Here is a 45,350-nt window from a genome sequence, read left to right on the forward strand (position 1 = left end):
ACCCTACGCCGCATCGCTCAAGGCTGGCCGGCCGCCGACATCGAAGCCCTGATGCCATGGAACTTCAAGCCCGACGCCATCGGCTGACCGCTTACTGCTCAATGTATGGACCGGCCGCGTTTCGCAAGTGAGTTTCGCATGAACGTCGGAAGTCGCTGATATGTATCCGGCCTGTTTGATCGGCTTTTGAGCCGTGGCCATTTTGGAAGTACGCACGCGCTTTTGGTCGCATTAGCGGACAGATTGACGAGCAACCATTTGGGCCATCTGACTCAGGGCGCGTTTATTGATCCGTTCCATGTCGTGTCTCATTCGCGAACTGTGGATTTCCTCTATATTTTCATGGTCACATGGCAGTCGAACGGCGTCTCGTTGCGCAACACGCTCCAGGCAATGCGTGCCAATTTGTTGGCGAGCGCAACGGCGAGCTTGTTGGCATGCATTCTTGGTGCAGCATTCCGTAACCAAGGCCCGAAGCTGAACCGTTCCCAATTGTGCGGTCGCATCAGGATGACCTTGGCCGCCTGGATGAACAGCGTTCGGAGGTATTTGCTTCCCCGCTTGGAAATCCCACCCAGGATGGAACGGCCGCCGGTGCTGTATTGTCGAGGCACCAAGCCCAACCATGCACCGAAGTCACGTCCCCGCTCGAAAGCCTCGCCGCTGCCGACCGCGGCGACGACAGCAGTGGAAATCAGTGGTCCAACACCGGGTATGCTCATCAGGCGCTGGCTGTTTGCCTCATTCTGACTGATCGTCTCGATCTCGAGCGTGACCGCCTCAATGCGCTCGTCGAGCCGGAGCCAATCTTCATGCAGGCCCATGATCAGGTCGTGCATCCTCTGGGAAATCTCGTCCTTTCGACTTCTCAAAATCTCCAACAGCGAATTGCGCAGGGATCGGGACCCCGCCCTGACGGCAATGCCTTGTTCGATGAGAAAGGCGCGAATTTGGTTGATCGTCGCCGTGCGGCGAGAGATCAGGCGCGAACGAACTCTGTGGCAGGCTTGCAGATCGAGCTGGTCTTGCGTCTTCTCCCGCACGGTTCGCAGGTTGGGCCGCAGGGCAGCTTCCGCGATGGCTTCCGCATCATTGTAGTCGTTCTTCTGCCCCTTCAGGAAGGGCTTCACATAGATCGCCGGAATGATGCGAGGAGTATGACCCAATTGCCGCAGCGCCCGGCTGACAAAATGGGCGCTGAGGCAAGCCTCCATACCCACGATGCAAGGCGGCAGCTTCCTGAATGTCTCGACAAGCGCCAGGCGCTTGATCTTCCGCCGGAAGGCAATCCGTCCATCCGTGCCGAAGCCGACAATGTGAAAGACCTCCTTGCCAATGTCGATGCCGATCGAAGCAAGAGAGGTGTGTGAGGAAGTCGTCTCCATGGCTGCTTCTCCGAGTTGGTGATGGTGGCCCGTGCAGACTACCATCTCAGGGGGAGCAGCCGGTCCATTCCATTAGCGGGAGAGCCTCGTATGTTCCGGTAAAGGAGACTAGAGCAAAATTCGCAATCATGTTCTCGAGAAGCTTGTACAGGTCTTTCGTGCTCTTGCTGACCGGTTTGAACATGGCGTCGATTAGGCCGTCTGCGGGGCTGCCGTTCTCATAAAAGGCTTCCATCGGGTCGTTCATTGCGTGAAACGGCGGCGCATAAAGATAGCTGTTATGAAGGGAATCCATCTCACGGGTGAAGGTGTTCGCATCCAGCCAACGAAACCGGTAGAGCGTTTGTGGCGTCTTGGTATTCATTGAAGGTGAGCTCAACTCTGCTTAAGCGACATGACTAGCGTCATGGGTTGTTTGGGCGACGCGGTGAAACCATATTGTTCATAGAAGGCTTTTGCTTCGTCCGAAATCGCGTGGACAAGGATGCCGCGAATGCCCATGATGTGCGCGGCCTGTCCGGCGCGTAAGACAGCGTCCTGCAGCAGCCCAGCGCCAAGTCCTCTTCCTTGCCAGGCGCGATCGATGGCGAGACGGCCAAGGATGGCCATGGGGATTGGGTCCGGCATGTTGCGGCGGAGCGAACCCGGCGCATCGCTGGCGGCCATGCCACCGGACGAGAGGCAATAATAGCCGACAACACGCGCTGCCTCACAAACGACATAGGTTCGGGACGCACCGCTGATTTGATTGGCGCGAGCACGGCGGCGCAGCCATTCATCAAGGGTGTCGTGTCCGCTGTCGAAGCGTTCGAGATCGTGCGCTTCGGTCAGAAGCGTGGGCGCAGACAGCATTACGACTGCCAGGGCTTCGGTGCATTCATCAGGCGGGTGAAGCCTGCACCGCTTGGCGGTCGGTCGAGCACGTCGAGATAATGCTGAAAACTCTCGGGATCGACGCGGACTAGCGTCTGGTCAAGAAGCGCATCCTCGGCAGCACGGCGCGCCGCATCAATCATGAAATCTGAACGCGTTTTTCCATGCGCGCCAGCTGCCCGATCGATCAGGTCGGAGATGTCCTTGCGAATACGCAGTTGGACGGGCTTGGTACGAGATTCTACTTCTGTCTTTATGGTCATGGCTTTTACCTCTCAAATCAGTATAGCCGATTTAGATATACATTGTATATCTAAATTATTGGCCTGCCCCTCGCAGGGCTGTGTCGAGCTTTAGATACCTTGGATCAGCCATCAAAGACGGCTTGGCAGCCGTGATCTGGTTTAGGCAGGCGCGCGTAGCCAGGCTTTCGTCGCCTTTCCTGTTCCCGGTGCAAGGGTGGGCAAGGTCGTCTCGTCGGCAAAGACCCGTTCGCCCGCCTTGACGCGCTCGAGGATGTAATCGGCGCATATCTGAAGTTCGAAGCCAAGATACCCCATCCACTGGGCCATCAGCGATCGGCTGATCTCGACGCCGTCGCGCAGGTAAATCGCCTCCTGCCGATACGGCGGCAGACCGTCGGCGTATTTGGAGACAGCGATATAGGCGAGCAGCCGCTCTGACGGCAAACCGCTCTCGATGATGTGTGCCGGTGCCGCTGCCTGGATCACACCATCGCGGCCTCGGAATGCATATTTGGGACGGCGCGTCACGATGACCCGGAACTTCGGCGGCACGACATCCAGTCGCTCGGAGCGGTCTTCGCCGATCAGGACCTTTTCCAGACCAACACAATCGTCGGGAATATCCGGCTCGATGACTTCTTCGATGCGTTCGAGATGGGCGGCAAACCCCTTTCGTGGCCGGGGTGCTCGTTTCAGCTTGTCGCCGGCGGCACGATCAAGCTCGCTCTGGATCGCGGAGAGGCCTGTCTCCACCTCCTCGAAAGCAAAGGACACCTGCTCATCGTTGACGCCAAGCCGCAGCCGCTCGGAACGGGTGCCATGTTGGGTGCGCTGCAGAACCTTCAGGATCGATGTGAGATTGGTGATCCGCTCGTTGGCGCTCTTCTCGACAGCCTCCAGGCGGGCAATCTCGGCCGTCGCGGTGGCAAGTCGGGCCTCGTTTGCAGCCTGCTCCCGCGCCATCGCAAGGATCATGGCCTTGAGCGCATCGACGTCGTCGGGCAGGTCGGAAACGGGCAATACCATGGGGATGATTAGAGCATAAAAATAGCCGTTTTCCCAACGGTTACAGCGGCATGATTCATCTTGCCGCAGGCGCTCTCAGCCCGTCAGCAACGGCCGTCGCACTTTGGCTGGGCGGATTTTGCGCCAGTCCATTCCAGCCAGAAGCGCCATGAGCTGCGAGTGATCCAGACGCACCCGAGCCGCCGATATGCCCGGCCAGTAGAAGGTCTGCTCTTCGAGCCTTTTCGAATAGAGGCAGACCCCTGAGCCATCCCACCAGACGATGCGAACTCGATCCGCCCGTTTCGATCGGAAGACGTAAAGAGCGCCGTTGAACGGGTCGAGGCCGCCATCTCGCACGAGCGCCATCAAGGAGGCGGCTCCCTTGCGGAAGTCGACGGGTTGGCAGGACACGTAGACCACAACACCCGAGCCGATCATGCCAGGCGAACCGCCTGCAGAACCTTCGCCAGGTGTTCGGGGGCAACATCGCTGGCCGCACGAACCAGGATATCGCCGATGACGATCTCCACCACGGGACTCGCCACCGGTTCAACACGCGCGAACCTGACCTCGCTGCCCGTCGCTCCCGGCAGGGGCGTGACCGCGCCCGAGGAAAGCGCCTTGCGACGCCAGCCGTAGAGTTGCGACGGGTCAACCCCGGCCGAACGCGCGATCCCAGACACATTGGCACCAGGCAGGAGCGTCTCGGCTACAAGCCGGGCCTTCTCATCATCTGACCAATCGCGTGGCTTGCGTCGCTTCTTGACCGGTTCGGCAGTCAAAATCTCAAACGCCCGAGGCTGATTCACCGTGTCGCTCATAGGATTCCCCACATGATTCATGCAGAAAATGCCCTCTCGGCACGCTCACCCGCCGCCATCGCATTGGGAAGATGAAGTTCAAGGTGACGAACTGGCCGGAGTATGAGGCCGGTCTTCGCCAGCGGGGCAGCCTGACGCTGTAGGTGTCGGCAGAAGCGCTGTCATCCTGGGAGGCACCGAAGCGGAGAACACGCGGCGGCCAGCCGCGCTATTCCGATCTGGCAATCGAGACCACCCTGACGTTGGGAGCAGTGTTCGGCCTGCGACTGCGCCAAATAGAGGGCTTGCTAGCATCGGTTCTGAAACTGATGGGGTCGGCACAGCGCCGATGCTGCCGTCGTCATTCCACCTCGGTCCAACGCGATCGGCTGCTCGGATACAGAGATTGCCAGTCAGCGGAATTGTCATATCGCGGCGATCAAGGCGCATGGCCGAATGAATTGGCAAGCTGCGACTGGCTATGGCGAGTGTTCGCTGGTCGAGACCGCCATCGGTCGCTACAAATCGATCATAGGACACCGCCTGCGCGCTCGATCTTTCGGCGCACAGCAGACGGAAGTTGCCATCGGCTGAGCCGTTCTCAATCGCATGCTCGCTTGTGCACGCCCTAAATCCGTCCGCGGCCAAACCGCTAACGCATAGCGGCTGCGTCAAAGACCGAACAGTCGTTCGTCCCGCGACCCATGCGCGAACGCTAATACATGGCGAACATGCTGATCCCTTGCGGTGACAACTGCCTTTCCCTCCCCGGCAGAAACGACAACAGCACGCGCTGCGGGGGCGCCATCCAGACATGACGATGCCTGTGTGTCGTCATCGCCGTCTCGCTTATGGACCGGTGGAGGGGCTGCTGTTCGACAGGATACGGTCGCGTACTTCGGACACCGAATTCGCATGCGCCGCAAAACCCTCGTAGCCAGCGAAGATGCGAGCGGCAGGAGCTAGGCGGTGATAGGCCGCTTGTGAGAGATAGGCTATCGAAGAGCGTTTCATGAAATCAAACACCGACAGCGGCGATGCAGTGTTGGCCCGGCCACCAGTCGGTAAGACATGGCTAGGCCCAAGCACAAAGTTTGCGATCGATATCGCCGAATGCGGCCCTATCAGAATTTCGCCTGCATTTCTGATCCGGGGCAGCAATTCGAAGGCGGAGGTCGACAGGACCGCCAGGTGTTCGGCAGCATAGTCGTTGATGAAATCGAACGCGGCCTCGATCGAAGGCGCCAGCACGATCCCGCCATTTTGACCGCCCAACACCGTGCGGGAGAAATCCGCGCGGTAGGCACCCATCGTCGACCAAAGCTCGGGCACGGCGGCCGCGATAGCTTCTGCCAGTGCGCGGTCGGCTGTTACGACGAAGGCCGATGAGTCAGGGCCGTGTTCAGATTCAACAGTGAGTTCAAGCGCTGCAAGAGCAGCCGGAACCGAATTGTCCGCATAGACAAGCAATTCGCTCGGACCAGCCGGGCTACCTGGATCGATCCGGTTCGAAAGAAGCTGGCGAGCCGCACTGACCCATGGGCTGCCTGGACCAACCATCTTCGCGCATTTTGGCACTGTCTCAGTGCCAAAAGCCACCGCGGCCACTGCTTGGGCCCCGCCGCATAGATAGATTTCATCTACACCTATCAGGGAAGCTATGAAGCGTGTGGCGGCGTCAGCCGATCCGTCCGGTCCAGGCGGAGTAACAATAACCACCCTCCCCACCCCGGCGACCTTCGCCGGCACTGCCGTCATGATTGCACTCGATGGGAAAAAACCTTTGCCGCGTGGCACGTAACAGGCCACTGAATCGATGGATGTCCATCGGTCGCCGATCAGTGCGCCTTCGGTTTGCTCGCTTAGCCACAACATCTCGGGCATTTGGGCCAAATGGAAACGTGTGACCTGCTGCACCGAAAGCCTGATCGCATTGACGATCTCGGGATCAAGTTCCTTTTCGGCGTTCGCGATTTGATCGGATGAAATCCTTAACGACTCGCGGTCGAGCACCACGCCGTCAAAACGCGCGGCAAGGTCGATGAGAGCGATGTCACCCCTTTCCCGAACCGCAGCGATGATCGGCTCGACCTTCTTGATGGTGTCGGCCAAATCGGCTTCCGTCCGCTCCAGGAGCTCCGTGCGTGCCGAAGCAGACATTTTGGCTAGGTCATGAATCGCAACAGGTGACATTCTATTTCCTTCGTATTAATTTCTCGGTCGCCGCCCATATGGGGAAACGCGTGCGGCAAGCCAGCCGCCGCCGATGTTGAGAATGTGCCCGGTGATGAATTGGGCGTCGTCGCCGCACAGAAACCGAATGCCGCCGGCGACATCCTCTGCCGTGCCAGCACGCCGCATCGGCGTGGGTTCGGTCATGCGCGCCGTACCAACGGCGTGAGGTTACGCAGAACGCCGGCTGGTTGATCGATACCAGAACTCCTTTCGAGGCGAGCGGACCGCACGGCAATAGAGTGGGGAACGTCACAGTGCGCTGCGACATTGCCGGTCGGCTCTGTTGTCCTCCCCTCCGTCCAGCCCGAGATGATGAGTTCGGCGAGTTCGCCGATATGGTCGTAGTGATGGTGGGTGATGAAGACTCTGTCGATCGCGGTGATCGGGATGTTCATCCTGGCAAGACTGGAAAGCGTCCCGCGCCCGACATCGAAAAGCAGCCGGCGCCCGTTCACCTCCGCCATCGTGCAAGCGCAACTCCTATGGGAGTCGGGAAGGGGCGTTCCTGTTCCAACTGTTGTCACCTTCATGTTTTCTCCCGAGCTTGCGGATGCTGGTAGCTCCTTATCCCGGCAAGGAGAAAGTGCACCATGAGCCTCAGGCTAGACGTAAGGTCTCAAATGGCGATTCACCCCTACGGGTGATCGACGCTCTTTTGGCGCGGAGCAAAGCGTTGGTGCACGGATCATTCATCAGCGGTGACGTAGTCGGCTCGGGTGGAAACAACCCAGCTGACGGATTATGCCTTTCAAACACAACGCCTGCCGTCGTCATCATATCGACAAGGATGAAGTTCAAGGTCACGAACTGGTCTCAATACGAGGCTGGTCTTCGTCAGCGTGGTAGACTGACCCTGTGGATGACGCCAGAGGCCTGTCGTCCTGGCCGGCGCCAAAGCGCACGACACGCGGTGGCCAGCCGCGTTATTCCGATCTGGCGATCGAGAGCGCTCTGACGCTGGAACTTATGTTCGGCCTGAGGCTGCGCCAGACGGAAGACTTTCTGGCTTCGGTGCTGCAGCTGATGGGCTTGGGTCTAGCGGCTCCCGATCACTCGACGCTGAGCCGTCGGGGACGGCAAGCGGCGATCGCCGGACAGGCGGCAAGATGATCGTGGTTGTGTGCCGGCAAAAGGGCCCATCCATGTCCTCATCGACAGCACAGGGTTGCAAGTTTACGGCGCTGGCCAATGGCTGGAGGAAAAGCATGGTCTCAAATCTCGTCGGGGCTGGCGCAAGCTGCACCTGGCGCTGGATGCCGACAGCGGCGACATCGTCGCACATGTCATGACCGATCAGGATGCCGGCGACGCCTCACAGGTGGAGCCGCTACTCGACCAGATTGAGATGCCGATCGACCAGTTCACGGCCGATGGAGCCTATGACGGCAACCCTACCTATGAGGTCGTCGCCAGGCATAGCGCCAGCGCCGCGGGCCTGCTCGTCGCGCTCATCACGTCCGGTCATCCGTCAACCGTTAAGCCACGGACAACGTGACAGCTCCGCTGAGCAGCATGGGATGAACGGCCTCAGTCGGAAATGCGAGCCGTCGTTAAGCCAGAACGTGCCTTGCTCCGCGGCAAAGGAGCGTCGATCACCCGTAGGGGTGAATCGCCATTTTGAGACCTTACGTCTAGCCTGAGGCTCATGGTGCACTTTCTCCTTGCCGGGAAAGGAGCTACCAGCATCCGCAAGCTCGGGAGAAAACATGAAGGTGACAACAGTTGGAACAGGAACGCCGCTTCCCGACTCCCATAGGAGTTGCGCTTGCACGATGGTGGAGGTGAACGGGCGCCGGCTGCTTTTCGATGTCGGGCGCGGGACGCTTTCCAGTCTTGCCAGGATGGATATCCCGATCACCGCGATCGACAGAGTCTTCATCACCCACCATCACTACGACCATATCGGCGAACTCGCCGAACTCATCATCTCGAGCTGGATGGAGGGGAGGACAACACCCGTTTCCGTTTTCGGGCCTCCCGAGACCGGCGCGATCGTCGAGACCATCCTCGGCAAAGTCTATGACAAGGACATCGAGTTCCGGGTGGCCGAGGGCGGCTGCGGCGACTTCATCACTCCCGAAGTGACCGATGTCAGTGCCGGGAAGGTCTACGACGATGGCGAGATACGGGTCTATGCAGAACAGGTTCGCCACGGTGACGACCTTCCATTCTTGGACGCATTCCGACAACGCTGGACTTGCCTCGGCTACCGGGTAGAAGCTGAGGGCAAGGTCGTTTCCATCAGCGGGGATACGATCGAGTGCCCCGGCGTGCTTCGCCTTGCCGCTGGCTCAGACCTTCACGTCCAATGCTGCTGGATGCCTACCTCACGGGCTCTCGACGCCTTTTCGAAACACGTGATCAGGAATGCGCTCGCGTCTTCGGACACAGTGGGGAAGATCGCCACCCAGGCCGGGGTGAAACGCCTCATATTGACCCATTTCCGAAGGATGGACCCGGGATTCCTGCCGATCATCGAAACTGAGGTCAGGGCCGATTTTTCCGGCGAACTGCACCTAGCGCAAGACCTAGAGGAATTTTGGGTTTGACCGGCTCCCGAGGGCTGGATCGCCGTCAGAATTCTTCAAGCGAAGATGAACGGGTATCGGAAACGGGTCAGTTTAACCGCCGCCCTGCCGAACTTCGAATTGCGAGGAAACACCATGACGACCATTCCGGATGCGGGGCGAGTAGCCAGCTACATCTTCAATGAGAATGGCCGAAAACCCTCGAAAATCCCAGCGGGGTTCGGAAGGCAAGGCTGTGCAATAGCCAGTGTAGCGAAACTGAATGAGTTAGGCCAATATGAAAAGAAGGGGATCACTATGAATCTTGTGAAAATACTCGTTGCTGTGGGACTGTCGTCATTAGCCTCGAATGCCATCGCTGCTGACGCTGAGGTGACTGTTGGCTGGGTGCCAATCGTCGCGCCCTATATCACCGGTATCTGCGACGGTTCGTTCGAGAAAGCGACTGGGGTCAAGGTCAATTTCCAGAAGTTCGATTCGGGCGCGGCTATCCTGAGCGCGCTCGCATCCGGAGCAGTCGACTTTTCCTCGCTCGGCTCGCCGCCTGCGGCTTCGGCCATCAGCAAGGGCCTCGACGTCGAAGTGATTTGGATGGCCGAATACACGGTTGCCGGCGAAGCGCTGGTGGGCCGCTCCGACCGTGGAATCGTCGGTCCCCAGGATCTCAAGGGCAAGAAAATCGCCACTCCCTTCGGCTCGACCAGCCATTATCATCTGCTTGTGGCGCTGAAGAATTTCGGGATCAGCCCGTCGGATGTCGAAATCCTCAACATGACACCGCCCCAGATCGTTGCTGCCTGGAAACGTGGGTATATCGACGCGAGCTATGTTTGGGATCCGATCCTGACCAACATAATCCGGGATAACGGCCATCAACTCGTCGATTCAGGCCAGCTTGCCGGATGGGGTGAGGCGATCTTTGACGTGCTGATCGCCAACAAGGTGTTCGCGAGCGAGAACGGCGATTTCCTCACCAAGTACCTGAAGGAAATGAGCCGCATCAACGGCGAATACAGGCAGGATCCCGAGAAATGGGCCAGTGACAAGGCCCATTCCGACTGCCTGTCTAACCTGGTCGGCGTCAATCCGGCCGATATCCCCGCGCAGTTGAAGAATTATACATTCCTGACGGCAAAGGAAGAAATCTCTTCCGACTGGCTGGGCGGCGGCGAGGGGGGGCGGGTGGCCTCCTGGCTCGGCCTGACCGCGAAGTTCCTCAAGGATCAGGGGATCGTTTCGGCCGCCGACGTGGATTTCAAGAAGGCCGTGAACGATACCTATGCGCGGGCCGCAGCCGGCGAATAATACGGAGAGTGGATAGCGGCCATGATCGATGTTGGGATGACCGGATTGTCGGTCAGACATATGAGTCTCGAATACCGGGTGGCCGGAAGGCCACCCATCATCGCCCTCCGAGATGTGTCACTGGAAGCCGAGGCGCAGGAATTCATCGTGGTCCTCGGAGCGTCGGGCTGCGGTAAGACCTCACTCCTCAATCTGATCGCGGGCTTTCTCCATCCGACAAGCGGCGAAATCCGTGTTGGCGGAAAGCCCGTAACCAGTCCGGGGGCCGATCGCGGCGTCGTTTTCCAGCGAAATGCGCTCATGCCCTGGCTCAATGTGCTCCACAATGTGGAACTCGGCCTGAAGCTCACGGGCGTACCGCGCGATGCCAGGCGGGAAATCGCCCGGCGCAATCTCGCCCTCGTCGGTCTTGCCGATTTTGCCTGCTCGCCGATCTACGAGCTGTCCGGCGGGATGCAGCAACGTGTCGGGCTCGCCCGCGCACTGACATGCGATCCCGTCATGATGCTGATGGACGAACCGCTCGGCGCGCTTGATGAGTTCACGCGCGAAGAGATGCAGGTGCTGATTCTCGATTTGTGGGCGCGCTCGCACAAGCTCATCTTCATGATTACCCACAGTGTGGAGGAGGCTGTCTTCATGGCCACACAGCTCATCGTCATGTCGCCAAGGCCAGGCCGGATCGTTCAGCAATTCAGGCTCGATTTCGGCCGTACCTATCTCGAGACGCGGGATGCGCGGGCGGTAAAATCGAGCACCGAGTTCATCGAAATGCGCGAAAACGTACTCGACATCGTCAGGGCGACGACGCGATGACGTACTGTCGCCCGGGAATCGACGGCGCAAGCAGAATTCGGAGAAGGCGGAAGGCACCTTGATGATGATGAAGAAGACTAATCCGTTCGCCATCTATACAACCCTGTTCCTGCTCGCAGTCTGGTACCTGACGACCAGGCTGGGACTGATCAATCCCGTTTTGCTACCCCCACCCGGAGCAGTGTTCAGGCGATTTCTCACTATGCTTCATTCTGAATATGCGGGAAGCACGCTGTTCGGGCATATCGTGTCGAGCGTCAGGCTTGTGACGATCTCCTTCCTGGGCGCGGCAGCGATCGGAGTTCCGCTGGGTGTCGCGATGGAGCATAGTCGGATCGTACGCGGGATGGCCGACCCGGTCGTCGAGTTCTACCGGCCACTGCCGCCACTTGCCTACTTACCGCTAATTATCGTCTGGTTCGGTATCGGCTTTCTGGCAAAGTCGGTTCTGATTGGCGTGGCTGCGCTGGCACCCATCATCATTAGTACGCGGGCGGGCGTCGCCTCTGTCCCCAACGAGATGAAACACGCGGCACTTTCGATGGGCGCGCGAAAGGTACAGGTGCTTTTGCACGTGGTCTTGCCGGCCGCATTGCCGGAAATCATATCGGGCCTGCGCATCGGTCTCGGCGTCGCCTGGTCGACGCTGGTGGCGGGCGAAATGGTAGCCGCCACATCCGGTCTCGGTCATATGGTGTTGACGGCCTCCAACTATCTGGAGACAGATGCCGTTGTGCTCGGTATCATCATCATCGGTATCATCGCGGTGGCCTTCGAACTGGCAATCCGTGCGGCGCAGCGCAAATTCGTTCCCTGGAAAGGAAAAGCTTGAGCCGAGATGTAGTTCCTCGGCGGAACGTGAAGCCCTGCCCGGATCGGGCTCTCGCTCAGGTATGAGCGGAATTCGTTCTCCGCCTCCCAAAGGCGGAAAGGTAGCGGAAGACATAGGCCAGCAGTTCCCGCTCCGAGGTGATGTCCAGCTTCCGGTAGATGTTTTTCTTGTGCGTCTTGATCGTATTGTTGGACAGGCTGAGCTTCTGGGCGATCTGCTCGTTGCCGTCCCCCAAAAGCAGCAGTTCGATAATCCGGCATTCCTTGAGGGTAAGGCCGTGCACCCGGACCAAGCAAGCGATGACCTCCTCTAAAGGGTTGGCGGACCCCGCCGACCAATTGTCGATCCGCCGGCAGATATAACCGCCGGGCGCAACGGAGAAGGTTTCTGGAAGCTGAGTAACCTCACAGTATCCCGCATCGCCGATCTCACCCGACCAGGGTGAGGCGCTCATGGTGTTGCGCAGAAGGTCCATTCCCATAAAGGTGGAAAGCTTTGTCGGGAACAGGCCGTCGCTCCATACAACCGGCTCACCCATCCTGTCGAAGATGACGTAGTCGTTACTCCGGGTTCCGGGATCCACATTATCCACTGCCTCGGTGAGGTGGTCGATTTCACGCTGATGCATTTCGAAGACGAATGGTGAAACGGTCTTGAAATTATCGAACTTGCTATGGCTATAGAGTTCAGGACTTTCAAGAAAAATACCAATGAAGCTCGTCTGCCCGACCGGCAAAAAAAAGGCGATCTCGTCCTTATGCCCACTCTTCCTATAGAATTCGACAAAATATCTTCTGTCGTATTTAATGTTGCACTTAACGTGATTCAAATCGACAATGTTTCTCTCTCGGCAAGCGCTCCAGTATTCGCGCATTGGGCAGATCTTATAATAGTGGCTCTTGTAGAGTGAACGCACTTCCTTTGGTGTGCGGAAGAAGCTGAGGTAATGAGGTCGGCTCGCTGAATCGAAATAGATTGCCTGCCCGGAACGAGCGTTAAGAAGCTGGCCGAGTTGGCGAAGAAGAAAATGGTAAAGGCCCTTATCCGCCCTAAGCGGAACCGTGCCAAATACTTCGTCACCTGCGGGTTGCATGAAAAGCCTTACTCCATCGCCTTGACGACAGCCGGACCAGCGTCGATACGATGGCAGTCACGTGGCTTGTCAAAAGTCGTCTAACTATAGTCGAATTGCCTGCGCGAGGCCAGCCCGCATCAAAGAGGCTGTGGATTTTGCCGGTGATCTGGCGACCACAGAAGGAATGTTGGGGCACCTTGGGCATTTCTGCAATAATACCCGCTAAGGGAAAGCGAAGTTGTTTGGATTGAGACGGTTAGCGCGGATCGTCCTGAAGCGTTCGAGGGGTCGGTCAATTTCGTTCCAGAGATAGTCGCCGGTGAGTGCGATATGAGCCCAGGGAAGCGGCGCGACCTGGGAGAGCAGCTCGGCGGGAATATCGATGCCCTGGGTGCGGACATAATCGACAGCGCGGCTGAGATAGACGGTGTTCCACAGGATAATGGCGTTGACAACGAGGTTGAGACCTGACGCCCGATAGGCCATGGTTTCCGCCACGCGGTTGCGCAGCTCGCCAAGCTGGTGAAGGAAGACCGCCCGGGCAAGGGCGTGACGGCCTTCACCCTTGTTGAGGATGGCTCGCCATTCGGCAAAGCTGTCAGGGATGGCAAGCCCGAGCCGCCCTTCGGCGCGCATCAGGGCGAGGATCGGTCGAGGCAAAAGATAATCCTCGAAACTGCGCTGCCATGCCCGACTGCCATCAACCCATATGTCGCCGGCCCGCAGGCGCTCCCGCAGGTGAATGAGCACCGCCACTTCCCAGGCCCGTAGGTCGATGGTGACGCCGTCCGAGCGCACACGTCGCCGCCACTTGCGGGTCATGAACGCGAACGGCGCCTGCGCGGGTAGTTTCCTGCCGCCGTAGAGCGCACGCAGATGATCCACTGCCCTCAAAACCGGATCATCGGGACGAAACGACCGGAAAGAGAACGCGCCGAACATGAGCCTGCCCAGCTTTCGCAGCGATTTGTGCCGCTCTATGAGCTCATCGAATTCGTCTCTGCGATCGGGGCGCACGACGGACCTGGCTGCCGCCATGCTGGCGGTCAATCCGTCCTAGCCGAGTGAGGCTGCAATTGCCGATGCGAGATCGGTGTTGCTCTCACGCGCGGCCAGAAGCGCCTCGCCGAGCTTGAGATGATCAAGCGCCACCCCATCAAGAACCTCGGCTTCTTTCAGCCGACGTTCCGTGCGGCTCAGTTCAGCCTTGCGACGGGTGCTACCGATCAGTTTGCAGAACATGTCGATCGCAAGGTCGGTGATTGCCGCCTGCCTCTCGATGACGAACGCCGTGAGCGTGGCGTAGCGGCGCTCGACAGTCAGGCGTCGTATCTCACGGGCATGCAGAATGCGGGCGTCCCGGGCGATGATGCCATACCGGTTGGCGTGGATCGTTTTACGCCGCTCATCGGAAATCGCCGGCGAACACAGAACCTCAAGACGGGCGATCAGGCCCTTGGCTCTTCAGTTTAGCCCCTTCCGGCGCTTCCGCTATCCAGCCGAGATGGCTCCGATCGCCGGACCGATCGATGAGAAGCTGATCAAGCGCCTCGATATACGGTTGCTCCAGGCCCCGGATCAAGCCGCGATAGGCCTGTCGTCACGCCGCCGCCCGGCCCGCCATTGCCAGACGTATCAGCAGTTCCGGCACGGGAACGAGCAGCTTCCTGTCCTTCAGGGCTTCGATCACGGCCTTGGTGATCGGCTCGCCTTGTTCGGTCGCGGCTGCCTCGCGTGCCGCCGCGGTGATCAGGGAGCGATAGTCGCTCGCCCGGAGGGGCTGGAGATCCAGTGCGACGACAATTTCCCGCGTATGTTCTCGACGGGTTTCCTCCCGCTGGGCATAGAGCGCGAACACCGCAGGATCGATGCCCAGCTGATCGGCGACAACGGAGACGACCGCCTGAGACGGAACTTCGGCCCTGTCGCAAATTTTCTTGGTTAACCGCGTTTTGACGATCACCGGAGAAATTTCCGCTCCCAAGTCGTGGAGCATAAAAATGATTCTGAATGCCATTGCCGAGAAGCTGAAGCGCCAGTCGCAGGGTGATTTCAAAGGGCGGCATTTCGAGGCATGGCTGATCGTGCAGGCAGTCACGTGGTATCTGCGCTACCCGCTCAGCTACCGAGACCTTGAGGAGATGTTCCAAGAGCGCGGCTTCGAAGTAGACCACAGCACGATCAACCGCTGGGTCCTTGCCTATGCACCACTCATCGAGAAGCGGCTGCGCCAGTTTCGGCGCCCGCACAGTGGCTCGATCCGCATTGACGAAACCTACGTCAAGATCCGCGGCAAGTGGCGCTATCTATACCGCGCCATCGACAAGCACGGAAGCCCGATCGACTTCCTGCTCACCGCAAAACGCGACCTCGACGCGGCCAAGCGCTTCTTCCGCAAAATGCTCAGGGACGAGCCACTCCTCTCACCGGCAAAGATCGGCACTGATGGTGCCAATACCTTCCCCTCGACGATCAAGACGGCCATCGACGATGGTCTGTTGCATCCAAATCCGGTCCACTATGTTACCAAGCACCTCCAGCAAGGCATTGAGAGCGACCACTTCCGAGTGAAAAAGAACATGCCCAAGATCGGCGGTTTCCAATCCTTCAAAACGGCACGGCGAACAATCGCGGGTTTCGAAGCGATGCTCTGGCTGAGGAAAGGTTTCGGTTTCACCGGCGATTGGACTGTCAACGATCAGAACGATCTGCTCGCGCGCCTCTTCGGACTTCAAAAGGTTAACAAAGCTTGAAGGCAGGCCCCGCTTTGGGGTCATGGTGACATCACTGAAAATTTGCAACAGGCCCGTTTATCGTGATCGAAACCGTACGCGAGAAATTTAGCTGCCGGGACTGCGAGAAGATCAGCCAAGCGCCGGCACCCTTCCATGCCACGCCGCGCGGCTTCATCGGTCCTCATCTGCTGGCGACGATCCTCTTTGACAAGTTCGGCATGCATAGCCCGCTCAACCGCCAGAGCACCCGGTTCAAATGCGAGGGCATCGAGCTTTCGACCTCGACGTTGGCCGACCAGGTCGGGTATGGAACGGCCGCGCTCCTGCCGATCTTTGATCTGATCGAAACGCATGTCTTCGCGGCCGAGCGGCTTTTTGGCGACGACACCACCATTCCCATCCAGGCCAAAGACAAATGCACGACCGGGCGAATATGGACCTACGTGCGCGATGACCGGTCCTACGGCGGAGGGGCGGCGCCGGCGGCGATCTACTATGCGTCGAGCGACCGCCGCGGCGAGCATCCGCAGAAGCACCTTGCCGGGTATGGCGGCATTCTGCAGAGTGATTGCTACAATGGCTTCGAGCCGCTCAGTGTCGCCGAAAAGAAAGCGGTACCGATCACCTTCGCCTTTTGCCATGCGCATGCGCGGCGCAAATTCTTTGAACTGGCCGATATCCAGAAAAATGCCCGCGACCGCAAACGCAAGGGCAAGCCAATCTCGCCGATCGCCCTGGAGGCCGTCCAACGGTACGACGCGCTGTTTGAGATCGAGCGCGAGATCAATGGATTGAGCGCCAAAGAACGACTGGCCGCGCGGCAGGAAAAGAGCAAGCCGCTGTTCGACGACATGCACGCGTGGCTGAAACGGGAGCGCGCCACGCTCAGCAAATCGTCCGAGGTGATCGAGCCGATCGATTACATGCTGAAGCGATGGGATGGTTTTGCCCGCTTCCTCGAAGATGGCCGGATTTGTCTCACGAACAATGCGGCCGAACGCGCTCTGAGAGGAATTGCCCTCGGGCGTCGAAACTGGACCTTCGCCGGCTCCCAGCGTGGGGCCGATCGTGCCGCCATCATGCTCTCCGTCATCACGACTTGCCGTCTCAACGACGTCGACCCAAAGGCGTGGCTCGCCGATGTGTTCGCCCGCATCGCCGATCTTCCCGTCTCCCGCCTGCACGAGCTACTGCCTTGGCAATGGAAGGCCCACAAAGGGACCGCTATTGCGGCGGCCGCGTAAACAGCTCCTGGAACAACGCTTCCGAACGCGCCAAGCCTTCATCGGTCAGGATCAATGACTTTGACTTGTTGACTGGATCGCCGATCAAGCCCTTCTTGTGAAGCCGATCCGTCGTTGCCCAGTCGAAACCCTTCCAGGCCCAACGCTCGTTATGCAGCGTCAGCCATAGCAACGCCAAAACGGCATCGTCGATCTTGTCCTCATCGATCTCCATGAACCGACGTTATCACGCGCGGCACCCAAAATCCTGCGGCCCTGCTCGGATGGATACGTCGGATCGTTTGCCGGTGGCGTTGCGAAAGATCTCGACGCCGTGCGAAACGCAATTCTCTCACCTTGGTCGAACGGACAGACGGAAGGTCAGGTCACACGATTGAAGCTTATCAAACGCCAAATGTATGGGCGAGCCAAACTTGATCTGCTGCAGGCCCGATTGATCGGTGCAGCGTAAGCTCCGACGCCAGCAAAAGTGCGTCAGAGCCAGATCTCAGTGCAAATCAACACCTGGTCAGAAGACCGAGCGGAATGCGCGCTTCAAACATAGCCCTGTGCGGCAATGTTTTCGGTGATCTCTTTGACCTCCCGGCGCAGGTGATCGAGTAGGACCAAAGCTCGCTCTTCGGGAATGCGATTGGCAATTGCCGTGATGCTGAGGCCCGCAAATGGGTGCGACGTGTGTCCCGAGATCGCAACAGCGACTGTCTTGATCTCCGGTGTATTCAGGACGTCCTGGTAGACGAAGCCTTGCTCTCGGATCTTCTGCACGGCGGCCTGCACCGCTTCGGCGGATGTATTGAACTGCGTGTAGCGATCGCGATTGTGCTCTATGATGAGCTCGGCTTCACTGGCACTGTGAGCGGCGAGCAGCACCAGGCTGCCAGCGCCAATACCAAGCGGCCGTTTGCGCCCGACATCGACTGTGCAGGTACGGATAGGGTAGCTGCCTTCCTGTCGCTCGATGCAGATTCCATCAAACCCGCTGCGCACCGTGAGATAGATGGTGTCGCCGAGTTCTTCGGCCAGCCGCTTCATGGGCGCCAAGCATATCTCCCGAATGTTGAAATGCGGGAACGCCGTCGTGAAGAGTTCGAACAAAAGGGGTCCGAGATGATAACGCCGGGTTTCGGGATTTCTCGACAAAAAACCCACACTGTGTAGGGCGGTGACGATGCGGTGTGCGGTTGGCTGCTCGAGTTTGGCCAGATCGGCAATCTCACTGATTTTCATTCCGCTCGCATTGTGAGCCGCGACGATCCGCAGAAGCGCAGCAATTCTGACCGTGCCCTGCGCGCCCTGCGGTGCAGCTACGTCAAGGTATTTTTCCCAACCTTTGCTCGATGACAAAGAGGAATTTGCGTCAACTTTTGGCAACATATGGGTTGAAAATCCCGCTAGAGCTATGTTAGGTGGTCAAGAAATTCACATAGTGGATATTTATGATAAGGGAGGAAAATGGTCAAGGACCGGTATCCAATCATGTCTCTTTCTGCTGCGGCCAGTGCCGGCTTCGTTGCAGGCCACTTTCCGGTTTCACCGTGCGACGTTGGCGGCGAGGAAACCGGCACCTACCAAACACCCCCATCTTTCATCCACTATGTGGGCACGCCTGACTGGGAAAATCAAGCCTCTGGTTGTGTTCTTCTGCATGGTGGAAGTGGTGACTGGCGGCATTTTTGCATTAATTTGAAGCCTTTGTCCGCGCATATTCCAATAGTAGCACCTGATCTGCCCGGCTTTGGTCTGTCGGGAGCGGCCAGTGGCGAGGATCTTGCGGCCATCGTCGATCCGCTCGCTGCATTTTTGAGGTCAGTACCCTGGCGTGACATAACTCTTGTCGGTTTTTCCTTCGGCGCGCTCGCCGCCGCCGCTGCTGCCGTTAAGCGTCCACCCTCCCGGCTGCTGCTAATAAGTCCTGCCGGGTTCGGCGCGCATACAGCGGAAATGGCATCTGCGCGCGAAGCTGCGGCTCAAGCCGCAAAACTCGAAGGTACGCGCGCGGGACTGGCAGTCAACTTGAAGCGGACAATGCTCCGCCGCGACTATTCCTTGGGAAGCGAACACTTGCTGGACACGATGGAAGAGATGCTGCGCTCGACGCGAGCGAAGGTCCGCCGGTTCTCGCGCAGTGAACTAATCCTCGATCGCCTGCGGATGCTCGATTGTCCAGTGCGGGTGCTCTTCGGTGAGGCCGACCCTTATCACGCCTCCGCTCTTGACCATCGATATGCCGGGATCGCCGCCGCCTGTTCTGGCGCCGAGATTACGACTGTCGCGGATGCGGCGCATTGGCTGATGTTCGATCGCCCGGACGCTTTTGAAGAAACCTTGCTGGAATTCGCTCGAAGGGATGTGTAACGGCGATGATCGACTACGATCGACTTAAATCGCGGGTCTTTGCACCTGTGGTGCAGGAATACTCGCGACGGGATTCTATGATGTACGGACTCGGCCTCAACCTCGGAGCCGATCCGCTTGATGCGTATTCACTGCAGTATGTGGCAGCCGATCCGCCTCAAGCCGAGCCAATGATGGCGATGACGTTGGCGCGGCTGGGACCATGGATGCGTGAGCCGGATGTCGGTATCGATTACCGGCGCATCGTTGTGGGGGAACTTGCTCTGCGGTTGCACGCGCCACTGCCATGTGAAGGTCGGGTCAGGGGTGATCACCGTGTTATCCGCATCACCGACAAGGGCGAGGGCCGCGGCGCTCTCGTCACTGTGCTGCGCGAGCTGCGCAATGACGAAACTGGACAGTTGCTGGCAGAATTCGAGCAGGTCACCTTTTGTCGCGGCGATGGTGGCTTCGCGAAGGATGGCAGACACGATCCTTCCGCCGCGCCGGCCGGTGGCTTTGCCTGGGAGGCGGGGATGCCCGCTGATTTTGTTTTAGACCTGCCGACCTCGCCTCAGCAGGCGCTGATCTACCGCCTGTCCGGCGACATGAACCCCCTGCATTCTGACCCGCAAGTTGCGCGGCGAGCCGGGTTCGATAGGCCGATTCTCCACGGACTTGCGACGATGGGAATGGCGGGCCACGCAATCGCACGAGTGCTCGGCAAACCCCTCACGGCAATCCGTGGCCGCTTGTCCGCACCTGTTTACCCGGGGGAGCATCTTCGGATCGAAGGATCGGAATCGAGGGGCGAAGGGGGATTCCGCATAGTGGGCAGCGGAGGCCGCGAAATTCTTTCCAACGGCGGATTTAAATCCACATAATGGATTGACAGGCGCCTTATTGGCCCATATTACTGCTGACGAAAGCCACATAGTGGAGATTGTGACTAGATGAATTTCTCTTTTACGGACGAGCAGAACCTTTTCGCGGAATCGGTCCGCAACTTCGCGCTCAGGAACCTCAAGGACGGCGCGCTTGAGCGAGCCCATCTCGAAGAGTTTCCGCGCGAAATGGCGCGAATGTTCTACGAGCAGGGCCTGATGGGCATTACGATGCTTGAGGCTGATGGCGGCCAGGGCGGCACGCTGATGGATGCGGTCATCGCGATCGAGCAGATTGCGCTGGTCTGCCCGCGTAGTGCCGACATCATTCAGGAAGGCAATTTCGGTGCGGTTCGTACCCTGGCGCAATATGCCACTCCGGATCAGAAGGAACGGTTCTTGAAGCCGGTGTTGGAAGGCCGCGAGATCATTGCGGTCGGCATGACGGAACCTGACGCCGGCTCGGCGACTACCGATCTGAAGACGACCGCGACGCCGGATGGCGAGGGTTTTCGCATCAAGGGATCAAAGGTGTTCCCCAATCCTCATGCGGACTTCTATCTTGTCTATGTACGTTTCGGACCTGGCGTCGGCGGCATTGGATCCGTGATGATCCGCCGTGACGCCCCCGGCTTTTCAATGGGCAAGACGTCGCAGTTCATGTCCGGTGCCGCTTGGGCTCCATTGTTCTTCGACAATGTCTACGTCGCGCCGGAAGACGTGCTGCTTCCTGCCGGTGGGTTTAAAAAGCAGATTTCCGGCTTCAACGCCGAGCGTATCGGCAACGCGGCTCGCTCTCTTGCTTACGGGCGCTATTGCTTCAACGAGGCGCGGCGCTACGCGACGGAACGCAGCCAGTTCGGTCGTGCCCTCTGCGAGTTCCAGGGGCTGCAATGGAAGTTCGCCGACATGAAGGTGGCGATCGAGGCGGCTCAGTTGTTGCTCTACCGTGCTGCAAGCAATGCCGATGATGGTCTGCCTTCTTCGGATGAAACGACCATGGCCAAGCTGATGTGCAATCAGGTGGGCTTTAATGCAGCGCATGAGGCGATCCAGATCATGGGTGGTCTCGGTTATTCCCGAGAGGCTCTGATCGAATACTGCTTCCGCCGCTCGCGCGGATGGATGATTGCCGGTGGTTCGCTTGAGATGCTGCGCAACCGTATGGCGGAATCCATTTTCGAGCGCCGCTTCCCGCAGCGCCCGCCTCGGACAGAACCCAAGACGGAGGCGGCGCAGTGAACGTGGTGGCCCCTTCTTCGGTCGAGGTGCTGCTGTCATCCAAGGGTGATGGTATTGTCGAAGTGCGCCTCAACCGTCCCGACAAGCTCAATGCGCTCACCGATGACATGTACGCTGTCCTGACTGATCTGTTTGGTCGCCTCCATGAAGATGCGAGCGTGCGGGCGGTTATCCTGACCGGTGAGGGGAGGGGTTTCTGTTCCGGTTCGGATATCGGCGGGATGCTGAAGACAAGCGGTCCCGCCTCGCGGTTCCGACTGCAGCGCCGTCACGCCGCCATCCGCGCAATTTACGGCTGCGAGAAGCCCGTGATCGCGGCCGTGCGCGGTCCAGTCGCCGGGATCGGGTTTTCTGTGGCTATGGCGTGCGATTTTATCGTGGCGTCCAATACGGCCTATTTCCAGCAGGCATTCCGCAATATCGCTCTTATCCCCGATGGCGGTTCAATCTTCTTCCTTGGCCAACGGCTCGGGATAGGTCGGGCAAAGGATCTGGTGATGTCCGCCCGCAAGCTCACCGCCGCGGAGGCTAATGACTGGGGACTGGTTTCGCGCCTTGTCGCCGATAGCGATCTTGAGAGGACCTCGCTCGAACTCGCGGAAGATCTCGCGCGGGCGCCCACCTACATGCTTGGGCTTTCGAAAAAGATGTTCGCCGCGGCCTGCGCCCCATCCTTGGAGACCGTCCTGGAGATCGAGAGCTATGCAGCAAGCGTCGCGCGTTCGTCCGCCGATCACAAGGAGGGGGTGACGGCGTTCCGCGAGAAGAGAAAGCCGAATTTTACTGGGGAATAGGAAGCGTCAGGGAGGAGTCGTGACATGGCATTTCTGGGCAAATTGGGTGGTGCGGCCTGCCTTTCAGTGTTCATTTTTACAGGTGGTGCTTCCGCGCAGGATACTGCAGTGTGGCCGGAACGTGAGATCGTATTCATCGTTCCCTACGCTGCGGGCGGCCCGACCGATATCCTTGCACGCCTTGTTGGACAGAAACTGCAGGAGCAGTTCGGCAAGAGCGTCATCATAGAAAACAAGCCGGGTGGCAATGGTTCCATCGGTGCGGTTGCAGCCGCTCGTGCCGATGCTGACGGCTACACCATATATCTCGGTGGCATATCTACAATGTCTGTAGCCCCGGCGTTGAGTGCCGATCTACCCTACGATCCAAATAGCGATTTTACGCCAGTATCACTGCTCTCGCGGCAGTCCATTTTGCTGATGGCGCCGCCGGATTTTCCGGTGAAAACGCTCGCGGAGTATATCGCCGCTGCCAAGGCGGATCCGGGCGGTGTCAGTTATGCGACATCCGGCAATGGCACGTCGGGCCATATGGCCGCGGAACTGTTCCAGCTCGCGGCCGGTGTCAAGTTGAATCACATTCCGTACAAGGGCTCGTCGCCTGCACTGAATGATCTAATTGGCGGCCAGGTCAACTCGATGTTCGGCACGATGCTTGCAGCGGTGCCCAACGTTCGTTCCGGTGCGATCAAAGGTATCGCTGTCAGCGGCGAAACCCGCTCTGCGGCACTGCCGGACGTACCGACATTCGCTGAACAGGGATTGAGCGACTACGAGCCGGGATCCTGGAATGGCATCTATGTGCCGGACGGAACGCCGCCGGAAGTGGTCGACAAGCTGAATGCCGCGATCGCTGTAGCCCTCAAGTCCACGGATTTGGCCGAAAAACTGGCGGCCGATGGCTCGGTGCCGGCCCATTCCACGCCGGCGGAACTGGGAGAACTTATGCGTGCCGAACAGGCCAAATGGAAAGAAGTGGTCGAAAAGGCCGGGGTAACAATACAATGAATATGATGAGTGCAACGGGGCGTCCGTCCCTGGACGACTGCATGTTTCGCCCGCGCGCGGTGGCTTTGATCGGCGCGTCCGCCGATCCGGCCAAGAACAATGCGCGGCCGCAACGATACCTGACTGAAGCCGGCTTCACGGGGAAGATTGTCCCCATTAATCCGACGCGCAATGAGATCATGGGACTGCCATGCTATCCGGATCTCGCGTCGGTGCCGTTCGATATTGACCATGCTTTCATCATGGTGCCGGCCGCAGCAATCGAGGATGTGATCGACCAATGCGGCCGCAAGGGCGTGCCGGTCGTCACAATCTTTACCGCCGGCTTCGCAGAGTTGGGTGAGAAGGGACTCGCCCTGCAACAGCGCATCGTTGAACGCGCTCGTGCAGCCAATGTCCGCATTCTCGGACCGAACTGCATTGGTCTCATCAATGTGCAAGGTAACCTCCCGCTGACGGCAAATGCTGCCGTGCAGGAGGAAAAACTGCGACCTGGTCCGGTTTCGGTCGTGTCACAGAGCGGTAGCATGCTCGGCAGCATGCTGACCCGGGCGGCGGCACGCGGTATCGGCTTTTCCAAGATGATTTCCATCGGCAATGAGGCTGATCTTTCGGTTGGCGAGGTGGTCTCGCTTCTGGCTCGGGATGACGACACCAAGGTCATTCTGCTGTTTCTGGAAACCATCCGCGACGGTGAGGCCTTGGCCAAAGCCGCGCGCGAGGCCTTCTCCGCAGGCAAGGCCGTCATTGCCTACAAGCTCGGCCGCTCCGCGCTGGGCCGGCGCGTCGCGGCTTCCCATACCGGAGCCATGGTCGGGGCGGACGAACTGGCGCAAGCCTTTTTCCGCGCCAACGGCATTCTTCGCGTCGAGACGCTCGAGGCATTGATCGAACTGCCTCGCCTTATCGAAGGGCACCATCCCCCCAAGGGCCGGCGCGTCGGTATGATGACCGCCACTGGCGGTGCTGCGGCGATGATCGTGGACCGACTGGGTGTTTACGGCGACACCGTTCCCGAGCCCCCGGAGGACTTCCGCAACCGGCTCGCGAGCGAGGGGATCGAGATCTCGGACTCTCCGCTGATTGATCTGCCGATGGGATCGAGCGGCGGTGGACGCTATACGCGCATTCTTTCCGAACTCATGGCATCGGAACACTGCGACGCGGTTGTGTCGGTGATGGGGTCGTCGGCGCGGTCGAACCCGAAGATGGTGTGTGAACGCGTACTTGGCGCCCGCCTCGGCGCCAAACCGCTTGCCGTGTTCCTGGCGCCCCAAGCTGATGAAGGATTGAGCATTCTGCACGAGGCCGGCATCGCCGGTTTCCGGACGCCGGAAAGCTGCGCCGATGCGATCCATGCTTATTTGAACTGGCACGAGCCTTCGATCCGGGTTGCAGTGGATGACGAGGAGCTTGTCGAGGCTCGCCGCGTTGCTGCGGAGACAATTGATTGGGACGAACGCAAGGCCACTGCGTTGTTCGCGCTGCTTGGCGTACCTGTTGCTGAGAGCCGGATAGTCCCAGCTGAAGGGGGAGCGGTTGAGCCCGTTTCCGGCCTTGCGGCGGTCAAATGTCTCTCGCCTGACATCCTCCACAAATCCGATGCGGGGCTCGTGGCGCTTGGCGTCACGCCCGATGCGGTGCCGGAGGTGGCCGGGGAAATCCTGCGTAAAGCCCGTGCTGCCTTCCCCAAGGCCCGCTTGGAGGGGGTACTGGTCCAGAAGATGGAGAAAGGTTTAGCCGAGGTCATCCTCGGCTACCGCAGGGATCCGGAGGTCGGCCCGGTGGTCGTGCTGGGTATCGGTGGGGTCACTGCGGAACTGCGGCCGAGCATCTCGGTGCGGGCCGCACCGATTGATCCGGCTGCTGCGCAAGAGATGATCGCCGAAATTCCGGAACTTCGAAAGCTCGCCGGCTTCCGGAACCTGCCTAAGGGAGATCTTTCGGCGCTTGCCGAGACGATAGTCCGCTTTTCGAGGCTGGCCTTGGTGGGAGGAGATATCACCGAGGCAGAAATCAATCCGTTGCTCATCAAGGAGGAGAACTATGGTGTCGTCGCAGTCGATGGGCTTGTCGCCCGCTAAAACAACAATCCGCCGCAGAGCGGTCCTCGTGGCGGGGATCGCGTTGAGCCTTGGCCTTTTTGCCGTGACGGGACCGGCTCTGGCGCAGGACTATCCGGATCGTCCGATCCAGGTGATCGTGCCCTTCCCGCCGGGCGGGGGGGCGGACACCGTTGCACGGGCCGTCTCGGACCTCATGGGACGCGAGCTGGGCCAGCCGCTGATCGTCGAGAACCGCGGCGGCGCCAACGGCGCAATCGGTACGCAGATGGCGGCCGCGGCCGAAGCCGATGGCTATACGCTCTACGTCGGCAATCTTGGAACGATGGCGATCACGCCCAATCTCGATCCGAATGTGCACTACGATCCGGTCAAGGATTTCGTCGCAATCACTCAGATCAATGCATCCTCGACGGTACTGGTCGTGAATCCGAAGCTGGGTATCAAGACGTTCCAGGAACTCATCGCCTATGCGAAGGCCAATCCGGGCAAGCTGAACTATGCTTCAAGTTCGCCAGCTACGATTCTGCCCATGGAAATGCTGAAGCAGATGGCCGGCATCGATATGGTCCACATTCCCTACAAGGGCTCCGGCCCGGCGATGACGGACATCCTTGCCGGACATGTGGATATTATGTTCGGCGGCGCGCTGGCGACGGTGCCCCACGTCAAGAGCGGTGCTCTGGTCGGCCTGGCCGTTGCCGGTTCGTCGCGAAGCAAGGTGCTTCCCGACCTGCCGACCGTCGCCGAGAGCGGCTATCCGGATTTCGCCGCAGATTCCTGGAACGGAATTTTCGCCCCCGCGAACACATCGCCCGAGATCGTCGCCAAGCTCAACAAGGCTGCAGTCGTCGCACTGGAAAATCCGGAAGTCGCGGCCCGCATGGAAAACGAAGGCGCAATAGTGATCGCGAATTCGGCCGAGGACTTCGCGACCTATGTCGCTGCCGAACACGCGAAGTGGAAAGCTGTGATCGCCGCGCTTCCTAGCGGCATCAAGTTGGATTGAGAGGAGGATACGACATGGCGTTGCCAGTTGAAACAGCAAGCACGGGCTCGGCCGATAGCCTGACCGGCATTCTGGCACGCCATGTTGCCAACATGAATTTTACCGCTCTGGATGGGGTGGTGATTCACGCCTTCCGGCGGGCGATGGTCGATTATCTGGCTTGCGCCTTCGCCGGATCCGAAATGCCCGTTACCCAAGCCCTACGGGCTTGGGCTGAAGCCGAAGGCGGTGCATCGGTGGCCTCCGTGATAGGCGCTCAGTTGCGCCTTCCGGCCTCGCAGGCCGCCTTCGTAAACGGGGCGGCCGCCCACGCACTCGATTTCGATGACGGCTACACCCGCGGCTCCGCTCATCCAGGTGGAGTGATTTTTTCTGCCGCCATTGCGGCAGCGGAAAAGCGTGGAGCCGGGGCTGAAGATTTCATCGCAGGTGTCGTTGCGGGCTACGATGTGATGCTGCGGATTGCCGGAACCATGCACCCTGCTTCGGCGAAGCAAGGTTGGCACAATACCGCGGTTGCCGGTGTGTTTGGCGCTGCGGCCGCCGCAGGTCGTGTCTATGGGCTGCCGGCGCAGGAATTGCAGGATGCATTCGGGCTTGCGGCCAGCTTCGCCGGCGGCATCCGGCAATATCTGTCGGATGGAGCTGAGGTTAAGCGACTGCATCCGGGCAAGGCTGCGCGCGACGGCATTGTCTGTGCTGAGCTGGCCGCCGCCGGCATCACCGGCGCCATAGAGTGCCTCGAAGGTGCCGACGGGCTGTTCAGGGCAATGGTCGACGGGCGCGTCGACCGGCGGAGTCTCCTGGCCGATTTGGGGCAGAGTTTCTTGATCACTGAAGCCTATTTCAAGCCGTATCCGTGCTGCCGGCATTTCCACGCCGCCATTGATGCGACCCTTGCCCTGCGCGACGAAGAGCGGCTGGAACCCGACCAGATCACGGCGATCGACATCGGGCTGTATCAGGTCGGTGTCCATGGGCATGATCATCGTACGGCTAACAACCTCCTCGAAGCGCAGATGAGTGCTCCTTGTGCAGTCGTTGGAGCCTTGATCCAGGGTCGTCTGAACGCTGCCGAATTTGAGCCCTCGTCATTTGCCGGAGCGGAGCCGCAGCGCCTCCTGAACGTGACGCGCGTGCACGTCGATGAGCGCTGCGAGGAGATTTATCCGAAAGTACGCAGCGGTGTCGTCACGCTGGAACTGACTGATGGCCGGCGTCTCGAACGGCGCATTGTCGAGCCACGGGGCGAGACGGCGGATCCGCTGACGGACGACGATCTTAGCCGCAAGTTCATGGACAACGTTCCGGGCCATATCGGCGAGGAAAACGCCAGCAGGCTTTTGGAGCAGATCTGGACGATGGATGGTCAGAGCGATCCTTCGGCGTTCTTTCCGTTGCTTGCCATATGAAGGATGAAACGCAGTTGACAGAGAACAGTCTTACACAGTCCCCGCATGGGCGCTTCCTGGAACACGCCGCGCGCGGCGAATTGGCCTTTCAAAGGGACAGCACCGGGAGAGCCTTCTTTCCGCCGCGTCTGATTGCGCCGAAGGAGGGGACCGATCCCACATGGGACGTCTCGGTTGGAACGGGCGCGATCCATTCTTTGACCTTGGTGCGCCATAAGGGGGAGGCGCCTCTTGCGCTTGCGATGATCGACCTCGACGAGGGGTTTCGCATCATGAGCCATGTGGATGCCGCCGACCCCGAAAACCTGCGTATTGGCGATCGGGTGAAGGTTGCGTTTCGCCCATTGGCGGACGGGCAGCCGCCGATGCCGGTCTTCGCACTTACAGAGGAACGCGCATGATGACGTCCAAACGTGGCAGTGTGGCCGTCGTGGGTGCGGCCGAATCCGATCTGGGTCGGGTCGCGGATCATATGACCCCGATCGATCTGATGGCGCAGGCGGTGCAACGCGCCTTGGTCGATTGTGGATTGCGTTTGCAGGATGTGGATGGGCTTTTCACTGCAACCTCGCAGGTTAGAATGGCTCCTCTAGCCTTGGCCGAATATCTCGGCATCCGCCCTAGCTATTTCGACGGCACGAACATCGGCGGCTCGTCGTTCATGTCGCATCTTGCCCACGCCCATGCGGCGATCGAGGCAGGTCTCTGCTCGGTGGCAGTGATTGCCTATGGCAGCACACAGCGCTCGGTCAGCCGTGCAGCGGCCTCGCCAAGGGAATACAATGCCTACGAAACGCCGTATCGGCCGATACTGCCGACCTCGGCCTATGCGCTTTCGGCCGCCCGACACATGCATCTCTACGGCACGACGCGAGAGCAGATGGCGGAGGTGGCTGTGGCTGCACGGCAATGGGCGCTGATGAATCCCAAAGCCTGGGAGAAAGAACCGCTGACCATCGATGATGTGCTCTCGGCGCGTATGATCAGCGACCCGTTGACGGTGCGCGATTGCTGCCTCGTTACCGACGGCGGCGGCGCGCTGGTGCTGGTCTCGGCGGAAAAGGCCCGCGACCTCGATGTTACGCCGATCTACGTGCTGGGCCATGGCGAGACATTGAGCCATGCTTCGATTTCGTCGATGGAGGATCTGACGGTAACGGGCGCGGCGCAGTCAGGGCCGCAGGCGTTCGCCATGGCCGGCGTCACCCCCGCCGATATGGATGTGACCATCCTCTATGACGCCTTCACCATCACGCCGATCCTGTTCCTGGAAGATCTGGGTTATTGCCCGAAAGGGGAAGGTGGACGGTTCGTGTCCGGTGGAGCCATTGCCCCTGGGGGTAGCCTCGCTCTCAACACCAATGGCGGTGGTCTCTCCTACTGCCATCCCGGCATGTACGGCATGCTCGGCATGATCGAGGCCGTTCAGCAACTTCGCGGCCGGTCCGGCAAGCGGCAGGTCGACGGCGCACGGATGGCGTTAGCTCACGGCAACGGCGGGGTTTTGTCCAGCCAGTGTACCGTCATTTTCGGCACGGCCGATACAGTCTAGGAAGGAAGGAATATGCTTAAAGGCAAGGTTGCCGTCGTCACCGGAGCGGGACGCGGCATAGGAAGAGACATCGCCTTGGCCATGGCGCGCGAGGGCGCAAAAGTCGTGGTTAATGATCTTGGCGTACAGTTGGATGGCAGCGACGGCGCCACCAATCCGGCGGATGACGTCGTTGCGGAAATCCGTGCGGCAGGCGGAGAAGCCGTTCCGAATTTCGATAGCGTGGCTGCCTGGGACAGCGCGCAGCGTGTGGTCGGAACGGCCATCGATGCGTTTGGCCGGATTGACTGCGTCGTCAACAATGCCGGCATCCTGCGCGATGTAATGTTCCACAAGATGCCGCCGGAGGACTGGGATCTCGTGATCCAGGTCATGTTGAATGGCGCCTTCTATATGAGCCGTGCCGCAATCACGCATTTCCGGGCGCAGGAAAGCGGTTCCTTCGTTCATATGATCTCCGCCTCCGGTCTGGCTGGAAATTATGGGCAGGCTGCTTATGCCGCCGCCAAAGCCGGCATGGTGGGCCTGTCGAAGGCGATCGCCATCGACGCGCAGAAATACAATGTGCGCTCCAATTGCGTTGCTCCATCGGCCTGGACGCGAATGACGAGTTCGATTCCGGAAACCGAGGCCAATATGGCCCGCATCGCGCAGCGCAAGCAGGTCACCCCCGACAAGAACGCCCCTTTGGTGGCCTTCCTGGCCAGCGATCTGGCGAATGACGTCAATGGCCAGATCTTCGCAACTCGCATGAACGAGATCTTCCTCATGGGGCAATCACGTCCTATCCGGAGCATCCACCGCAGCGAGGGATGGACGCCCGCCACCGTCGCCAACCATGCAATCCCTGCGTTGAAGGCGAGTTTCTATCCCATAGACCGGAACCAGGACGTGTTCTGCTGGGATCCGGTGTGAACGGACCGAGCAACAATCGAGGGAGGAAAAAATGAAACCAAAAAGAGGAAACGTGGACGTCGAAAGCGGCGTCTTCTTTACGCTCAGTGGCTTGATCACCATGCTATTGTCGATGAACTACTCGTTTGGGACAGCGGCGCGAATGGGGCCGGGTTTTTTCCCGATCGTTCTGAGCGGACTGCTGACATTCCTCGGGATAGCCATCCTTGTTTCTGGCCTACGCACGCGAAAGCCGGTCGTGCCGTCTGCCTTCGATCTGAAAAGTGTGCTGATCGTCTGCACCGCCATCGTGCTGTTCGGGCTGCTATTGATGCGGGCAGGACTGCTGATCACCGTGCCGCTGACCGTCGTCGTCGCTTCGTTTGCCCAGCATGAGATGAAGTGGAAGCAAACCCTGGTCATCGCGGTGGCGCTGACCGTGTTCACCTGGCTGGTGTTTATCGCGGGCCTTGACCTGCGTATTCCGTTGCTGCCGAGGTTTGTCTGATATGGAAATCCTATCACATCTGGCGATGGGCTTTTCCGTCGCGCTCTCCTTCGAGAACCTTCTCTATTGCGTTTTCGGCGTTATTGTCGGAACGGCAATCGGAGTCCTGCCCGGTCTCGGACCGCTGGCAACGATCGCCATGCTTCTCCCGCTCACTTATACGCTGGAACCAACCTCCGCACTGATCATGTTGTCGGGGATCTATTATGGTGCGCAGTACGGGGGTTCCACGACCGCAATTCTCGTCAATTTGCCGGGCGAATCCGCGTCGGTTGTGACCTGTCTTGACGGGCACAAGATGGCGCAGAAAGGTCGTGCAGGCGCAGCGCTCGCGATTGCCGCCCTTGGCTCATTCTTTGCGGGAACCGTCGGGACCGCGCTCATTGCAGGTTTCGCACCAGTACTGGCAACCTTCGCATTCAATTTCGGTCCGGCCGAATATTTTGCGCTCATGGTGCTTGGGTTAGTCGCGGCGGTCACACTTGCTCATGGCTCGCTTCTCAAGGCGCTGGCGATGGTCGTCTTCGGTCTTGTCCTCGGTTGCATCGGCATCGATGTCAACAGTGGCGTGGCGCGTTTGGATTTCGGCTTCCTGGAACTGGCTGAGGGTATCGAGTTCGTCGCCATCGCCATGGGCGTGTTCGCCTTCACGGACATTATTGTGAACTGGCGTAAGAAGCAAACGGAACCGGTGCTGGCGGCGAAAGTGACCTCGCTCATGCCGACCAAGCAGGAGTTCAAGGAAAGCTGGCCCGCCGCTATTCGTGGGACCGCGCTCGGCTGTGTCCTTGGACTTCTGCCAGGCGGTGGCGCGACCCTTTCCTCCTTTGCGTCCTACACCATCGAAAAGCGCATCGCCCGTAATCCGGAGAAGTTTGGCCATGGTGCGCCCGCAGGTGTCGCCGGCCCGGAATCCGCGAACAATGCCGGTTCCCAGTCTTCATTTATCCCGATGCTGACACTTGGCATTCCCTCCAATGGTGTCATGGCGCTCATGATCGGTGCCATGATGATTCATGACATCGTGCCCGGTCCGCAGATCATGACCGAGAACGCGCCGATGTTCTGGGGTCTCGTTGTTTCGATGTGGCTCGGCAACCTGATGCTCTTGGTACTGAACCTCCCGATGGTCGGTTTGTGGGTGAAGCTGCTGCGTGTAAAGTACGACGTACTCGCCCCGCTTATCCTGATCTTCTGCTTGATCGGACTCTACAGTATTCACAACCAGTCATTCGAAATCTATCTGGCGGCGATCTTCGCTGTGGTGGGGTACCTCTTCAAGCGCATGCACTGCGAACCAGCGCCTCTGCTGCTGGGGTTCATCCTCGGGCCAATGATGGAGGAAAACCTGCGTAGAGCCCTGCTGTTGTCGCGTGGTGATGCATTGACCTTCCTGGAGCGGCCGATCTCTGCCGGATTGCTGGTCGTGGCCGCGGCCATCCTTGCAGTGGTCCTGCTACCAGCGTTGCGGCGCAAGCGCGAAGAAGTCTTCGCTGAGGAAGAGGCGTGAGATCGGATAAGTGCGTCATGAAGGGATGGTCATGAAGCCGTCTGCTTATCTGGCGCGGCTCGTCCTTAGCCTCGCGATCGGTGCGGGCGGCGGCACAATCTTCTATGTGCTGTCGCTGCCCCTACCATGGATGCTTGGCGCGATGTGCACCGTGCTGGCCGCGGCGCTCGCGGGGCTGCCTGTGGTTTCCGCAAAACGCATCCGCCCTCCGATGGCGGCGGTAATCGGTGTGATGCTCGGCAGTTCGTTCAGTCCCGACATGATGGGGCGGCTGGATGATTGGATCCCGGTTACAGTGGCGGCCCTGGCCGCTACCGTGCTGACGGGCGCGATCGGATACCTCTATCTGCGGTATGTCGCGCGGCTGGATCCGATTACGGCTTACTTTGCAGGAATGCCGGCAGGTGTCTATGAAATGACAGCGCAAGGCGGACGAGCAGGGGGCGACGAGCGACGAATTGCCCTCGTGCAGGCGACGCGGGTCTTTCTTGTGGTGTTCAGCGTCCCCATGGTGCTCAATCTCTTTCTGCATTTCGGGTCGACGAGCGGACTATCGATGCGTGCAGGTCATGGCGGATTGACGCTGCCCGACGTAGGTATCCTCATCATTTGTGGTGCTGTGGGATGGCCACTTGCTCAGAAGCTGCACCTGCCCAATCCGCCGCTGATAGGTCCTATGCTGATGAGCGCTGCTGCGCATGCTGCTGGCTTAACCGATGGAGCCCCGCCATACCTGCTGGTGTCGATTGCCCAGGTGGTCCTCGGCACCACCATCGGGGGGCAGTTCCTCGGAGCCGATCGAATGCTGTTGCTTGGGTCAGCGCTGCACAGCCTCGTCCTGGTACCAGTGATGGTCGCTATTGCTGCTCTGACAGCGTGGTGCGTATCGAGTTGGTCGGGTGGCGGTTATCCTGCGATCTTCCTTGCACTGGCACCGGGAGGCACCACGGAAATGTCACTGGTTGCACTGGCGATAAAAGCGGAGGTTGCGCTGGTCGTGTTCCATCAGATCTTGCGGCAGGTCAGCATTCATTTGTTCGCCCCCGCCGTCTTCCGTGCGACCCGGCACAGTCGATAGACGCTACGTCATCGGCCGCCGACGAGGCCTTTTTTTGACATCCTGGATCACACCGCCGAGATAGCCCTCGCGGAACGTAGACAGGTCGAGACAACGAGGAACGAAATGAAAATACTAGTCCCAGTCAAGCGAGTTGTTGACTACAACGTCAAGATCCGCGTCAAGACGGACGGGACCGGCGTGGAGCTGGCCAACGTTAAGATGTCGATGAACCCGTTCGATGAAATCGCCGTCGAAGAGGCCCTGCGCCTCAAGGAAGCCGGCAAGGCCGAGGAAGTGGTCGTCGTCTCGATCGGACCGGCCAAGGCCGAGGAAACGCTGCGCACCGCGCTCGCCATGGGCGCCGACCGCGCCGTCCTGGTCGAGACCGACGCTGCCGTCGAGCCGCTCGCCGTCGCCAAGTTGCTGAAGGGCGTGATCGACGCCGAACAGCCGGGCCTCGTCATCACCGGCAAGCAGGCGATCGACGACGATTCGAACCAGACCGGCCAGATGCTCGCCGCCCTGCTCGGCTGGGGCCAGGCGACGTTCGCCTCGAAGGTGGATCTTGGCGCGGACAAGGCGACCGTCACCCGCGAAGTCGACGGCGGCCTGCAGACCATCGACGTCAAGCTCCCGGCCGTCGTCACCACCGACCTTCGCCTGAACGAGCCGCGCTATGCTTCGCTACCCAACATCATGAAGGCGAAGAAGAAGCCGCTCGACAAGAAGACCCCGGCCGACTTCGGCGTCGACACGACGGCGCGCCTCAAGGTGCTGAAGACCGAGGAGCCTGGCGGCCGCAAGGCGGGCGTCAAGGTCAAGTCTGTCGCCGAATTGGTCGACAAGCTGAAGAACGAAGCCGGCGTGCTGTAATCGGACCGGGATAGGAGACTAGAGATATGGCCATTCTTCTTCTGGCAGAACACGACAACGCAACCCTGTCCGACCAGACCGCCAAGGCGCTGACGGCCGCCACCAAGATCGGCGGCGACATTCACGTGCTGGTTGCCGGCTCCGGTGCCAAGGCCGCCGCCGACGCCGCCGCCAAGCTTTCGGGCGTTTCCAAGGTTCTGCTCGCCGACGATGCGAGCCTTGCCAACAACCTCGCCGAACCGCTCGCCGCCCTGATCATCGGCCTCGCCGACGGCTATGACACGATCATCGCGCCCGCGACCTCCTCGGCCAAGAACGTCATGCCGCGCGTTGCGGCCCTGCTCGACGTGATGCAGGTCTCGGAGATTACCGAGGTCGTCTCGGCCGACACCTTCAAGCGCCCGCTCTATGCCGGCAACGCCATCCAGACGGTGCAGTCCACCGACGCCAAGAAGGTTATCACGGTGCGCACCGCGTCCTTTTCCCCCGCCTCCCAAGGCACGCCTGCTGCCGTTGAGTTAATCTCAACGGCAGCCCTTTCTTCACATCTTTCGAGGTTTGTTTGTGACGCCCTGTCCACCTCGGATCGTCCGGACTTGACCTCGGCCAAGATCATCATCTCGGGGGGGCGTGCGCTCGGCTCGTCGGAGAAGTTCAACGCTGTCATCCTGCCCGTCGCCGACAAGCTCGGTGCCGCCGTCGGTGCGAGCCGCGCTGCCGTCGACGCGGGCTACGCCCCGAACGACTGGCAGGTCGGCCAGACCGGCAAGGTGGTCGCGCCGCAGCTCTACATCGCGGCCGGCATTTCCGGCGCCATTCAGCATCTCGCCGGCATGAAGGATAGCAAGGTCATCGTCGCGATCAACAAGGACGAAGAGGCACCGATCTTCCAGGTCGCCGACTACGGCCTGGTCGCCGACCTGTTCGAAGCCCTGCCGGAACTGGAAAAGGCGCTCTGATTAGTATGGAGTTGATGAAGGAACTGCCCGAACGCGAGAGCATGGAATTCGACGTGGTGATCGTCGGTGCCGGGCCTGCCGGTCTGTCGGCGGCGATCCGCCTGAAACAGGTCAATCCGGATCTGACCGTCGTCGTGCTGGAGAAGGGCTCGGAAGTCGGCGCGCACATCCTGTCCGGCGCCGTGGTCGATCCGATCGGCGTCGACAAGCTCTTGCCCGGCTGGCGCGAAGAGGCCGAACATCCGTTCAAGACCAAGGTCAAGGACGATCAGTTCCTCTTCCTCGGGCCGGCCGGGTCCATCCGTTTGCCCAACATGTTCATGCCGCCGCTGATGAACAATCACGGCAATTACATCGTCTCGCTCGGCAATGTCTGTCGCTGGCTCGCCACCCATGCCGAGGCGCTGGGTGTCGAGATCTATCCGGGCTTTGCCGCCACCGAGCTGCTCTACAACGATGAGGGCGCGGTGATCGGCGTCGCCACCGGCGACATGGGCATCGAGAAGAACGGCGAGCCGGGCCCGGCCTATACGCGCGGCATGGAACTGCTCGGCAAGTACGTGCTGATCGGCGAGGGCGTACGCGGTTCGCTCGCCAAGCAGCTGATCGCCAAATTCGACCTGCAGAAGGATCGCGAGCCACAAAAATTCGGCATCGGTCTCAAGGAACTCTGGCAGGTCAAGCCGGAGCACCACAAGCCGGGTCTGGTACAGCACTCCTTCGGCTGGCCGCTCGACATGAAGACCGGCGGAGGCTCCTTCCTCTACCATCTCGAAGACAATCTCGTCGCGGTCGGTTTCGTCGTCCACCTGAACTACAAGGACCCCTATCTCTATCCGTTCGAGGAGTTCCAGCGCTTCAAGACCCATCCGACGATCGCCCCGACCTTCGAAGGGGCCAAGCGCCTGTCCTATGGCGCCCGCGCCATCACCGAAGGCGGCTACCAGTCGGTGCCGAAGCTCTCCTTCCCGGGCGGCGCGCTGATCGGCTGTTCCGCCGGTCTCGTCAACGTGCCGCGCATCAAGGGCAGCCACAATGCCGTGCTGTCGGGCATGCTGGCGGCCGACAAGATCGCCGAAGCCATCGCGAGCGGCCGCGCCAATGACGAGCCGGTCGAGATCGAGAACGAATGGCGCGCAACCGATATCGGCACGGACCTGAGGCGCGTCAGAAACGTGAAGCCGCTGTGGTCGAAGCTCGGCACCGCGCTCGGCGTCGGTCTGGGCGGTCTCGACATGTGGACCAATACCCTGTTCGGCTTCTCCTTCTTCGGCACGCTGAAGCACGGCAAGACCGACGCGGCCTCGCTTGAACCGGCCGCCAAGCACAAGCCGATCGCCTATCCCAAGCCCGATGGCGTGCTCACCTTCGACCGCCTGTCGTCGGTGTTCCTGTCGAACACCAATCATGAGGAAGACCAGCCGGTTCACCTCCAGGTCAAGGACATGGATCTGCAGAAGCGTTCGGAACTCGGCGTCTTCGCCGGTCCGTCGACCCGCTATTGCCCGGCCGGCGTCTATGAATGGGTGGAGAAGGATGGCGAACAGGTCTACGTGATCAACGCGCAGAACTGCGTCCACTGCAAGACCTGCGACATCAAGGACCCGAACCAGAACATCAACTGGGTCCCGCCGCAGGGCGCGGAAGGTCCGGTTTATCCGAACATGTGAGGCACTCACTGGGCATCAAAGCATTACGCGTCTATGGCGCAAGGGCTGTATGTTGACACAAAGCGAAGCGCAAAGCGGGAGCGCATGGATTGGAACTTAGGCAGCTAAGATACCTCGTTACCGCGGTCGAATGTGGAAGCCTGGGCAAGGCGGCGGCGCAGCTTGGAATGGCAACGTCAGCCTTGAGTCAACAGATAAGTCGTCTTGAAAGCGAGTTGTCGGTACGTCTGCTTGTACGGGGGGCTTCGGGTGTTACGACAACAGAAGCAGGCGCTACGTTCTGTCAACATGCCACGCTGGCGCTTCGACATATCGATGCTGCTGCGGTGACGGCCCAGGGCGCGCGCCTCGCGGGTGTCGTCTCGCTGGGATTGGCGCCGACTACGGCTTCGGTTTTAGCGCTGCCGCTCATTAAAGCGATGGCGCGCCATTACCCGAACATCCGTCTGCAACTCGTCGAGGGCATGTCGGGTCACCTTGCCGGAATGCTTAAACAGCGCCAGATCGATCTCGCCATTCTCTTTAATCACGAGACGGTGACGTTCGCAAAAAGTGAAGCCATTCCTCTGCTTGACGAGAGCCTTTTTCTCATCGGCCCGGCAGGCGAAGAAGGAGCTGAAGGCACAGAGAATCGCGTTACTCTTGCGGAACTGTCGGGACTTGCGCTTGTGTTGCCGAGCAAAGGGCATGGTCTGAGAGCAAGTCTTGACCGCGCCTTCGCTGCCGCAAAAGTGACACCTAATATTGTCATGGAAATAGACTCCCTGGCTGTCATCATGGATGTCGTGTCTTCCGGGCTTGGGCACACCATCCAGCCTGGAGCCGCGCTCGCCCGTTCACCAGTACGAAGCTTATCCGTTCGCGCAATTTCCGATGCGGGTGTTCATCGAACCAATCTCCTGGCCAACCTGCCCGAGCACGAGCTCTCCCCTGCCTCGCTCGCGTTGCGAGCGCAATTGCGCAAGGTGGTCGCGGGGCTTGTCCGCGACGGTCGGTGGCTCGGAGCTAGTCTTCATGAACAGTGAAGGTATCTTCATGATTTGCTGATGGTCGCGGTCCGCCGGCTTGCCTAAAGGTTGGCCGAGACTTTTCAGGAGATACGAATCGTGGTCGACGTTCTTATTGTTGGGGGTGGGAACGCGGCGCTTTGCGCGGCGCTGATGGCTCGGGAGGCAGGCGCTTCCGTCTTGATGCTGGAGGCGTCGCCAAAGGAGTGGAGGGGCGGGAACTCCCAGCACACCCGCAATCTGCGTTGCATGCATGACGCCCCGCAGGATGTTCTTGTTGAGGCCTACCCTGAAGAAGAGTATTGGCAGGATCTCCTCAAGGTGACCGGAGGGGAGACCAACGAGCATCTGGCCCGCCTGGTGATCCGCGCTTCCTCGAACTGTCGTGACTGGATGCGGCGGCACGGCGTACGCTTCCAGCCGCCGCTGTCGGGCGCACTGCACGTCGCGCGGACGAATGCCTTCTTCATGGGAGGCGGCAAGGCGCTTGTGAATGCCTACTACCGAAGCGCCGAGGCCCTGGGTGTGAAGGTGCGCTACAACACACCTGTCACAGATGTACTCCTCGAAGGTGACCGGTTCGTGGGCGTTGTCACTGGATCTGGTGAGAGGATCACGGCGAAGGCTTGCGTTCTTGCCGCCGGAGGCTTCGAATCCAATCGCGAGTGGCTGCGCGAAGCTTGGGGGCGTAATGACCGCGGTGAATGGCCTGCGGACAACTTCCTCATTCGAGGCACACGCTTCAATCAGGGCGTTCTGCTGAAGTGTATGATGAAAGCTGGGGCGGACATGATCGGCGATCCGTCCCAGGGGCATTGTGTTGCCATAGATGCGCGCGCACCGCTTTATGATGGTGGCATCTGTACGCGTATCGATTGCGTTTCGCTGGGCGTCGTCGTCAATCAGGAAGGTTGCCGTTTCTACGACGAGGGAGAGGATTTCTGGCCGAAACGCTATGCTATCTGGGGACGGCTCGTCGCTCAACAGGCGGGTCAGATCGGATACTCGATCATCGACAGAAAAGTGATCGGCAGATTTATGCCGCCCGTCTTTCCAGGTGTGATCGCCGATAGCTTGCCCGAGCTTGCGACAAAGCTGGCACTTCCGGTCGAGACGTTCATGCGGACGATTGACGGCTACAATGCCGCTTGTCGCCCCGGGGTTTTCGATCACACGGTTCTGGATGACTGCAGGACGGAAGGTGTGGTTCCTGCAAAGACCCACTGGGCCCAGAAGATCGATACCCCACCCTTCTATGGCTATGCGCTGAGACCCGGCATTACGTTCACCTATCTTTCCCTCAAGGTCGATGACACTGCCGCAGTGCGGTTCGCCGACAGGCCTAGCCCGAACCTGTTCGTAGCAGGTGAGATGATGGCCGGAAACGTGCTCGGTAAAGGATACACGGCGGGTGTGGGCATGAGCATCGGCACGGCTTTTGGCCGGATTGCCGGAACGCGTGCGGCTGCGGCGGCGCAGGCGGCGTAAATTACCGGGAGACACAAAATGTCCGCTATCGACACTCTGAGTGACCTCGCTGACCAGGCGAAACGCGAACTGGACGCCAATGCGGGCGAGGTCGACCGTATTCTCCACATTTGCAACGCCTGCCGATATTGTGAGAGTTTCTGCGCGGTTTTTCCGGCAATGACCCGGAGACTGGATTTCAACGTGGCGGACGCGCATTATCTGGCAAATCTGTGCCACAACTGTTCGGCATGTCTATACGCCTGCCAGTACGCACCGCCGCATGAATTCGGCGTGAATGTTCCGAAAACCTTGGCCCAGGTCCGCCGGCACACATACATTGAGTATGCATTCCCGAAAGCATTCGGTGAGCTGTATCGGCGCAACGGCCTGACGATTGCCATGGCGGTCAGTCTGGGCGTTGCGGCGTTCCTGATCGCCACCATCATGATCAGGGGTAGCCTGTTCGTCCATGGTCTGGAAGGGGAGTTCTACGCGATCTTTCCGCACAACATGCTGGCTGGGGTGTTCGGGGCAGCTTCATTGTTTTCCGTCGTTGCGCTCGCGATAGGTGTGACACGTTTCTGGCGGCAGGTCTCCGAACCCGGAAAACCCGTCCCGCTGGCGAACGCGGTCGGTGAGGCGACGAGGTCGGCGTTAACCCTCCGATACCTGGACGGCGGTCACGGTGATGGCTGTAACAACGAGGACGATGCCTTCACGCTGTGGCGCCGCCGCTTCCACCACCTAACATTCTACGGCTTCATGCTGTGCTTCGCCTCTACGTCGGTGGCGACACTCTACCATTATATCTTCGGCCTGGAGGCCCCGTATCGGATCAGCAGCCTTCCGGTTGTCCTCGGTACATTTGGCGGCATCGGCCTCCTAATAGGCCCGGCGGGACTCTTCTGGTTGAATATGCGTCGTAACCCGTTGCAGATCGACGAGAGGCAAAAAACCATGGATCGTGGTTTCATAGCGCTTCTGTTCTCCATCAGTCTTACGGGCCTGATCCTGCTCGCCTGGCGCGACAGTTCGGCAATGCCGTTGCTTCTCGCCGTTCACCTAGGTTTTGTGATGGGTCTGTTTATGACGCTGCCTTACGGCAAATTCGCTCACGGGATCTTCCGTTGTGCCGCACTGCTCAAATACAGCATCGAAAAACGGCGGCCGAACCCCGTGCAGGCAGGTGCCGATTGACACATGATTAAGGGCCGCTGCTCGGCAGAGCGGCGGCCGGGACCTCGTTACCTGAGTCGTTCTGACGCGTGTCGCCAAGGGTCAGGAACCAGTGCTGGTTCAGGCACTCGGCGCGAAACTTGCCGTTGAACGATTCGATGTAGGCGTTGTCTGTCGGTTTGCTCGGCCGTGAGAAGTCGAGAACGACAAGCGTCTTCGGCGACGCAAAGATGACCACCGCGCTGCTCGACAGGCTCACCCACCACTGCCACATCCTCGAACAGCTCGGCCCATCAGCCCAAAATAACGAAGGAGAAACGCAGGAACTTGACCCCGACCAACAACACGAACGATACCTAAAGGCGGGTCAATTCTCGGCTCTGACGCACTTTTGCTGGCGTCGGAGCTTACGCTGCACCGATCAATCGGGCCTGCAGCAGATCAAGTTTGGCTCGCCCATACATTTGGCGTTTGATAAGCTTCAATCGTGTGACCTGACCTTCCGTCTGTCCGTTCGACCAAGGTGAGAGAATTGCGTTTCGCACGGCGTCGAGATCTTTCGCAACGCCACCGGCAAACGATCCGACCAGGCTGTTCTTGGCAGCTGCAACCCATTCATCCAGCTTTCGCGCTGTTTTCGAACGGATCATGGATTGGAACTCGCCGATGGCCGCACGGGCGACTATCAGTTCCGGAACGTTCACTTCGATAGCCGCAACCAGGATCGCTTCAGGTTTCGCCAAGTCATCGCGCGCGGTTGTCATCAACCGGGCGATGACCCGGGCCGATGGCGTTCGCGCAAGCCCGCTCTGGTTGGCTTTCTCCGCAAGACGGCGCCGCTGAGCCCATTGGGAGACGACACCGCTCTGTCCCGGAAAGCCTTTCGCTTTCATCTCCCGCCAGAGCGCCAAGGCGTTCCGCACGCCTTCGTCCCAGCGGCCGTTGAGCCACGGCAGCCAGCTATCCAATGAGCTGGGCCGTGTCCGGAAGACATCGAGGCGCTGGCCCCTCAGAACGTCGCGGACAATCTTCCGACTATGGCCGGTTTGCCGGACTATTTGTCGAATTGAAGTTCCCTTCTTCGACATCTCCCGGATCGCCTCGTTTGTTTCCTGGCGGCGCAGATATCCCTCGTACTGCAGTTTTTCAGCGTAGGTTAAAAGCTTCGGGTCAACGACATTGCTGCCGACCGCCTGCCTGATCTGGCGCATCGACTTGCCGACTGCATCGAGGAAGGCCCGGCTGGAATTCTCCATCAGGTGCCAGCGATCGGCGACCTGCTCGGCATTGGGCAAGGCCTTCGCTATGGCCTCACCATAGCCACCGCCTCGATCGCGAGCGACGATCGATATCGACGGATGCTCGGCAAGCCATCTCCGAGACGTATCCAGCGCACGATCCGGCAACAGGGTGACAGGCCTCCGCCGCTCTAGATCACAAACGATCGTTCCATAGGTCTGGCCGCGCCTGAAGGCAAAGTCATCAATGCCTATGACGGTGAGTTCATCGTTCTGGTCAGCAATGCGGCGGCGAACCACCCGCAGCAGCGTGTCGTTGCTCACCGGAACCATCAAACGATTGGCAAAGCCGGCAGCAGGTCTTCCGCCCAGCGCCAAGCCGAGGTGGTGAACAATTGTCTCTAGCCGCTGGGTGCGCCGGCCATACCGAGCCAAGACGCCGCTATCAAACTGCTCGCAGAAGATGCGCCGTCCGCAAAGAACTGCATCGCACCAGAACCGACGCGCCACGATCGTCAATTCTACTCGCCGGCCGCAGAGGGGAAGATCAGCTGGCCGTCGCAGATATCTGCTTTGCACCCTCCGGCTTGGTCGTCCGCAGTCCGGACAAGACCCTGAGGGATAGCGTGATCGGAGCCGAACTTGAACGCATTCCCCAACAACCATCACTTCGTCTACTGCAAAGCCAGGCGGCGCTACCTGCGGTTTCCGTTCCAAGGTGCTTGGACGACAGCTCGTCCGAGGTGAAGCTTGTGCGCAGAGTGGCTGTTGCCCGATGCGACGAACGCGAACTGGATAACGACAGTAGCATGGTGGATGCCTCACCGATCAGTTGCATTGGAGGGGCTTTAAGACCATTGAACCTGACGAAACGCACGATAGGATGCGAAACGAAACGAAATCCGGGCCTGCAAGTCATTGGAAAAAAACGGTAAGATTTTTGTCGCGCCGCCTAACGACGGAAGCGATTTCAAGGAGCTGTTCAAGCAGATGGCCGCTGCAGGAGCCGGTCGGCCCTTGGGTGATGATGGTTTTCCGCAAGGCCCCTGGACGCCGGAACTGCTGGCGGATGCCATTTCGAAGATCGACTCCAATCGTAGCGGGGTGGATCTCCGCACGGTCCAGCTCTGGTTTCAGGAGAACGACAAGGGCATCAGCACCACCAACATCCGCTGGCTCGCACGCATCTTTGGTTGCGGCGACAAGGAGGCGACGAATGATTGGATGAAGGAGCTTAGTGCAGCGCAAGCCCGCCTGACTGCCAAGCGACGGGATACCAGAAAGACTGGCGGCGCAGCTACTTCGCGAGTGCCGGACATGCCGGCGCCAGCCGCAAACCAGATTCCGCTAACGCCGGTCGTCTCGGTGGATCTTGAACCCATGTCGACGGAGCGGCCATCTGGTTTGGCGATCAGGACCGAGACGATTTTCTCTCACGGATCACACTTGAATCTGCCGTCTTCGGTCTTTGCCGGTTCGTCCGCGCTTGGGTCCACCATCGACCGGGACCTGGACATCAAGGTTACACCGTTCGACTCCACAAACGAAAAGGCTCCGACGCATCGCGTCTATGCCAAGTCACCTCGCGGCTACGACATCGAAGTTGGCGGCATCTGGAAGAAGACCAGCGGCGAAGGGAAGCCCTACTACACGCTCTCCATCAAGCGCCTCGGCTTCAATGCCAACCTGGGTCGCTATCCCGGCCAAGATGACCTGGCACTGCAGGCCATCATCGAGTGGGAACCGCGCGATTAATTGCTCTTGGAGGCCCGATCTCTGATCGGGTTTCCACCCTCAAAGAGCCGGATTTCCTCGCTTTCGCTGGATATTCGGCGCGTTTCATGCTAAGTTGAGTAGTAACTGGAGGCTTTGCCAATGAACGTTCATGCCCCCCGCCCCGATCGCTCTCCGGAAGCTGTTGCTTCCCGGAAGAAGGCCGTCGATCAGGCTCGCGCCGCCAACATGCGGCAGGGTTACACCGGCGATCCGGTTTTGGAAGAAGCAAACGGCCGTTACGTTGCGGGAGACATCACTTCCGAGGAAATGCGCCAAGAGCTGCTGGCCCGCTTCAAGCGGGCTTGATCATCACCTGGAGATTTGTCGCGGCCGCCTGTGATCTCAGGCGGCTTTTTTGCATGAGGTTTCGCTTGGCCCGCGATGATGAAGCCAAAGGCTCCTACACCTATCCAAACACTTCAGAGGATAAGGATTTCAGGGATGTTCTGAAGAACAAGCTGGATATCAGAAGCCATTCGGCGCTGCGTGAGGCCGAATACGCTTTCACGGCTTTGAGGCAAACGGAGCTGGCTGAGGGAAAAGGTCCGACCGGTAATCACGACGCAGCGCATCTGAAGGCTCTGCACGGCTACATCTTTCAGGATGTCTATGAATGGGCAGGACATACGCGAAATGAAAGTCCTGTCGTCGATGGCCAGCGGGTAGAGCCGGTAGGTGGGCTTTCGAAGGGCGACACAACTTTCCTCCCCGGCTCGCGCATCGAAATGGGTCTCAACGAGGCGCTGAGGCCCGCCAGAGACGATCAGGGCCTAAGAGCTGCGACACCTGAGCAATTTGCCGAGAAAGCGGCGCACGTCCTTTCTGAGCTGAATTACGTTCACGCTTTTCGGGAAGGCAATGGAAGGGCAAACGAGGCGCTAGTGGTCTCGTTGGGCCGCACCTACGGTCATGACATCGATCTTACCGTCATCACCAAGCCTCGCATGATCGAGGCATCCATTGAGACCACCAATGATCCGTCCAGTCCGGCGATGAAGCATCTCATCCAGGATGCGATGGATCCTAACCGCCGCGAGGCTATCCGCAGTGCCATGTCAGATCTTGAGCAGGCTGGCGAGAATCCGTTCGAGCACAACATCCGCACGGCCCGCCCGGGCGAAGTGATCGAAGGGCAGGTTCTCGGGCACGACAATCGCGTGGCGAGCCTCGTGACCGACAGGGGGATTGTGGCCGTTGACCGCGCTGACCTTCCCGAGCGGATGCCTCCCGACGACGAGGAGGTGAAGTTCACCGCTCGATCTGATTTCAAGACTCTGGGGCGGCCGGAACAGGTCCAAGATGCCCAATCGCCGCCAGGTCAGCAAAAGGCCCAAGAGCCTCAGTCGCAGCACATCAACGCCGAGCTTAAGGCTATCGAAGCGCAGCAGCTTGCCGATCGCCAGCGAAACCGCGACCAAGACGACCGAGAGCGCTGACCTGCGGCCCGGTCGCTGCACAGTGAGGGCCTGTGTCATTGGCCGAGGTGCCGGAGCTCTGCGCCCTCCCCTGTCCGTTGGATGATTTGACGGACAAACTACGATAGCCCCTCCCCCATTCAACCGCTTGCGCGGTCCTACACTCCGTTGCGGCCCTACGGGTGCATGGGGTCGTTTCGCTATCTTCGGATCTTTGCCGTCAACCAACGAACAGGAGACGGCAATGCAGAGCGTAAAGGACACCTACCAGCGGATCACCGACACCATCATCCAGCAGCTCGAGGCCGGCACCAAGCCCTGGTGAGAGCGGCGGTGCAAAAGTCGGCCACGGTAGCGGCGGCATAATGCTGCTGCGGGCGGAGTAAAATCCGGCCACCTATTTCCTTTCTGCAAC

43 protein-coding genes and 10 pseudogenes are annotated in these 45,350 nt (G+C 59.6%); 36 read left to right on the top strand and 17 right to left on the bottom strand.

Going from position 1 to position 45,350, the window contains the following annotated elements; genetic code table 11:
• Positions 1-332 precede the first annotated feature (332 nt).
• From EV665_RS27570 to EV665_RS27600, 7 genes and pseudogenes are all read right to left on the bottom strand, one after another.
• Complete coding sequence (locus EV665_RS27570) at positions 333-1,385, bottom strand: IS110 family RNA-guided transposase (RefSeq protein WP_133036559.1); 1,053 nt, start codon at positions 1,383-1,385, stop codon at positions 333-335.
• 46 nt (positions 1,386-1,431) lie between these two features.
• Positions 1,432-1,749 carry a hypothetical protein gene (locus tag EV665_RS27575; RefSeq protein ID WP_133036560.1) on the bottom strand — a complete coding sequence of 106 codons (318 nt, stop codon included), beginning with the start codon at positions 1,747-1,749 and terminating at the stop codon, positions 1,432-1,434.
• 11 nt (positions 1,750-1,760) lie between these two features.
• Positions 1,761-2,237 carry a GNAT family N-acetyltransferase gene (locus EV665_RS27580; protein WP_133036561.1) on the bottom strand — a complete coding sequence of 159 codons (477 nt, stop codon included), beginning with the start codon at positions 2,235-2,237 and terminating at the stop codon, positions 1,761-1,763.
• Entirely contained in the window at positions 2,237-2,521 is a 285-nt protein-coding gene (locus EV665_RS27585) for a type II toxin-antitoxin system TacA family antitoxin (protein ID WP_133036562.1), read from the bottom strand. Before EV665_RS27585 ends, EV665_RS27580 begins: the two co-directional genes overlap by 1 nt.
• 144 nt (positions 2,522-2,665) lie before the next feature.
• Positions 2,666-3,529: pseudogene (locus tag EV665_RS27590) on the bottom strand (IS66 family transposase); the annotation flags it as partial.
• A 75-nt stretch (positions 3,530-3,604) separates the two neighbouring features.
• A complete protein-coding gene (tnpB, locus tag EV665_RS27595) occupies positions 3,605-3,949 on the bottom strand; it encodes an IS66 family insertion sequence element accessory protein TnpB (protein ID WP_133036563.1) in 345 nt (114 codons plus the stop codon).
• The gene (locus EV665_RS27600) at positions 3,946-4,332 is read right to left on the bottom strand and encodes a transposase (RefSeq protein WP_133036564.1); all 387 of its coding nucleotides are present in this window, start codon (positions 4,330-4,332) and stop codon (positions 3,946-3,948) included. Before EV665_RS27600 ends, tnpB begins: the two co-directional genes overlap by 4 nt.
• A 28-nt stretch (positions 4,333-4,360) precedes the next feature.
• Here EV665_RS27600 and EV665_RS27605 point away from each other — a divergent pair.
• Positions 4,361-4,974, top strand: a pseudogene (locus tag EV665_RS27605) (transposase).
• Positions 4,975-5,160: 186 nt separating this feature from the next.
• On the opposite strand, the gene hisD reads toward EV665_RS27605, so the two are convergent.
• The 3 genes from hisD to EV665_RS27620 are packed head-to-tail and all read right to left on the bottom strand — an operon-like array spanning position 5,161 to position 7,076.
• Complete coding sequence (gene hisD, locus EV665_RS27610; RefSeq protein WP_133036565.1) at positions 5,161-6,504, bottom strand: histidinol dehydrogenase; 1,344 nt, start codon at positions 6,502-6,504, stop codon at positions 5,161-5,163.
• 15 nt (positions 6,505-6,519) lie between these two features.
• The gene (locus tag EV665_RS27615; RefSeq protein ID WP_133036566.1) at positions 6,520-6,690 is read right to left on the bottom strand and encodes an SDR family oxidoreductase; all 171 of its coding nucleotides are present in this window, start codon (positions 6,688-6,690) and stop codon (positions 6,520-6,522) included.
• Positions 6,687-7,076 carry an MBL fold metallo-hydrolase gene (locus tag EV665_RS27620; protein ID WP_133036567.1) on the bottom strand — a complete coding sequence of 130 codons (390 nt, stop codon included), beginning with the start codon at positions 7,074-7,076 and terminating at the stop codon, positions 6,687-6,689. The genes EV665_RS27615 and EV665_RS27620 overlap by 4 nt, the downstream gene beginning before the upstream one ends.
• Before the next feature lie 211 nt (positions 7,077-7,287).
• On the opposite strand from EV665_RS27620, the pseudogene EV665_RS27625 reads away from it, so the two are divergent.
• The 5 genes and pseudogenes from EV665_RS27625 to EV665_RS27645 all read left to right on the top strand — a co-directional run.
• Positions 7,288-7,975 (top strand): annotated as a pseudogene (locus tag EV665_RS27625) (IS5 family transposase); the annotation flags it as partial.
• Between the two features lie 277 nt (positions 7,976-8,252).
• A complete protein-coding gene (locus EV665_RS27630) occupies positions 8,253-9,095 on the top strand; it encodes an MBL fold metallo-hydrolase (RefSeq protein WP_133036568.1) in 843 nt (280 codons plus the stop codon).
• 114 nt (positions 9,096-9,209) lie between these two features.
• A complete protein-coding gene (locus tag EV665_RS27635; RefSeq protein WP_162853179.1) occupies positions 9,210-10,379 on the top strand; it encodes a taurine ABC transporter substrate-binding protein in 1,170 nt (389 codons plus the stop codon).
• 36 nt (positions 10,380-10,415) lie between these two features.
• Positions 10,416-11,195 carry a taurine ABC transporter ATP-binding protein gene (locus EV665_RS27640; protein ID WP_133036595.1) on the top strand — a complete coding sequence of 260 codons (780 nt, stop codon included), beginning with the start codon at positions 10,416-10,418 and terminating at the stop codon, positions 11,193-11,195.
• 61 nt (positions 11,196-11,256) lie between these two features.
• Entirely contained in the window at positions 11,257-12,027 is a 771-nt protein-coding gene (locus tag EV665_RS27645) for an ABC transporter permease subunit (protein WP_133036570.1), read from the top strand.
• Positions 12,028-12,082: 55 nt separating this feature from the next.
• On the opposite strand, the gene EV665_RS27650 is transcribed toward EV665_RS27645, so the two are convergent.
• Complete coding sequence (locus EV665_RS27650) at positions 12,083-13,120, bottom strand: helix-turn-helix transcriptional regulator (RefSeq protein WP_133036571.1); 1,038 nt, start codon at positions 13,118-13,120, stop codon at positions 12,083-12,085.
• A 204-nt stretch (positions 13,121-13,324) separates the two neighbouring features.
• Positions 13,325-13,675: pseudogene (locus EV665_RS33335) on the bottom strand (Tn3 family transposase); the annotation flags it as partial.
• A 564-nt stretch (positions 13,676-14,239) separates the two neighbouring features.
• On the opposite strand from EV665_RS33335, the gene EV665_RS32685 reads away from it, so the two are divergent.
• Entirely contained in the window at positions 14,240-14,575 is a 336-nt protein-coding gene (locus tag EV665_RS32685; RefSeq protein WP_210234689.1) for a hypothetical protein, read from the top strand.
• A 127-nt stretch (positions 14,576-14,702) separates the two neighbouring features.
• Here EV665_RS32685 and EV665_RS32690 read toward each other — a convergent pair whose 3' ends face one another.
• The gene (locus EV665_RS32690; RefSeq protein ID WP_210234690.1) at positions 14,703-15,098 is read right to left on the bottom strand and encodes a DUF4158 domain-containing protein; all 396 of its coding nucleotides are present in this window, start codon (positions 15,096-15,098) and stop codon (positions 14,703-14,705) included.
• Between the two features lie 4 nt (positions 15,099-15,102).
• Here EV665_RS32690 and EV665_RS27660 point away from each other — a divergent pair, with 4 nt between their 5' ends.
• Both EV665_RS27660 and tnpC read left to right on the top strand, forming a co-directional pair.
• Positions 15,103-15,855, top strand: coding sequence for an IS6 family transposase (locus tag EV665_RS27660; protein ID WP_133036572.1), 753 nt, complete (start codon positions 15,103-15,105; stop codon positions 15,853-15,855).
• A 56-nt stretch (positions 15,856-15,911) separates the two neighbouring features.
• A pseudogene (tnpC, locus tag EV665_RS27665) lies at positions 15,912-17,081 on the top strand (IS66 family transposase); the annotation flags it as partial.
• On the opposite strand, the gene EV665_RS27670 reads toward tnpC, so the two are convergent.
• Positions 17,062-17,295: a DUF6429 family protein gene (locus EV665_RS27670; protein WP_110803285.1), complete on the bottom strand. Its 234-nt coding sequence runs from the start codon at positions 17,293-17,295 to the stop codon at positions 17,062-17,064. The pseudogene tnpC and the gene EV665_RS27670 overlap by 20 nt on opposite strands.
• A 57-nt stretch (positions 17,296-17,352) precedes the next feature.
• Between EV665_RS27670 and EV665_RS27675 the strand changes: the two are divergent.
• Positions 17,353-17,532, top strand: a pseudogene (locus EV665_RS27675) (transposase); the annotation flags it as partial.
• Positions 17,533-17,615: 83 nt separating this feature from the next.
• On the opposite strand, the gene EV665_RS27680 reads toward EV665_RS27675, so the two are convergent.
• Entirely contained in the window at positions 17,616-18,455 is an 840-nt protein-coding gene (locus EV665_RS27680) for an IclR family transcriptional regulator (protein ID WP_133036573.1), read from the bottom strand.
• Between the two features lie 78 nt (positions 18,456-18,533).
• Between EV665_RS27680 and EV665_RS27685 the strand changes: the two genes are divergently transcribed.
• The 20 genes from EV665_RS27685 (at position 18,534) to tcuB (ending at position 40,527) form a co-directional block, all read left to right on the top strand.
• Positions 18,534-19,436 (top strand): alpha/beta fold hydrolase, encoded by a 903-nt coding sequence (locus EV665_RS27685; protein ID WP_133036574.1) that lies wholly within the window; start codon positions 18,534-18,536, stop codon positions 19,434-19,436.
• Between the two features lie 5 nt (positions 19,437-19,441).
• Complete coding sequence (locus EV665_RS27690; RefSeq protein ID WP_133036575.1) at positions 19,442-20,299, top strand: MaoC/PaaZ C-terminal domain-containing protein; 858 nt, start codon at positions 19,442-19,444, stop codon at positions 20,297-20,299.
• 69 nt (positions 20,300-20,368) lie between these two features.
• Positions 20,369-21,541, top strand: coding sequence for an acyl-CoA dehydrogenase family protein (locus tag EV665_RS27695; RefSeq protein ID WP_133036576.1), 1,173 nt, complete (start codon positions 20,369-20,371; stop codon positions 21,539-21,541).
• Positions 21,538-22,335, top strand: a complete 798-nt coding sequence (locus EV665_RS27700; protein WP_162853180.1) for an enoyl-CoA hydratase/isomerase family protein — start codon at positions 21,538-21,540, stop codon at positions 22,333-22,335. The genes EV665_RS27695 and EV665_RS27700 overlap by 4 nt, the downstream gene beginning before the upstream one ends.
• Before the next feature lie 24 nt (positions 22,336-22,359).
• Positions 22,360-23,343: a Bug family tripartite tricarboxylate transporter substrate binding protein gene (locus EV665_RS27705; protein ID WP_133036578.1), complete on the top strand. Its 984-nt coding sequence runs from the start codon at positions 22,360-22,362 to the stop codon at positions 23,341-23,343.
• 41 nt (positions 23,344-23,384) lie between these two features.
• Positions 23,385-25,427, top strand: coding sequence for an acetate--CoA ligase family protein (locus EV665_RS27710; protein ID WP_162853181.1), 2,043 nt, complete (start codon positions 23,385-23,387; stop codon positions 25,425-25,427).
• On the top strand, positions 25,390-26,415 hold the full coding sequence (locus tag EV665_RS27715; RefSeq protein WP_133036580.1) for a Bug family tripartite tricarboxylate transporter substrate binding protein: 1,026 nt from the start codon (positions 25,390-25,392) through the stop codon (positions 26,413-26,415). The genes EV665_RS27710 and EV665_RS27715 overlap by 38 nt, the downstream gene beginning before the upstream one ends.
• Positions 26,416-26,429: 14 nt before the next feature.
• Positions 26,430-27,827, top strand: coding sequence for an MmgE/PrpD family protein (locus EV665_RS27720; protein WP_133036581.1), 1,398 nt, complete (start codon positions 26,430-26,432; stop codon positions 27,825-27,827).
• Positions 27,824-28,228: a Zn-ribbon domain-containing OB-fold protein gene (locus EV665_RS27725; protein WP_133036582.1), complete on the top strand. Its 405-nt coding sequence runs from the start codon at positions 27,824-27,826 to the stop codon at positions 28,226-28,228. The genes EV665_RS27720 and EV665_RS27725 overlap by 4 nt, the downstream gene beginning before the upstream one ends.
• The gene (locus EV665_RS27730) at positions 28,225-29,379 is read left to right on the top strand and encodes a thiolase (protein WP_162853182.1); all 1,155 of its coding nucleotides are present in this window, start codon (positions 28,225-28,227) and stop codon (positions 29,377-29,379) included. Before EV665_RS27725 ends, EV665_RS27730 begins: the two co-directional genes overlap by 4 nt.
• Before the next feature lie 12 nt (positions 29,380-29,391).
• Positions 29,392-30,294 carry an SDR family NAD(P)-dependent oxidoreductase gene (locus EV665_RS27735; RefSeq protein WP_133036583.1) on the top strand — a complete coding sequence of 301 codons (903 nt, stop codon included), beginning with the start codon at positions 29,392-29,394 and terminating at the stop codon, positions 30,292-30,294.
• Positions 30,295-30,325: 31 nt separating this feature from the next.
• The gene (locus tag EV665_RS27740) at positions 30,326-30,781 is read left to right on the top strand and encodes a tripartite tricarboxylate transporter TctB family protein (protein ID WP_133036584.1); all 456 of its coding nucleotides are present in this window, start codon (positions 30,326-30,328) and stop codon (positions 30,779-30,781) included.
• Position 30,782: 1 nt separating this feature from the next.
• Positions 30,783-32,291 carry a tripartite tricarboxylate transporter permease gene (locus tag EV665_RS27745; RefSeq protein ID WP_133036585.1) on the top strand — a complete coding sequence of 503 codons (1,509 nt, stop codon included), beginning with the start codon at positions 30,783-30,785 and terminating at the stop codon, positions 32,289-32,291.
• 31 nt (positions 32,292-32,322) lie between these two features.
• Positions 32,323-33,369, top strand: coding sequence for an AbrB family transcriptional regulator (locus EV665_RS27750; RefSeq protein ID WP_162853183.1), 1,047 nt, complete (start codon positions 32,323-32,325; stop codon positions 33,367-33,369).
• Positions 33,370-33,474: 105 nt separating this feature from the next.
• Positions 33,475-34,224, top strand: a complete 750-nt coding sequence (locus EV665_RS27755) for an electron transfer flavoprotein subunit beta/FixA family protein (RefSeq protein WP_133036587.1) — start codon at positions 33,475-33,477, stop codon at positions 34,222-34,224.
• A 26-nt stretch (positions 34,225-34,250) separates the two neighbouring features.
• Positions 34,251-35,183 carry an electron transfer flavoprotein subunit alpha/FixB family protein gene (locus EV665_RS27760; protein ID WP_133036588.1) on the top strand — a complete coding sequence of 311 codons (933 nt, stop codon included), beginning with the start codon at positions 34,251-34,253 and terminating at the stop codon, positions 35,181-35,183.
• 5 nt (positions 35,184-35,188) lie between these two features.
• Entirely contained in the window at positions 35,189-36,853 is a 1,665-nt protein-coding gene (locus EV665_RS27765) for an electron transfer flavoprotein-ubiquinone oxidoreductase (protein ID WP_133036589.1), read from the top strand.
• Positions 36,854-36,942: 89 nt separating this feature from the next.
• Positions 36,943-37,878 carry a LysR family transcriptional regulator gene (locus tag EV665_RS27770; protein WP_133036590.1) on the top strand — a complete coding sequence of 312 codons (936 nt, stop codon included), beginning with the start codon at positions 36,943-36,945 and terminating at the stop codon, positions 37,876-37,878.
• Positions 37,879-37,959: 81 nt separating this feature from the next.
• Entirely contained in the window at positions 37,960-39,348 is a 1,389-nt protein-coding gene (tcuA, locus tag EV665_RS27775; protein WP_133036591.1) for an FAD-dependent tricarballylate dehydrogenase TcuA, read from the top strand.
• Positions 39,349-39,366: 18 nt separating this feature from the next.
• Complete coding sequence (gene tcuB / locus EV665_RS27780) at positions 39,367-40,527, top strand: tricarballylate utilization 4Fe-4S protein TcuB (RefSeq protein ID WP_133036592.1); 1,161 nt, start codon at positions 39,367-39,369, stop codon at positions 40,525-40,527.
• A gap of 61 nt (positions 40,528-40,588) precedes the next feature.
• Here the strand turns inward: tcuB and EV665_RS27785 are convergent.
• Positions 40,589-40,714 (bottom strand): annotated as a pseudogene (locus EV665_RS27785) (integrase core domain-containing protein); the annotation flags it as partial.
• Here EV665_RS27785 and EV665_RS27790 point away from each other — a divergent pair.
• Positions 40,713-40,787, top strand: a pseudogene (locus EV665_RS27790) (ATP-binding protein); the annotation flags it as partial. The pseudogenes EV665_RS27785 and EV665_RS27790 sit on opposite strands and share 2 nt — an antisense overlap.
• A 126-nt stretch (positions 40,788-40,913) precedes the next feature.
• Here the strand turns inward: EV665_RS27790 and EV665_RS27795 are convergent.
• Positions 40,914-42,410, bottom strand: a complete 1,497-nt coding sequence (locus EV665_RS27795) for an ISL3 family transposase (protein WP_133036593.1) — start codon at positions 42,408-42,410, stop codon at positions 40,914-40,916.
• 252 nt (positions 42,411-42,662) lie between these two features.
• Between EV665_RS27795 and EV665_RS33340 the strand changes: the two are divergent.
• From EV665_RS33340 to EV665_RS33205, 5 genes and pseudogenes are all read left to right on the top strand, one after another.
• Positions 42,663-43,029: pseudogene (locus tag EV665_RS33340) on the top strand (RcgA family putative transporter); the annotation flags it as partial.
• Between the two features lie 140 nt (positions 43,030-43,169).
• Positions 43,170-43,499, top strand: coding sequence for a DUF736 family protein (locus EV665_RS32695; protein ID WP_380688570.1), 330 nt, complete (start codon positions 43,170-43,172; stop codon positions 43,497-43,499).
• 120 nt (positions 43,500-43,619) lie between these two features.
• The gene (locus tag EV665_RS27805) at positions 43,620-43,826 is read left to right on the top strand and encodes an antitoxin VbhA family protein (RefSeq protein WP_127625926.1); all 207 of its coding nucleotides are present in this window, start codon (positions 43,620-43,622) and stop codon (positions 43,824-43,826) included.
• Between the two features lie 65 nt (positions 43,827-43,891).
• A complete protein-coding gene (locus EV665_RS27810; RefSeq protein WP_245507861.1) occupies positions 43,892-44,956 on the top strand; it encodes a Fic/DOC family protein in 1,065 nt (354 codons plus the stop codon).
• Between the two features lie 223 nt (positions 44,957-45,179).
• Positions 45,180-45,257 (top strand): annotated as a pseudogene (locus EV665_RS33205) (ArdC-like ssDNA-binding domain-containing protein); the annotation flags it as partial.
• Positions 45,258-45,350: the final 93 nt, after the last annotated feature.

This window comes from Shinella granuli (genome assembly GCF_004341885.1).
GTDB lineage: Bacteria > Pseudomonadota > Alphaproteobacteria > Rhizobiales > Rhizobiaceae > Shinella > Shinella granuli.

Coding starts and splice junctions, on each gene's coding strand:
- EV665_RS27730 (WP_162853182.1), top strand. CDS start 28,225: ATGATGACGTCCAAACGTGGCAGTGTGGCCGTCGTGGGTGCGGCCGAA.
- EV665_RS27570 (WP_133036559.1), bottom strand. CDS start 1,385: ATGGAGACGACTTCCTCACACACCTCTCTTGCTTCGATCGGCATCGAC.
- EV665_RS27725 (WP_133036582.1), top strand. CDS start 27,824: ATGAAGGATGAAACGCAGTTGACAGAGAACAGTCTTACACAGTCCCCG.
- EV665_RS27695 (WP_133036576.1), top strand. CDS start 20,369: ATGAATTTCTCTTTTACGGACGAGCAGAACCTTTTCGCGGAATCGGTC.
- hisD (WP_133036565.1), bottom strand. CDS start 6,504: ATGTCACCTGTTGCGATTCATGACCTAGCCAAAATGTCTGCTTCGGCA.
- EV665_RS27690 (WP_133036575.1), top strand. CDS start 19,442: ATGATCGACTACGATCGACTTAAATCGCGGGTCTTTGCACCTGTGGTG.
- EV665_RS27765 (WP_133036589.1), top strand. CDS start 35,189: ATGGAGTTGATGAAGGAACTGCCCGAACGCGAGAGCATGGAATTCGAC.
- EV665_RS27680 (WP_133036573.1), bottom strand. CDS start 18,455: ATGTTGCCAAAAGTTGACGCAAATTCCTCTTTGTCATCGAGCAAAGGT.
- EV665_RS27660 (WP_133036572.1), top strand. CDS start 15,103: ATGATTCTGAATGCCATTGCCGAGAAGCTGAAGCGCCAGTCGCAGGGT.
- tnpB (WP_133036563.1), bottom strand. CDS start 3,949: ATGATCGGCTCGGGTGTTGTGGTCTACGTGTCCTGCCAACCCGTCGAC.
- EV665_RS27630 (WP_133036568.1), top strand. CDS start 8,253: ATGAAGGTGACAACAGTTGGAACAGGAACGCCGCTTCCCGACTCCCAT.
- EV665_RS27805 (WP_127625926.1), top strand. CDS start 43,620: ATGAACGTTCATGCCCCCCGCCCCGATCGCTCTCCGGAAGCTGTTGCT.
- EV665_RS27795 (WP_133036593.1), bottom strand. CDS start 42,410: ATGGTTGTTGGGGAATGCGTTCAAGTTCGGCTCCGATCACGCTATCCC.
- EV665_RS27575 (WP_133036560.1), bottom strand. CDS start 1,749: ATGAATACCAAGACGCCACAAACGCTCTACCGGTTTCGTTGGCTGGAT.
- EV665_RS27620 (WP_133036567.1), bottom strand. CDS start 7,076: ATGAAGGTGACAACAGTTGGAACAGGAACGCCCCTTCCCGACTCCCAT.
- EV665_RS27750 (WP_162853183.1), top strand. CDS start 32,323: ATGAAGCCGTCTGCTTATCTGGCGCGGCTCGTCCTTAGCCTCGCGATC.
- EV665_RS27580 (WP_133036561.1), bottom strand. CDS start 2,237: ATGCTGTCTGCGCCCACGCTTCTGACCGAAGCGCACGATCTCGAACGC.
- EV665_RS27760 (WP_133036588.1), top strand. CDS start 34,251: ATGGCCATTCTTCTTCTGGCAGAACACGACAACGCAACCCTGTCCGAC.
- EV665_RS27745 (WP_133036585.1), top strand. CDS start 30,783: ATGGAAATCCTATCACATCTGGCGATGGGCTTTTCCGTCGCGCTCTCC.
- EV665_RS32685 (WP_210234689.1), top strand. CDS start 14,240: ATGATCAAGCGCCACCCCATCAAGAACCTCGGCTTCTTTCAGCCGACG.
- EV665_RS27650 (WP_133036571.1), bottom strand. CDS start 13,120: ATGCAACCCGCAGGTGACGAAGTATTTGGCACGGTTCCGCTTAGGGCG.
- EV665_RS27735 (WP_133036583.1), top strand. CDS start 29,392: ATGCTTAAAGGCAAGGTTGCCGTCGTCACCGGAGCGGGACGCGGCATA.
- EV665_RS27635 (WP_162853179.1), top strand. CDS start 9,210: ATGACGACCATTCCGGATGCGGGGCGAGTAGCCAGCTACATCTTCAAT.
- EV665_RS27615 (WP_133036566.1), bottom strand. CDS start 6,690: ATGACCGAACCCACGCCGATGCGGCGTGCTGGCACGGCAGAGGATGTC.
- EV665_RS27715 (WP_133036580.1), top strand. CDS start 25,390: ATGGTGTCGTCGCAGTCGATGGGCTTGTCGCCCGCTAAAACAACAATC.
- EV665_RS27645 (WP_133036570.1), top strand. CDS start 11,257: ATGATGATGAAGAAGACTAATCCGTTCGCCATCTATACAACCCTGTTC.
- tcuB (WP_133036592.1), top strand. CDS start 39,367: ATGTCCGCTATCGACACTCTGAGTGACCTCGCTGACCAGGCGAAACGC.
- EV665_RS27705 (WP_133036578.1), top strand. CDS start 22,360: ATGGCATTTCTGGGCAAATTGGGTGGTGCGGCCTGCCTTTCAGTGTTC.
- EV665_RS27670 (WP_110803285.1), bottom strand. CDS start 17,295: ATGGAGATCGATGAGGACAAGATCGACGATGCCGTTTTGGCGTTGCTA.
- EV665_RS27600 (WP_133036564.1), bottom strand. CDS start 4,332: ATGAGCGACACGGTGAATCAGCCTCGGGCGTTTGAGATTTTGACTGCC.
- EV665_RS27640 (WP_133036595.1), top strand. CDS start 10,416: ATGACCGGATTGTCGGTCAGACATATGAGTCTCGAATACCGGGTGGCC.
- EV665_RS32690 (WP_210234690.1), bottom strand. CDS start 15,098: ATGCTCCACGACTTGGGAGCGGAAATTTCTCCGGTGATCGTCAAAACG.
- EV665_RS27585 (WP_133036562.1), bottom strand. CDS start 2,521: ATGACCATAAAGACAGAAGTAGAATCTCGTACCAAGCCCGTCCAACTG.
- EV665_RS27740 (WP_133036584.1), top strand. CDS start 30,326: ATGAAACCAAAAAGAGGAAACGTGGACGTCGAAAGCGGCGTCTTCTTT.
- EV665_RS27710 (WP_162853181.1), top strand. CDS start 23,385: ATGTTTCGCCCGCGCGCGGTGGCTTTGATCGGCGCGTCCGCCGATCCG.
- EV665_RS27755 (WP_133036587.1), top strand. CDS start 33,475: ATGAAAATACTAGTCCCAGTCAAGCGAGTTGTTGACTACAACGTCAAG.
- EV665_RS27720 (WP_133036581.1), top strand. CDS start 26,430: ATGGCGTTGCCAGTTGAAACAGCAAGCACGGGCTCGGCCGATAGCCTG.
- EV665_RS27685 (WP_133036574.1), top strand. CDS start 18,534: ATGGTCAAGGACCGGTATCCAATCATGTCTCTTTCTGCTGCGGCCAGT.